Origin of the sequence: Saccharopolyspora antiqui (assembly GCF_052246905.1) — a bacterium.
Classification (GTDB): Bacteria; Actinomycetota; Actinomycetes; order Mycobacteriales; family Pseudonocardiaceae; genus Saccharopolyspora.
Genome location: NZ_JBQQBO010000035.1, coordinates 1 through 56,716, shown reverse-complemented (window position 1 = coordinate 56,716; position 56,716 = coordinate 1). Strand labels below are relative to the sequence as shown.

Annotated in this window: 51 protein-coding genes (1 of these 51 cut by a window edge); 25 read left to right on the top strand and 26 right to left on the bottom strand. The window is 69.7% G+C overall.

Features of this window, described 5'->3' with window-relative positions; translation table 11 throughout:
* The 8 genes from ACTWQN_RS34920 to ACTWQN_RS34885 form a co-directional block, all read left to right on the top strand.
* Positions 1–1,529, top strand: partial view of an urease subunit alpha gene (locus tag ACTWQN_RS34920; RefSeq protein WP_443207937.1) — the 3' portion only. The gene continues 199 nt to the left of window position 1, outside the view; only the last 1,529 of its 1,728 coding nucleotides appear in the window; its start codon lies off the left edge, out of view; the stop codon is at positions 1,527–1,529.
* 104 nt (positions 1,530–1,633) lie between these two features.
* Positions 1,634–2,326 (top strand): urease accessory protein UreF, encoded by a 693-nt coding sequence (locus ACTWQN_RS34915; RefSeq protein ID WP_443207936.1) that lies wholly within the window; start codon positions 1,634–1,636, stop codon positions 2,324–2,326.
* On the top strand, positions 2,316–3,032 hold the full coding sequence (gene ureG, locus ACTWQN_RS34910) for an urease accessory protein UreG (protein WP_443207935.1): 717 nt from the start codon (positions 2,316–2,318) through the stop codon (positions 3,030–3,032). The genes ACTWQN_RS34915 and ureG overlap by 11 nt, the downstream gene beginning before the upstream one ends.
* Positions 3,033–3,118: 86 nt before the next feature.
* On the top strand, positions 3,119–3,880 hold the full coding sequence (locus ACTWQN_RS34905; RefSeq protein WP_443207934.1) for an urease accessory protein UreD: 762 nt from the start codon (positions 3,119–3,121) through the stop codon (positions 3,878–3,880).
* 348 nt (positions 3,881–4,228) lie between these two features.
* Complete coding sequence (gene pdxH / locus ACTWQN_RS34900) at positions 4,229–4,882, top strand: pyridoxamine 5'-phosphate oxidase (protein WP_443207933.1); 654 nt, start codon at positions 4,229–4,231, stop codon at positions 4,880–4,882.
* Positions 4,883–5,173: 291 nt separating this feature from the next.
* The gene (locus ACTWQN_RS34895; RefSeq protein WP_443207946.1) at positions 5,174–6,421 is read left to right on the top strand and encodes an MFS transporter; all 1,248 of its coding nucleotides are present in this window, start codon (positions 5,174–5,176) and stop codon (positions 6,419–6,421) included.
* 124 nt (positions 6,422–6,545) lie between these two features.
* The gene (locus ACTWQN_RS34890; RefSeq protein WP_443207932.1) at positions 6,546–7,943 is read left to right on the top strand and encodes an APC family permease; all 1,398 of its coding nucleotides are present in this window, start codon (positions 6,546–6,548) and stop codon (positions 7,941–7,943) included.
* 67 nt (positions 7,944–8,010) lie between these two features.
* Complete coding sequence (locus ACTWQN_RS34885; RefSeq protein WP_443207931.1) at positions 8,011–8,937, top strand: aldose 1-epimerase family protein; 927 nt, start codon at positions 8,011–8,013, stop codon at positions 8,935–8,937.
* Positions 8,938–8,964: 27 nt separating this feature from the next.
* Here ACTWQN_RS34885 and ACTWQN_RS34880 read toward each other — a convergent pair whose 3' ends face one another.
* On the bottom strand, positions 8,965–10,110 hold the full coding sequence (locus ACTWQN_RS34880) for an acyl-CoA dehydrogenase family protein (RefSeq protein WP_443207930.1): 1,146 nt from the start codon (positions 10,108–10,110) through the stop codon (positions 8,965–8,967).
* A 141-nt stretch (positions 10,111–10,251) separates the two neighbouring features.
* Between ACTWQN_RS34880 and ACTWQN_RS34875 the strand changes: the two genes are divergently transcribed.
* From ACTWQN_RS34875 to ACTWQN_RS34865, 3 genes are all read left to right on the top strand, one after another.
* On the top strand, positions 10,252–10,872 hold the full coding sequence (locus tag ACTWQN_RS34875) for a TetR/AcrR family transcriptional regulator (RefSeq protein ID WP_443207929.1): 621 nt from the start codon (positions 10,252–10,254) through the stop codon (positions 10,870–10,872).
* Positions 10,869–11,801, top strand: a complete 933-nt coding sequence (locus ACTWQN_RS34870) for a carbohydrate kinase family protein (protein WP_443207928.1) — start codon at positions 10,869–10,871, stop codon at positions 11,799–11,801. The genes ACTWQN_RS34875 and ACTWQN_RS34870 overlap by 4 nt, the downstream gene beginning before the upstream one ends.
* 385 nt (positions 11,802–12,186) lie before the next feature.
* Complete coding sequence (locus ACTWQN_RS34865) at positions 12,187–13,491, top strand: citrate synthase (protein WP_443207927.1); 1,305 nt, start codon at positions 12,187–12,189, stop codon at positions 13,489–13,491.
* Positions 13,492–13,581: 90 nt separating this feature from the next.
* Here ACTWQN_RS34865 and ACTWQN_RS34860 read toward each other — a convergent pair whose 3' ends face one another.
* Together ACTWQN_RS34860 and ACTWQN_RS34855 are read right to left on the bottom strand one after the other, a co-directional pair.
* On the bottom strand, positions 13,582–15,159 hold the full coding sequence (locus ACTWQN_RS34860; protein WP_443207926.1) for a glycerol-3-phosphate dehydrogenase/oxidase: 1,578 nt from the start codon (positions 15,157–15,159) through the stop codon (positions 13,582–13,584).
* Positions 15,160–15,228: 69 nt separating this feature from the next.
* The gene (locus ACTWQN_RS34855; RefSeq protein WP_443207925.1) at positions 15,229–15,858 is read right to left on the bottom strand and encodes a TetR/AcrR family transcriptional regulator; all 630 of its coding nucleotides are present in this window, start codon (positions 15,856–15,858) and stop codon (positions 15,229–15,231) included.
* A gap of 16 nt (positions 15,859–15,874) precedes the next feature.
* Here ACTWQN_RS34855 and ACTWQN_RS34850 point away from each other — a divergent pair, with 16 nt between their 5' ends.
* Positions 15,875–17,518: an FAD-binding oxidoreductase gene (locus tag ACTWQN_RS34850; RefSeq protein ID WP_443207924.1), complete on the top strand. Its 1,644-nt coding sequence runs from the start codon at positions 15,875–15,877 to the stop codon at positions 17,516–17,518.
* On the opposite strand, the gene ACTWQN_RS34845 is transcribed toward ACTWQN_RS34850, so the two are convergent.
* From ACTWQN_RS34845 to ACTWQN_RS34805, 9 genes are all read right to left on the bottom strand, one after another.
* Positions 17,499–18,236, bottom strand: a complete 738-nt coding sequence (locus ACTWQN_RS34845; protein WP_443207923.1) for a GNAT family N-acetyltransferase — start codon at positions 18,234–18,236, stop codon at positions 17,499–17,501. The genes ACTWQN_RS34850 and ACTWQN_RS34845 overlap by 20 nt on opposite strands.
* A gap of 196 nt (positions 18,237–18,432) precedes the next feature.
* On the bottom strand, positions 18,433–18,825 hold the full coding sequence (locus tag ACTWQN_RS34840) for a hypothetical protein (protein ID WP_443207922.1): 393 nt from the start codon (positions 18,823–18,825) through the stop codon (positions 18,433–18,435).
* On the bottom strand, positions 18,818–21,646 hold the full coding sequence (locus ACTWQN_RS34835; protein ID WP_443207921.1) for an FtsK/SpoIIIE domain-containing protein: 2,829 nt from the start codon (positions 21,644–21,646) through the stop codon (positions 18,818–18,820). Before ACTWQN_RS34835 ends, ACTWQN_RS34840 begins: the two co-directional genes overlap by 8 nt.
* 136 nt (positions 21,647–21,782) lie before the next feature.
* The gene (locus tag ACTWQN_RS34830; protein WP_443207920.1) at positions 21,783–22,034 is read right to left on the bottom strand and encodes a hypothetical protein; all 252 of its coding nucleotides are present in this window, start codon (positions 22,032–22,034) and stop codon (positions 21,783–21,785) included.
* Between the two features lie 4 nt (positions 22,035–22,038).
* A complete protein-coding gene (locus tag ACTWQN_RS34825) occupies positions 22,039–22,299 on the bottom strand; it encodes a hypothetical protein (protein ID WP_443207919.1) in 261 nt (86 codons plus the stop codon).
* 216 nt (positions 22,300–22,515) lie between these two features.
* Positions 22,516–23,367 carry a hypothetical protein gene (locus ACTWQN_RS34820; RefSeq protein ID WP_443207918.1) on the bottom strand — a complete coding sequence of 284 codons (852 nt, stop codon included), beginning with the start codon at positions 23,365–23,367 and terminating at the stop codon, positions 22,516–22,518.
* Positions 23,368–23,510: 143 nt separating this feature from the next.
* Positions 23,511–23,876: a PRC-barrel domain-containing protein gene (locus tag ACTWQN_RS34815; RefSeq protein ID WP_443207917.1), complete on the bottom strand. Its 366-nt coding sequence runs from the start codon at positions 23,874–23,876 to the stop codon at positions 23,511–23,513.
* 241 nt (positions 23,877–24,117) lie between these two features.
* Complete coding sequence (locus ACTWQN_RS34810) at positions 24,118–24,921, bottom strand: alpha/beta hydrolase (protein WP_443207916.1); 804 nt, start codon at positions 24,919–24,921, stop codon at positions 24,118–24,120.
* A 153-nt stretch (positions 24,922–25,074) separates the two neighbouring features.
* Positions 25,075–25,752: a DUF4232 domain-containing protein gene (locus tag ACTWQN_RS34805; protein ID WP_443207915.1), complete on the bottom strand. Its 678-nt coding sequence runs from the start codon at positions 25,750–25,752 to the stop codon at positions 25,075–25,077.
* Between the two features lie 388 nt (positions 25,753–26,140).
* Here ACTWQN_RS34805 and ACTWQN_RS34800 point away from each other — a divergent pair, with 388 nt between their 5' ends.
* Both ACTWQN_RS34800 and ACTWQN_RS34795 read left to right on the top strand, forming a co-directional pair.
* Positions 26,141–26,935: a GH25 family lysozyme gene (locus ACTWQN_RS34800; RefSeq protein WP_443207914.1), complete on the top strand. Its 795-nt coding sequence runs from the start codon at positions 26,141–26,143 to the stop codon at positions 26,933–26,935.
* 91 nt (positions 26,936–27,026) lie between these two features.
* On the top strand, positions 27,027–28,208 hold the full coding sequence (locus ACTWQN_RS34795) for a hypothetical protein (protein ID WP_443207913.1): 1,182 nt from the start codon (positions 27,027–27,029) through the stop codon (positions 28,206–28,208).
* Here the strand turns inward: ACTWQN_RS34795 and ACTWQN_RS34790 are convergent.
* Complete coding sequence (locus tag ACTWQN_RS34790) at positions 28,163–29,245, bottom strand: CopD family protein (protein WP_443207912.1); 1,083 nt, start codon at positions 29,243–29,245, stop codon at positions 28,163–28,165. The genes ACTWQN_RS34795 and ACTWQN_RS34790 overlap by 46 nt on opposite strands.
* A gap of 946 nt (positions 29,246–30,191) precedes the next feature.
* Between ACTWQN_RS34790 and ACTWQN_RS34785 the strand changes: the two genes are divergently transcribed.
* The 4 genes from ACTWQN_RS34785 to ACTWQN_RS34770 are packed head-to-tail and all read left to right on the top strand — an operon-like array spanning position 30,192 to position 34,653.
* Positions 30,192–31,133, top strand: a complete 942-nt coding sequence (locus ACTWQN_RS34785; RefSeq protein ID WP_443207911.1) for a DMT family protein — start codon at positions 30,192–30,194, stop codon at positions 31,131–31,133.
* Positions 31,130–32,362, top strand: coding sequence for a glycosyltransferase (locus ACTWQN_RS34780; protein WP_443207910.1), 1,233 nt, complete (start codon positions 31,130–31,132; stop codon positions 32,360–32,362). The genes ACTWQN_RS34785 and ACTWQN_RS34780 overlap by 4 nt, the downstream gene beginning before the upstream one ends.
* Before the next feature lie 3 nt (positions 32,363–32,365).
* A complete protein-coding gene (locus ACTWQN_RS34775; protein WP_443207909.1) occupies positions 32,366–33,340 on the top strand; it encodes an alpha/beta fold hydrolase in 975 nt (324 codons plus the stop codon).
* A complete protein-coding gene (locus tag ACTWQN_RS34770; protein ID WP_443207908.1) occupies positions 33,337–34,653 on the top strand; it encodes a glycosyltransferase family 4 protein in 1,317 nt (438 codons plus the stop codon). Before ACTWQN_RS34775 ends, ACTWQN_RS34770 begins: the two co-directional genes overlap by 4 nt.
* Before the next feature lie 4 nt (positions 34,654–34,657).
* Here ACTWQN_RS34770 and ACTWQN_RS34765 read toward each other — a convergent pair whose 3' ends face one another.
* Complete coding sequence (locus tag ACTWQN_RS34765; RefSeq protein WP_443207907.1) at positions 34,658–35,098, bottom strand: peptidase inhibitor family I36 protein; 441 nt, start codon at positions 35,096–35,098, stop codon at positions 34,658–34,660.
* Between the two features lie 245 nt (positions 35,099–35,343).
* On the opposite strand from ACTWQN_RS34765, the gene ACTWQN_RS34760 reads away from it, so the two are divergent.
* Complete coding sequence (locus ACTWQN_RS34760; protein WP_443207906.1) at positions 35,344–36,999, top strand: FAD-binding dehydrogenase; 1,656 nt, start codon at positions 35,344–35,346, stop codon at positions 36,997–36,999.
* A gap of 45 nt (positions 37,000–37,044) precedes the next feature.
* Complete coding sequence (locus tag ACTWQN_RS34755; protein ID WP_443207905.1) at positions 37,045–37,335, top strand: YrhK family protein; 291 nt, start codon at positions 37,045–37,047, stop codon at positions 37,333–37,335.
* Between the two features lie 24 nt (positions 37,336–37,359).
* On the opposite strand, the gene ACTWQN_RS34750 is transcribed toward ACTWQN_RS34755, so the two are convergent.
* The 3 genes from ACTWQN_RS34750 to ACTWQN_RS34740 all read right to left on the bottom strand — a co-directional run bounded on the left by ACTWQN_RS34750 (position 37,360) and on the right by ACTWQN_RS34740 (position 40,043).
* On the bottom strand, positions 37,360–37,761 hold the full coding sequence (locus tag ACTWQN_RS34750; RefSeq protein WP_443207904.1) for a hypothetical protein: 402 nt from the start codon (positions 37,759–37,761) through the stop codon (positions 37,360–37,362).
* A gap of 273 nt (positions 37,762–38,034) precedes the next feature.
* On the bottom strand, positions 38,035–39,627 hold the full coding sequence (locus ACTWQN_RS34745; protein WP_443207903.1) for a monocarboxylic acid transporter: 1,593 nt from the start codon (positions 39,625–39,627) through the stop codon (positions 38,035–38,037).
* The gene (locus ACTWQN_RS34740; RefSeq protein WP_443207902.1) at positions 39,624–40,043 is read right to left on the bottom strand and encodes a DUF485 domain-containing protein; all 420 of its coding nucleotides are present in this window, start codon (positions 40,041–40,043) and stop codon (positions 39,624–39,626) included. Before ACTWQN_RS34740 ends, ACTWQN_RS34745 begins: the two co-directional genes overlap by 4 nt.
* A 713-nt stretch (positions 40,044–40,756) precedes the next feature.
* Here ACTWQN_RS34740 and ACTWQN_RS34735 point away from each other — a divergent pair.
* Genes ACTWQN_RS34735 through ACTWQN_RS34720 form a run of 4 tightly spaced genes read left to right on the top strand, consistent with a single transcriptional unit; the run spans position 40,757 to position 45,462 of the window.
* Positions 40,757–43,783, top strand: a complete 3,027-nt coding sequence (locus ACTWQN_RS34735) for a sensor histidine kinase (RefSeq protein WP_443207901.1) — start codon at positions 40,757–40,759, stop codon at positions 43,781–43,783.
* Between the two features lie 54 nt (positions 43,784–43,837).
* Positions 43,838–44,278 carry a roadblock/LC7 domain-containing protein gene (locus tag ACTWQN_RS34730; RefSeq protein WP_443207900.1) on the top strand — a complete coding sequence of 147 codons (441 nt, stop codon included), beginning with the start codon at positions 43,838–43,840 and terminating at the stop codon, positions 44,276–44,278.
* Between the two features lie 7 nt (positions 44,279–44,285).
* Positions 44,286–44,852 (top strand): DUF742 domain-containing protein, encoded by a 567-nt coding sequence (locus ACTWQN_RS34725; protein ID WP_443207899.1) that lies wholly within the window; start codon positions 44,286–44,288, stop codon positions 44,850–44,852.
* Entirely contained in the window at positions 44,833–45,462 is a 630-nt protein-coding gene (locus tag ACTWQN_RS34720) for a GTP-binding protein (protein WP_443207898.1), read from the top strand. Before ACTWQN_RS34725 ends, ACTWQN_RS34720 begins: the two co-directional genes overlap by 20 nt.
* 57 nt (positions 45,463–45,519) lie before the next feature.
* Here the strand turns inward: ACTWQN_RS34720 and ACTWQN_RS34715 are convergent, their stop codons facing one another.
* Positions 45,520–46,335: an SAM-dependent methyltransferase gene (locus ACTWQN_RS34715; protein WP_443207897.1), complete on the bottom strand. Its 816-nt coding sequence runs from the start codon at positions 46,333–46,335 to the stop codon at positions 45,520–45,522.
* Positions 46,336–46,412: 77 nt separating this feature from the next.
* Entirely contained in the window at positions 46,413–47,516 is a 1,104-nt protein-coding gene (locus tag ACTWQN_RS34710) for a winged helix DNA-binding domain-containing protein (protein WP_443207896.1), read from the bottom strand.
* Positions 47,517–47,635: 119 nt separating this feature from the next.
* Between ACTWQN_RS34710 and dprE2 the strand changes: the two genes are divergently transcribed.
* On the top strand, positions 47,636–48,379 hold the full coding sequence (gene dprE2, locus ACTWQN_RS34705; RefSeq protein ID WP_443207895.1) for a decaprenylphospho-beta-D-erythro-pentofuranosid-2-ulose 2-reductase: 744 nt from the start codon (positions 47,636–47,638) through the stop codon (positions 48,377–48,379).
* A 50-nt stretch (positions 48,380–48,429) separates the two neighbouring features.
* Here the strand turns inward: dprE2 and ACTWQN_RS34700 are convergent, their stop codons facing one another.
* The 7 genes from ACTWQN_RS34700 to ACTWQN_RS34670 form a co-directional block, all read right to left on the bottom strand.
* Positions 48,430–49,140 (bottom strand): ArsR/SmtB family transcription factor, encoded by a 711-nt coding sequence (locus ACTWQN_RS34700; RefSeq protein WP_443207894.1) that lies wholly within the window; start codon positions 49,138–49,140, stop codon positions 48,430–48,432.
* 85 nt (positions 49,141–49,225) lie between these two features.
* Positions 49,226–49,975: a dienelactone hydrolase family protein gene (locus ACTWQN_RS34695; RefSeq protein ID WP_443207893.1), complete on the bottom strand. Its 750-nt coding sequence runs from the start codon at positions 49,973–49,975 to the stop codon at positions 49,226–49,228.
* Between the two features lie 154 nt (positions 49,976–50,129).
* Entirely contained in the window at positions 50,130–51,638 is a 1,509-nt protein-coding gene (locus ACTWQN_RS34690) for a PucR family transcriptional regulator (protein WP_443207892.1), read from the bottom strand.
* A complete protein-coding gene (locus tag ACTWQN_RS34685) occupies positions 51,635–52,714 on the bottom strand; it encodes an S-methyl thiohydantoin desulfurase family protein (protein ID WP_443207891.1) in 1,080 nt (359 codons plus the stop codon). Before ACTWQN_RS34685 ends, ACTWQN_RS34690 begins: the two co-directional genes overlap by 4 nt.
* 183 nt (positions 52,715–52,897) lie before the next feature.
* A complete protein-coding gene (locus tag ACTWQN_RS34680; RefSeq protein ID WP_443207890.1) occupies positions 52,898–53,992 on the bottom strand; it encodes an S-methyl thiohydantoin desulfurase family protein in 1,095 nt (364 codons plus the stop codon).
* Positions 53,989–55,095, bottom strand: coding sequence for an S-methyl thiohydantoin desulfurase family protein (locus tag ACTWQN_RS34675; protein ID WP_443207889.1), 1,107 nt, complete (start codon positions 55,093–55,095; stop codon positions 53,989–53,991). Before ACTWQN_RS34675 ends, ACTWQN_RS34680 begins: the two co-directional genes overlap by 4 nt.
* Positions 55,088–56,647: a hydantoinase/oxoprolinase N-terminal domain-containing protein gene (locus ACTWQN_RS34670; RefSeq protein WP_443207888.1), complete on the bottom strand. Its 1,560-nt coding sequence runs from the start codon at positions 56,645–56,647 to the stop codon at positions 55,088–55,090. Before ACTWQN_RS34670 ends, ACTWQN_RS34675 begins: the two co-directional genes overlap by 8 nt.
* Between the last annotated feature and the right edge of the window lie 69 nt (positions 56,648–56,716).

Genomic DNA, 56,716 nt, shown 5'->3' with positions numbered 1-56,716 from the left:
CCCGCGCCGAGGGCACCCCGGATGTCGTGATCACCGGCGCGGTGATCCTGGACCACTGGGGGATCGTCAAGGCCGACGTCGGAATCCGGGACGGCAAGATCGTCGGCATCGGCAAGGCGGGCAACCCGGACATCGCCGATGGGGTCGATCCGGCGCTGGTGATCGGCCCGTCCACCGAGATCGTCGCGGGCGGCGGCAAGATCCTCACCGCCGGTGGCATCGACTGCCACGTGCACTTCATCTGCCCGCAGGAGGTGGACACCGCGCTGGCCAGCGGGGTGACCACGCTCATCGGCGGTGGTATCGGCCCGGCGGAGGGGAGCAAGGCCACCACGGTCACCCCCGGCGCGTGGAACCTGGCGCGGGTCCTGCAGTCGATGGACTTCATGCCGGTCAACGTGCTGCTGCTCGGCAAGGGCAACACCACCCGCGGCGAGGCCCTGCTGGAGCAGCTGCGCGGCGGGGCGGGCGGGCTGAAGATCCACGAGGACTGGGGCGCCACCCCGGCGGTGATCGACAGCGCGCTGCGGTGCGCCGAAGAGACCGGCGCCCAGGTCGCCATCCACACCGACACGCTCAACGAGACCGGCTTCCTGGAGTCCACGCTGGCCGCGATCAACGGCCGTTCGATCAACGCCTACCACGCCGAAGGCGCTGGTGGCGGGCATGCGCCGGACATCATCAAGGTGGTCGCCGAGGCGAACATCCTGCCCTCGTCGACCAACCCGACCCGGCCGCACACCATCAACACCGTCGACGAGCACCTCGACATGCTGATGGTCTGCCACCACCTAAACCCATCGGTGCCGGAGGACCTGGCGTTCGCGGAGAGCCGCATCCGACCGTCCACCATCGCCGCCGAGGACGTCCTGCACGACCTGGGCGCCATCTCGATGATCAGCTCGGACGCCCAGGCGATGGGCCGGATCGGTGAGGTCATCATGCGCACCTGGCAGACCGCGCACGTGATGAAGCGCGGCCGGGGCGCGCTGCCCGGCGACGGTCGGGCGGACAACCACCGCGCGCAGCGCTACGTCGCGAAGTACACGATCAACCCGGCGATCGCGCACGGCATCGCGGGCCACGTCGGATCGGTCGAGGTCGGCAAGATGGCCGACCTGGTGCTCTGGGAACCGCAGTTCTTCGGGGTCCGGCCGCACCTGGTGCTCAAGAGCGGGTTCGCCGCTTGGGCGGCGATGGGCGACGCGAACGCGTCGATCCCGACACCGCAGCCCTACCTAGCACGGCCCAGCTTCGGGGCGCAGCCCCGCGCCGCGGCGGCGAGCAGTGCGTTCTTCGTGGCACCGGTCGCACTGGAGGCGGGCCTACCGGATCAACTCCCGCTGAGCTCCCAGCTGATCGCGATCGACAGCACCCGCGGCGTGACCAAAGCCGATCTGGTGCACAACTCGGCAACCCCGGACATCCAGGTCGACCCGGACAGCTTCGCGGTGCGCATCGACGGCGAACTCATCGAGCCGAACCCGGTGTCAGAACTCCCGATGGCCCAACGCTATTTCCTGTTCTGATCGGGTTGTTCTGGCCGGGTGAAGGGCACCTTTCGCCAAGTTAGTTGGTAGCAGGTGCCCTTCACCCACCACCGGTACGTGTTGGAAGTGAGAAGGGAGCTGCGTTGCGGGCTGGTCTTGCGGTGCTTGCGCTCGCGGATTCCCGATTCCCCGGCGGCGGACACGTGCACTCCGGCGGCGTCGAGGAGGCGGCCGCGCGCGGGCTGATCACGGATGTCGCCGGGCTGCGCGAGTTCCTGTACGGGCGGCTGCACGGCGCTGGCTTCTTGCAGGCGGTTTTCGCCGCTGCCGCGGCACATGCCGCTACCCGTGGTGTCCGAAGTGGACACTGGTGGGAGCTGGACGTCGAACTGGACGCGCGCACCCCGTCCCCGGCGCAGCGGGCGGCCTCGCGCGCGCAGGGGCGGGGCATGATCCGCGCTGGCAGGGCCGCGTGGCCCTCGCCGGTGCTGACCGAACTGGTGGCCACCACACCGCAGCCACACCATCCGATCGTGCTCGGCGCGCTGGCCGCCATCGCCGGTGCCGGACCCGTGGAGGCCGCGCTGACCGCCGGGTACCTGGCGGTCAGCGGACCGTCCTCCGCCGGTGTTCGGCTGCTCGGCCTGGACCCGTTCGCGGTCAACGCGGTGCTCACCGAACTGGCCGACGACCTCGACCGGATCGCCGCCGAGGCAGCTGCGGCGGCGGGGCGCCACCCCGCCGAGCTGCCCGCTCCCGGCGCCCCAGCACTCGACCTGCTCGCCGAGGCACACGATCGACATCACCGGGAAGAGGTGCGTCTCTTTGCATCCTGAACACGCCCACGGACATGGCCACGGCCACACGCATCCGGTCAACTTCGACCCGACCGCGACCGAACCGGACCCGTTCTCGGCGCAGCCGCAGCACGGCCGCCCGTTCCGGCTCGGCATCGGCGGGCCGGTCGGCAGCGGCAAGACCGCGCTGACCGCGGCGCTGTGCCGCGCGCTCGGCCAGGAGATCGACCTGGCGGTGGTGACCAACGACATCTACACCACCGAGGACGCCGACTTCCTGCGCAAAGCCGGGGTGCTGGACACCGACCGGATCGAGGCGGTGCAGACCGGCGCGTGCCCGCACACCGCCATCCGCGACGACATCACCGCGAACCTCGATGCGGTGGACCGGCTCACCGACCGGCATCCGGGCCTGGAACTGGTGATCGTGGAAAGCGGCGGCGACAACCTGACCGCCGTGTTCAGCCGGGGCTTGGCCGATCGGCAGATCTTCGTGGTGGACGTCGCGGGTGGCGACAAGGTGCCGCGCAAGGGCGGTCCCGGTGTCACCACCGCCGACCTGCTGGTGATCAACAAGGTGGACCTGGCGGAACTCGTCGGGGCGGACATGGCGGTGATGGTCGCCGACGCACATCGGATGCGCGGTGAACTGCCGGTGATCACGCAGTCGCTGACCCGCACCCCCAACGCCCCCGATACCGCCGCATGGGTGCGCGAGCAGCTCAAGGTGGGCGTGCGTGTCTGACCGCGGTTCGGGTGCCCGTCCGTGACGGGCGCGCGGCGGAAACCGCGGTCCACCGGGATGTGGACCTCGGCGGAGGGTGGTGTGGAGTGCGGGCCAGTGCGCTGCTGAGCGTCGAGCTCGGGGCCGGTGGGCGCAGCGTCGTGCGCGAGCTGCGCTCGGAGGCGCCGATGACGCTGGTGCCGCGCCGCAGCGCGACGTCGAGCCCGGACGGCATCGCCGTGGTGCACCTGGTCGGTTCGGCGGCCACGCCGGTCGGCGGGGACCGCGTCGACCTGCGGGTCCGGGTCGGGCCGGGTGCCCGACTCCAACTGCGCGGCACCGCGGCGACCGTCGCGCTGCCGGGCCAGCACGCCGGGTACAGCCGGTCCGCGGTGCACATCGAGGTCGCGGCGGGCGGCACGATCGAGTACCTGCCGGAGGCCACCGTGATCAGCGCCCGCGCCGATCACCAAGCCGAGATGACCATCGAGCTGGGCGACCGCGCGCGGGCCAGGTGCCGGGAGACGTTGGTGCTCGGCCGGTACGGCGAACTGCCCGGCCGGTTGACCACCACGACGCACCTGGTGCGCGCGGGAATGCCGCTGTTGCGCCAGCGGCTGGACATCGGCGCCCACCGGCTCGCGGCCAGCACTGGATATCTCGCGGGAGCGCGGGTGCTCGCGACCGAGACGCTCGTGTGGGACGCGGATCCCACCGAGCCCGCGAGTGGTCAGTGGTGGTCGTTGGCGCCGCTGGCCGCGGGCGGTGCGCTGGCCACTGCCGTCGCCGCGGACGCCGTGACGGCGCAGCGCCGCCTGGCCGAAGCGATCGGCCACCATCCGGATGCCAAGGCCCTGTTAGCTCGATGAACACCGGACAGGCAGGGATCGGGGATTCCCGCATCGGTGCGCAACCCGGCCGCCAGAACGAGAACTGGGCGGCGCTTCACCGCAAGGTGTGGATCAGTGGTTCGGGTGGGCGTTTCACGGCGGCGCGGGGCGTCCGAACGGGTGTGGGAACGATCACTGCATCGGTTGCGGAATCGATCGTGAAGTACTGTCGATTCGGCGTCTGTTCGGATCCCGTTTACCGTCGTACGCGTGGCTGGCGTCACCAAATCCTGTTGCGTCGGCCGGTCCAACCCGTACTTTCTTCGGCGCACCGCAGGGGAAAGTAGTCGAGTCGTGCCGCTGCCGGGCGAGTCAGGGAGGAAGAGGATGTCGGAGGCCAACATCGCGTTGCCGTCCATGCGGGTGTCCTACGAAGCAGGTGCGTTGGACGAATCCTCGCTCGCCGCCACCTGGCACGAGCAGCTCCAGCTGTGGTTCGACGAAGCGGTGCGGGCCGAGCTGCCCGAGCCGAACGCGATGGTGCTGGCCACTGCTGATGCCGACGGCTACCCGGCGTCGCGAACCGTGCTGTGCAAGGGCTTCGACGAGTTCGGGCTGGTTTTCTTCACCAACTACACCTCGTCGAAGAGCCACGACCTCAAGATCACCCGGTCCGCCGCGGCGACCTTCCCGTGGTTCGCGTTGCAGCGCCAGGTCAACGTGCGCGGCACTGTGGAGAAGGTGAAACCGGCCGAAACGGCCGAGTACTGGGAGGCTCGGCCGCGCGGGTCCCAGTTGGGCGCTTGGGCATCGCCGCAGTCGCGGGTGGTCGCCAGCCGCGATGCGCTGCAGTCGTTGCTCAGCGGGATGGAACGCCGCTTCGGCGACGCGGAGAAGGTACCGGTGCCGCCGCACTGGGGCGGCTGGCGGATCCGCCCGGAGTCGGTGGAGTTCTGGCAGGGCCGCCCGGACCGGCTGCACGACCGCCTGCGCTTCCGCCGCACCAACGACCACTGGACCGTCGAACGCCTCGCGCCCTGAAAACCCGCCGTTGAACTCGTATTGGACGCCGGGTCGCGCTGGCGTTCTCCGTTCGAGTGAGAGGTGAAGGGCACCTTTCGCCAACTTACTTGGTAAAAGGTGCCCTTCACTCCTGACAGATCCGAGCGATGCGGTGGTGGGTTTTTGTCCAGTTCTGTTGAGGTTTGGTAGATGTCCGTCACATGGGGTGGAAAAGAAAGCGCCGTTAGCTGGACTAACGGCTAGGCTGTTGCACCTGTGCAGCCCAGCAGCGGACCCCGGACATCGTCGCGTCGACCCCTACGAGCCCTGCTGAGCAAGGTTTTCCTCGACACCAGACCATTGCAGTACCCGGCGTACCGCCGCTTGTGGCTGTCGAACATCGTCACTTCCGTCGGTGCGCAGTTCTCCGCCGTCGCGGTGCCCAAGCAGCTCTACGACATCACCGGCTCCTCCGCCTACGTCGGCCTCGCCGGGATCTTCGGCCTGGTGCCGCTGCTGGTGTTCGGCCTGTGGGGCGGCGCGATCGCCGACACGGTCGACCGCCGCCGCCTGCTGCTGATCACCAACGGCGGGCTGGCCTTCAGCTCCGTGCTGCTGTGGGTGGTGGCCGCCGCGGGCGTCCGGTCGGTGTGGCTGGTGCTGGTGCTCTTCGCCGCGCAGCAGACGTTCTTCGCGGTGAACATGCCCACCCGGGGCGCGGTGATCGCCCGACTGATCCCGGTGCACCTGCTGCCCTCGGCGCAGGCGCTGGGCGCCACGGTGTTCCAGCTCGGAGCGGTCATCGGGCCGCTGCTGGCCGGCATGCTGCTGCCGCTGATGGGGCTTTCGATGCTGTACCTCGTCGATGCGGTGGCGCTGTGCACGGCGCTGTGGTCGGTGTACCGACTGCCGCCGCTGCCGCCCCAGGAAGGCGCCCCGACGCGGGCCGGGCTGCGCGAGGTGTTCGACGGATTCCGTTACCTGGCACTGCATTCCGTGCTGTTGGCGTCGTTCCTGCTGGACATCATCGCGATGGTGTTCGGCATGCCGCGGGCGCTGTTCCCGGAGATGGCGGAGCGCACCTTCGGTGATCCACCGGGCGGCGGACCGGCGCTGGGTTGGTTGTTCGCGGCGATTCCGCTGGGCGCGTTCGCGTTCGGGGTGTTCTCCGGCTGGCTGCACCGGATCGCCCGCCACGGGGTCGGCGTCACGGTGGCGGTCGTCGCGTGGGGGATCGCGATGGCCGGGTTCGGCTGGTCGAATTCGCTGTGGCTGGCGGTGTTCTTCCTGGCCGTGGGCGGCGGCGCGGACCTGGTCAGCATGGTCTACCGAAGTTCGATCATGCAGGCGGCGGCGACCGATGAGATGCGCGGGCGCATCCAAGGCGTGTTCACCGTCGTCGTCGCCGGTGGGCCGCGCCTGGCGGACACGTTGCACGGCCTGGCGGGTGCTGCGTTCGGCACCGCGACGGCCGTCGCGGTCGGCGGTGTCCTAGTTGTTATCGGCGCGGTGCTCGCGGCGGTCTTCCTGCCAGCCTTCTGGCGTTATCGCGCACCAACCGCTGACCAGCACAAATAGGTTAATCCGGGCGGTTCCGGCAGCCTTGGATGGGCACTTTGCTGCGTCTGATCCGACCGCAGCAGTGCAGTTCGACCAGGGGTGGGCAGACAAGGCGTCGGCCCAACCTGCACACTTCTCTGCTATGGCCAACGAAACGACCGTGAACGACGCGCCCGGCGGTGCGCAGGAGCCTGGCCTCAAGAAGGTGATGGGCCCGAAACTGCTGCTCTTCTTCGTGGTCGGGGACATCCTCGGCACCACGATCTACTCCTTGACCGGCAAGGTCGCAGGCTTGGTCGGCGGCGCGCTGTGGATTCCGTTCCTGGTCGCGTTCGTGGTCGCCTTCCTGACCGCGTTCAGCTACCTGGAACTGGTCGGCAAGTACCCCAAGGCCGGCGGCGCCCCGCTGTACGTGCACAAGGCGTTCGGCGTGCACTTCCTGACCTTCGTCATCGCGTTCGCGGTGATGTGCTCGGGTATCACCTCGGCCGCGTCGGCCGCGCAGGCGTTCAGCGGTGACTACCTGGAGGGGATCTTCGGCGAAGGAGTGGCGTCGGTTTCCTGGTTGGTCGCGATCGGGTTCCTGCTGCTGCTGGCCGCGATCAACTTCCGCGGCGTCGGCGAGTCGGTGAAGATGAACGTGGTGCTGACCTGCGTGGAGCTCACCGGGTTGGCGATCGTGATCATCTTCGGCCTCTACGCGATCTTCGTCGGCAGCAGCAACCCGGACCTGGTTCCGGAGCCGAGCCGGCTGCTGGAGTTCAACTCCGACACGACGCCGCTGCTGGCGGTGACCTCGGCGACCGCGCTGGCGTTCTTCGCGATGGTGGGCTTCGAGGACTCGGTGAACATGGCCGAGGAGACCAAGAATCCGGCCAAGAACTTCCCGCGCGCGCTGCTGCTGGGCATGGTCATCACCGCCTCGATCTACCTGCTGATCGCGCTGATCACCTCGACGCTGGTGCCCACCGACGAGCTGGCCGCCTCGGACGGCCCGCTGCTGCTGGTCGTGAAGGCCGCCGCACCGTGGTTCCCGCCGCTGCTGTTCTCGCTGATCGCGCTGTTCGCGGTGACCAACACCGCGCTGATCAACATGCTGATGGCCAGCCGCCTGGTGTACGGCATGTCGCAGGAGAAGATCATCCCGAAGCAGTTCGGCCTGGTGCACCGCACGCGTCGCACCCCGTGGGTGTCGATCCTGTTCACCAGCATCATCGCGGTGATCCTGGTGAGCTCGCTGGAGATCGCCGATCTGGGCAGCACCACGTCACTGCTGCTGCTCGCGGTGTTCACGGTGGTCAACGTGGCGGTTCTGGTGCTGCGCAAGGACAAGGTCGAGCACCGGCACTTCAAGGCGCCCACCTGGGTGCCCGTGCTGGGCGCGCTGACCTGTGCGTTCTTCGCCAGCCCGCTGTCCGGCCGACCGGCCACGGAGTACATCATCGCCGGGATCCTGCTGGGCATCGGCGTGATCTTCTGGGCGATCAACTTCTTCGCGGGCGGTCGCAAGGACTTCGACGCCGCCAAGCTGGCGAAGTGACGCCTCGTGAGTGCGAAAGCGGGCGCCAACCCGCTTTCGCACTCACGACGGCTTCTACAGTGGTTGGGTGCATGATCCTGTTCCCGCCACCGGGCGGCAGTTCGAAATCACCTTCGGCGATGCGCGGGCCGTGGTCACCGAGGTCGGTGCGGCGCTTCGGACCTTCGAGGTCGACGGGGTGCCGTACGTGGAGCCCTACGACGCGGATCGGATGCCGCCCGCCAGTGCTGGTGGCGTCCTGGTGCCGTGGCCGAACCGGGTCGCGGACGGGCACTGGCGCCTGGACGGCGAGCCGCAGCAACTCGCGCTGACCGAACCCGCGCGGCGCAACGCGATCCACGGCCTGCTGCAGCACGCCGCTTGGACCCTCGTCGAACACGCCGAGTCCACGGTGGTGCTGCACGCGATGGTGCCCGTGCAGCCGGGCTGGCCGGTGCCGCTGCTGACCTCCATCGGGTACGCGCTGGACTCCGACGGCTTGACCGTGACGCACACCGTGGAGAACCTCGGCTCGCGAGCGATCCCGTTCGGCGTCGGCGTGCACCCGTACCCGCGTGCTGGCCACGCCGAAACCGACGAGTGCACGCTGCGGTTGGCGGCCGCGACGGTGCTGCCGGTGGATGCCGAGCGGCTGCTCCCGGCCCGACCACCGCGCGGTCTGCAGGGCGACGAAGTGGATTTCCGCACCGGGCGTCGGCTGGCGGGTGTCCTGCTCGACACCGCTTTCGGCGGTGCGACACCGGCTCCCGACGATCCGCGGCAGTTGGTGCGGCACGCGCTCACCGATCCGGATGGGCACGGCATCCAGCTGTGGGCCGACCCGGTGTTCAAGTGGGTCCAGGTCTACACGGCGGATGACTTTCCCGGGCGGGGCAGGGCGATCGCGATCGAACCGATGACCTGCCCGCCGGACGCGCTGAACTCGGGCACCGACCTCCTGGTCCTGCAACCCGGCGAGAACTGGATCGGCCACTGGGGCCTGAGCCCGTTCTGACCGTGACCCCCTCGGGACGGTCCGGGGTCAGCTTTGGGCCAGGTGGCGGCCGATGAGCATTCGTTGGATCTGGTTGGTGCCCTCGAAGATCTGCAGGACCTTGGCTTCGCGCATGTAGCGCTCCGCCGGGAAGTCGCGGGTGTAGCCCGCGCCGCCGAGCACCTGGACCGCATCGGTGGTCACCTTCATCGCCGCGTCGGGCGCGAGGAGCTTCGCGGCCGACGCCTGGTGCCCGAACGGCAGCCCGGCGTCCCGCCGTCGGGCGCCGTCGAGGTAGGTGGCCCGCGCCGAGTGCACCGCCGCGGCCATGTCGGCCAACAGGAACTCCAACCCCTGGAACTCGATGATCGGCCGCCCGAACTGGCGCCGCTGCTTCGCGTAGTCCACCGCGAGGTCCAGCGCCGCCTGCGCCAGCCCGACCGCACAGGCGGCGATGCCGAGCCGACCGGAGTCCAGCGCCGACAGCGCGATCTTCAGCCCGTCGCCTTCGGCTCCGATGAGCCGCTGCGCGGGCACCCGCGCGTCCTCGAAGTACAACGGGGTGGTGGGCGATCCGCTGAGCCCCATCTTGTGCTCCGGAGTGCCCGCCGAAAGCCCCGCTGTGGCGGCGTCGACCAGCAGGCAGCTGATGCCGCGCGGGCCGTCGTCCGAGGTCCGGGCCATGAGCGTGTAGAAGTCCGCGACCCCGCCGTGGGTGATCCACGCCTTGGCGCCGGTGACCGAGTACGAATCGCCCGCGCGGACGGCTCGCGTGGTCAGCGCTGCCGCGTCGGAACCGGCGTGCGGCTCGGACAGGGCGTACGCCCCGAGGAGACTGCCGCCGATCATCTCCGGCAGCCATTGGGAACACTGTTGCGGGCTGCCGAAGTGGGCCAGCGGGTAGCAGCTCATGGTGTGCACCGACAGCCCGACGCCGACGGTCATCCACGCGCTGCTGAGCTCCTCCAGCACCTGCAGGTAGACCTCGTACGGCTGCGCCCCGCCGCCGTACTCCTCCGGGTAGGGCAGGCCGAGGAGACCGGCCTCGCCGAGAAGTTCGAAGACGTCGCGCGGGAACTTGGCCGCGGCTTCGTCGGCCGCGGCCCGTTCGACGAGCTTGTCGCCTGCGATGTCGCGGGTCAGCGCGAGCAGGTCGGTGGCTTCTGGGGTGGGAAGCAGGCGTTGGACAGGCATGGCGGTCCGCCCTCCTGGCACCAGACGTGGCAGCTGCCGGTAGTACTGGTTTGAGTACTGTAGGACTTTGTAGAGTACTAGCATGTCTCACCAGGAGGAACCCGCGCAATCCGCCGACCGCGCTGTGGCAGGCTTCCAGCGATGACCACCTCCCAAGGCCGTCGTCGGCCGGTGAACGCGCGGCGGGCCGAACTGCTCGACCGGCTGCGCGACCTGTTCCTCGCGGAGGGGTTCGCGCACTTCACGCTGGACGATCTCGCGGCGCGGCTGCACTGCTCCAAATCGACGCTCTACACGCTGGCGGGCAGCAAGGAGCAGCTCGCGGTGCGCGTCGTCGCGCACTACTTCAAGATCGCGACGGAGCGCATCGAGCAGCGGGTCGCGGCGAGCGGGGACGTGCGGGAGAAGGTGCGGGTGTACCTGGAGGCCGCGGCGGAAGCGCTGCGCCCGGCCTCTCGCGAGTTCATCGACGACATGGCCGCCAACCTCTCGACCCGCGCGACCTACGAGGCCAACGCGCACGCGGCCGCCGACCGGATCCGCGGGTTCATCCGCGCCGGGGTGCGCCAGGGCGTGTTCCGGGAGGTGCACGCCGGGTTCGTCGGGGAGATGGTCGGCCGCACCATCGTCGGCATCCAGCGCGGTGAGATCGGTGCGCGCACCGGCCTGTCCGACGCGGCGGCCTTCGCGGCGTTATCGCAGTTCCTGCTCGGCGGGCTGACCGCCGAGGCGGGGGTTGAGCACACAGTGGAGGAAATGTGATCGTCATCGGCGGTGAGGCGCTCGTCGACCTCGTTCCGGATCCGTCCACTGCGGACGGTGAACTCGGACCGCTGCACCCGCGGCTCGGCGGCGGCCCGTACAACGTCGCCATCGCACTGGGGCGACTCGGGATTCCGGCGGCGTTCTTCGCCCGGCTGTCCACCGACCAGTTCGGCGACAAGCTGTTCGAGCGGCTGGTTTCCTCCAATGTGGACGTTGAGCTGGTGCAGCGCGGCCCGGAGCCGACGACGCTGGCGGTGGTCGGGCTCGCCGAGGACGGTTCGGCGCGCTACAGCTTCCACACCGAAGGCACCGCCGCCCGCTTCGTCGCCGACCGGCCGCTGCCGGAGCGGACCACCGCGGTCTGCCTGGGCACCCTCGGCATGGTGCTCGAACCCGGTGCTTCGGTGTACGAGAAGGTGCTGTTCCGGGAGGCCGAGCACGGCCGGTTCATCGCGCTGGACCCGAACATCCGCGCCGACCTGATCACCGACGCGGACGCCTACCGCGCTCGGTTCGCCTCCTGGCTGCCGTCGGTCGGGCTGTTGAAGGTCTCCGACGACGACGCCGAGTGGTTGGCCGGTGATCGAGATGTGCTCGCCGCGGCCCGCGACTGGCAGCGGCGCGGCCCGGCGGCCGTGGTGCTGACCCGCGGAGCCGACGGGCTGACCGCGGTCACCGGCGACGGCGAGCCGGTGACGGTGCCGGGGGTGCGCGCCCAGGTGGCCGACACCATCGGCGCTGGCGACACGGTGCAGGCCGCACTGCTGGCCTGGTTGCACCGCCACGACGCGCTGTCGGCGGACGCCGTGCGCGCGCTCGATGGCGCGCAGTGGGAGCAGGCGCTGGGGTTCGCCGCCGCCGCTGCCGCGGTCACCGTGTCGCGTCCGGGCGCCGAGCCGCCGTGGGCGAACGAGCTGTCGTGGTGACCCGACCGGCGGATACGTGCCTGAGGCCACCCTGTGAGCTCAACCGCGTCACCGCCGTTGGCCCCAGCGTCGGTTAGACCGATCGGATGGCCCTGATGGTCACGATGACCGTCCCGTCCGGCTCCGGAGCGTCGGGAATCGGACGCTGCGGGTGGTCGGATGTGATGTGATCGTGGTCCCACCTGCCAAAAAGCCGAAACGCGATTGCTGCGCTGGGACCCCACAGCGGTCTAGCGTGACAACTGACAGGACCCCAACGGGGTGGTGCTGCGGCGGTTCGGACACCCCGACCGGCGCGCGGGCGACAAATGAACGCAGCCCTGCCGCTTGGCTGGGCAACGCTGGTCGTCTTCAGCGCACCCCGACGAGCGCGAGAGGTTCCCGAATGCCCGACGACGTGACCGCCAAACGTACCGTCGCGCTGCGCTATGACGCCGGCGAGCACGAAATGCAGGTGACGCAGCCGACCGAGGGTGCGCCTGGTGTGGACCTCGGCAAGTTGCTGGCTCAGACCGGTTTGGTGACGTTGGATCCGGGCTTCGTCAATACGGCGGCCTGCACTTCCGACATCACCTACATCGATGGTGACGCCGGCATCCTCCGCTACCGCGGCTACCCGATCGAGGAGCTTGCGGCCAAGTCCAACTTCATCGAGGTCAGCTACCTGCTGATCTACGGTGAGCTGCCGACGCAGCAGCAGTACGACGACTTCGCCGAGCGGATCCGGCGGCACACCCTGCTGCACGAAGATCTCAAGCAGTTCTTCGACGGCTTCCCGCGGGACGCGCACCCGATGCCGGTGCTGTCCTCCGCGGTCTCCGCGCTGTCCACCTTCTACCAGGACAGCCTCAACCCCTTCGACCGGGACCAGGTGGAGCTGTCCACCGTCCGCCTGCTGGCCAAGCTGCCGACCATCGCGGCCTACGCCTACAAGAAGTCGGTCGGCCAGCCGTTCCTCTACCCGGACAACTCGCTCGGGCTGGTGGAGAACTTCCTCCGGATGACCTTCGGATTCCCCGCCGAGCCCTACGAGGTCGACCCGGTGATGACCCGCGCCCTCGACCTGCTGTTCGTCCTGCACGCCGACCACGAGCAGAACTGCTCCACGTCGACGGTGCGGATGGTCGGTTCGTCGGAGGCGAACCTGTTCGCCAGCATCTCGGCGGGCATCAACGCCCTGTTCGGCCCGCTGCACGGCGGCGCCAACAGCGCGGTGCTGGAGATGCTGGAAGGCATCAAGGCCAACGGCGGAGATGTCGACTCGTTCGTGAACCGGGTGAAGAACAAGGAGCCCGGCGTGCGGCTGATGGGCTTCGGGCACCGGGTGTACAAGAACTACGACCCGCGCGCGGCGATCATCAAGAAGACCGCCGACGAGGTGCTCAGCAAGCTCGGCGCCAACGACCCGCTGCTGGACATCGCCCTGAAGTTGGAGGAGAAGGCGCTCGCCGACGACTACTTCATCGCCCGCAAGCTCTACCCGAACGTCGACTTCTACACCGGGCTGATCTACAAGGCGATGGGCTTCCCGACGAAGTTCTTCACCGTGCTGTTCGCGCTCGGTCGGCTGCCCGGCTGGATCGCGCACTGGCGGGAGATGCTGGAGGACCCGGCCCGCAAGATCAGCCGCCCGCGGCAGGTCTACACCGGTTCGGCGGAGCGCGGCTACACCGAGATCGGCCAGCGCTGAATCGAAACCTGAATCCTTCCGCAGCCAGGTGCAGGTGAAGGGCACCTTTGACCGACTATGCCGGTCAAAGGTGCCCTTCACTCGGAAAAATCAACCGGCTGATACGCCGTGTAGGGCGCGCTCGACTAGTTCTTCCACTACCGGTCTGGCTGATTCGCGGTCTGCGGGGTTCAGTCCGACGCGGCTGCGCCGGTCCAGCACGTCGTCGGCGTCGAGCGCGCCTTCGTGCCGCACTGCCCACAGCACCTCGGCGGCGGTGAGCAGCAGGCCTGGCGCGACCGGTTCCGCCAGTTCCGGGTCGAGCTCGGCCAACGCCGCGACCCGCGCCGCCTCGGTGCCGTACTTCCCGACCAGCCGCGCGGTCGCCTCGATGTCGGTCAGGTGGCGGCGCGGCGCGGCCCCGACCAGGGCAACGGCCGCGGTGCGCGACGGCCCGGCGGAGAGCCCACCGGCACCGACCGCGGCATCGACGGCATCGGCGGCCATCTTCCGGTAGGTGGTGAGCTTTCCGCCGACCACCGTCACCACCCCATCCGGCGAGGTCAGCACGGCATGCCTGCGGGACAGGTCGGCCGACTGCTTGCGGCCCGGCTGCGCCAGCAGCGGGCGCAGCCCGGCGAACGAACCGAGCACGTGCTTGCGCTCCAACGGCTGGCCCAGCAGGTCGCGCACCGCCGCGAGCAGGAAGTCCACATCGGACTGCGGGACCTCCGGGACCGACGGGATCGGTCCGGGCACCGGCTCGTCGGTGAGCCCGAGCAGCGCGCGGCCGTCGGGCTGCGGCACGAGCAGCAGGAACCGTCCCGCGCCGCCCGGCATCGGCGCGATCAGCGCGGTTGCGGCAACCCCGGCGGCGTCCGCGTCGACCAGCAGGTGCGAGCCGCGCGACGGCCGCAGCTGGACATCCGGCGCGAGCTGCCCGGCCCAGACACCGGCCGCGTTGACGACCGAACGGGCCCGGATCCGCAGCGACCCCCCGCTGCGCTGGTCAACCACATCGGCACCATCGCCGTCGAGCTGCCGCACGCGCGCGCGGGTGAGGATGCGTGCGCCGAAACCGGCGGCGGTGCGCGCGAGCGCGACGACCAGGCGCGCGTCGTCGACGAGCTGACCGTCGAAGCTGAGCAGGCCGCCGCGCAGCTCTGCGGAGCGCAGGCCCGGGACGAGGGCGAGCGCCTCCGCGGCCGGGATCCGCCGCGGTGGCGGGAGCACGTCCGCGGGGGTGCGGGCGGCGCGGCGCAGCGCGTCTCCCGCGTGCAGCCCGGCGGCCAGCAGCAGTTCGCGGCGGCGCGACATGCTGCCGTGCAGCGGGATGAGCTGCGGGAGCGTCCGCACCAGGTGCGGCGCGGTGCGCGTCATCAGCACGTTGCGTTCGACGGCGCTTTCGTGGGCCAGCGCGATGTCACCGTGGGCCAGGTACCGGAGTCCGCCGTGCACGAGCTTGCTGGACCAGCGGGAGGTTCCCCAGGCGAGGTCTTCGGCTTCGACGAGCGCGACGGACAGTCCGCGGGCCGCCGCGTCGAGGGCCACCCCGGTGCCGGTGACCCCACCGCCGACCACCAGCAGATCCACTTCTCCTTCGGCCACCGCGGACAGATCGGCGGTGCGGCGCGCGGCGTTCAGCGAGGTGGCGCGCAGCGAACCGGCGGGCAACGGCGTGGTGATCATCGAAACTCCGGACGGATCGGTGTGGTACCGGCGGCCTGCCCCGGATCAACCGGTGGCAGCCGGGTGCGGTCACGCATGGGAGGCCTCCGGGCGCAGGGCCGCGTCGAGCAGCCGGGTGAGTTCGGCGGTCAGGGCCGTCGGGTCGATGCCGCTGGCGGCCGGACCGGTGGAGATGACGAACGACTGGACCAGCAGCAGCAGGGCGCGCGCCTGCACGGCGGGGTCGGCGCGGCGGATCGATCCGTCCGCGTGCCCCTGCACCAGGTACTCGCGGAGGAATCCCTCGGCGGCGAGTTGGGTGCTGCCGAACCGATCGACCAGGTACGGCAGCAGCAGTTCGGCATCGGTGTCCAGGACGCGCTGCAACAGCGGCGCGGACTGCAGCAGCCGAACGCCGTGCACGGTCGCGGTGACCAGGCGGTGCCGGGCGGTGCCGGTCGCGTGTTCGGCGCTGGCCAGCTGGAGGATCTCGCTGAACTCCACCGTCATCAGCGCGGTGACCAGGCTGTCGACGTCGGGGAACCGGCGGTACAGCGTCATCCGGCTGACCCCGGCGCGGCGCGCGATGTCGGTCAACGTGGTGCGCCGTACGCCGTTGGTGAGCACGCACTCCCGCGCCGCGCGCAGCAGGTCGGCCTCGCCGACCCGGTTCGGCGCCGGGCGGCCCCTGCGCTGCACGCTGTGACACTGCGACGTCATGTGTAACACTGTACTGGTGACGGGCCTGATCGAACACACCCTGCGCGGCAGCTGGACCCCATCGGGTGCGGCGGCTGCGCCGTTGTCCGCTCCGGCGCTGCGCTGGTTGCGGCAACGCATCGGGCTGGCGGAGACCGCGACTCCGGCGGTACCCGCCTCGCTGCTCGACGTCCCGGACAGCGCCTTGCCGGACGCGGCCCGAGCCGAGTTCGCGGCGCTGATCGGCGAGCAGCACGTGTTGACCGACGCGGCCGCGCGGCTCGGTCGGGCCGGTGGGCTGTCCTATTCCGACCTGCTCCGACGGCGGGGCGGCACCCGCTTCGCGGTTCCCGACGCGGTGCTGCTGCCGACGGATCCTGACCTGGTGCAAGGAGTTCTGCAGAGCTGCGTCCGCCACGACATCGCGGTCGTCCCGTTCGGCGGCGGCACCTCGGTGGTCGGCGGCGTCGATGCGCTGCGCGGCGACAAGGCCGCCGTCGTGGCGCTGGACCTGGCCCGGCTGGACCGGTTGGTCTCGCTCGACCCGGGCTCGCGGATCGCGGTGGTGCAGGCCGGAATGCGCGCGGTGGAGGCGGAAGCACTGCTGACCGCGCACGGTTTCACGCTGGGCCACTTCCCGCAGTCCTTCGAGCGGGCCACCATCGGCGGGTTCGCCGCGACCCGCTCGGCCGGGCAGGCGTCGGCGGGTTACGGCCGGTTCGAGGACATGGTGCAGGGTGTGCGGCTGGCGACCCCGGTCGGCGAGTGGCGGCTCGGGGTGGCCCCGGCTTCGGCGGCGGGCCCCGACCTGCGGCAACTCGCGATCGGCAGCGAGGGCGCGCTCGGCGTGATCACCGAGGTGGCGCTGCGAGTTCGGCCCGCGCCGGTCCGCAGCCGGTACGAGGCGCTCGTGCTGGACGGCTGGCAGGCCGGGGTGGATGCGGTGCGCACCCTCGCGCAGGCACGCGTGCTGGCGGACGTGACTCGGCTGTCCGATGTGGACGAAACTGAGGTGCAGTTCGAGCTCTCCGGTGGGCTCAAGGCTCGCGGGCTGAAGTCCTTCTTGCGGGGCAAGGGAATCCGGCATCCCTGCCTGCTGGTGCTCGGCTGGGACGCGGGTTCGCGCGCTGAGCTGAAGCAACGGCGCGCCGCGACCCGGCACGCGTTGCGCGACGCCCGCACGGTGCGCCTCGGCCGTCCGGTCGGCGAATCCTGGCGATCGCACCGCTTCGCCGGACCGCGACAGCGGGACGCGCTGCTGGACCGCGGCGTGTGCGTGGAGACGCTGGAGACCGCGGCGCACTGGGCCGGGCTCAGCGAGCTGCGCTCGGCGGTTCGGACGGCGCTGGTGCGAAACCTGCGGGAAGACGGCCGGAAGCCGATCGTGATGTGCCACATCTCGCACGCTTACGAGACGGGCGCGTCGCTGTACTTCACCGTGCTGGCGGCCCGCGACACCGAGGATCCGCTCGGGCAGTGGCAGCGCGCGAAGACGGCCGCATCGGAGGTCATCGCCGGGCGCGGCACGATCACCCACCACCACGCGGTCGGCGCCGACCACCTGCCGTGGCTGGGCGAGGAGATCGGTGACGTCGGCGCGGCGGTGCTCGCGGCGGCGAAGCGGGCCGTCGATCCGACCGGAATCCTCAACCCGGGCAAGCTCATCCGGCCAACGCGCTGATCGCCCGGTAGCGGTAACCGAGCCTGCGGTACACCTTGAGCGCGGGCTCGTTGTCCGCGTCGACCATCAGCGCCACCGCGCCGTCGCGGGCGAGTTCCCTGGTCAGGAAAGCGCAGACCATTGTGGACAATCCCATGCCCCGGTGGTCGGGATGTGTTGTGACACCGGAGATGTAGCGGAGTCCGGGTGCTGGCCAGGAATCTCCGCCGACGGCGAGCGGTGTCCCGTCGGCGGCGCGGATCCCGGCCCACCGGCGGGCTCCGGGGTCGTCCGGGAACAGGTACGAGCCCGGATTCGCCTTGCGGAGCAGGCTGTCGATCGCGTCCTCGTCGTTGGCGGTGAGCCATTCGACCTCTGGTGCCGCAGTGCTCGGCGGTTCGGTCGCGAGGTGCATCCACCCGAAGGTCGCCAGCACCTCCAGCCCGAGGCGGGTGGCGACCTGCTCGGCGAGCCCTGCCTCCGCCAGCGGGCGGAGCCGGTCGTCGGGCAGTGCGGGCAGAACCTGCTTGAGCAGTTCGACCGCGTCGTCGGAGGTGCCGGTGTAGAGCACGCGGTTGTTGCGGTTGAGCTTCGGGGCGTACACGGCGACGGCGCTGCCGTGCTGCCACGCGGCTCCGGTGTCGTGCGGGTAGTCCGATGTCAACGCCTGCGCACCCCAGCGCACCAGCAGATCACCGGTGGCCTCGGCAACCTCGTCCGCGGAACGCAACTCCTGCATACCCCGATCATGCCAAGCGCCCATGGACAGCCGGTCCAGCGGGACCCGGGGTTCGTGGCGACCGCTGCGCACGGGCTGACCGATCAGTTCCGCTGCAGCGAGGCCTAGGGCAGCCGCACTCGGCGTCGCCAGGCTCGGCGTTGGACTGCTGCTGGACGTCGTTCATGCCAGCGCAGTATCCGATGCCATGCCGCCCTCACGACCCCTTCTTGCGGCGCGGGCGCAGATTTGCGGCGAAGCGCCGCTTCTCCAGGGCGTCGTGCAGCGCCAGGTAGGCGCTCTGGACCTCGCGGCGGGACTGCTCCGGGGTGGCCGGTGGTGCGCTGCGGTCCGGTTCCGGCATGGCCGTGACCTGCATCCACCGCTCGTTCCACAGCGCTTCCATCGCGGCCTTCCACCGCTTGCGCACGTCGTCGGCTACCTGCTTGCGCCGCTCGTCGGCGGCCTCCCGGCGCTTGCGCCCCGCCGCGACCGCCTCGCCGAGCTCACCAGCCCGCTCGCGCTCGTGCCGACGCAACTGCTGGGCGGCGGCGCTGGCCAGCGCGGTGATCTCCTTGTACTGGACCGAAGCCGGAACCTGCTCAGTCACCCGCTTCCTCCCGGATCTCTTCGCGCAGCACGACCTCCGACCGCTGGACCGGCACCGCCGGTGCGGGCTTGCTCTCCTCGCCGAGGTCGAACGGCAGGATCACCTCGGGTCGGGAATGCACCGCGCGGTCGAAGAACAGGCCGCGGCGCGCCCGCGGCGACCAGTTGACCACCTGCCCGGCCGCGAACGCGGCCAGCTCCTGGCCGTGCACGTCGAAGGCGACCCAGGCGCCGATGTCGTCCACCGGGCCCATGCCGAGGGTGTTCTTCACCCGCTGCGCGCTGCGCCACCAGCCGATCACGTGCACCCGCAACTCCGGACCCTGCTTGAGGATCTTCCGCAGGTGGTCCGTCCCGCTGACGCGGGTGGTCGGATCCTTGCGCTCCAGGGTGGTGTGCGCCGCGTCGGCGGCGTAGAGCACCAGGCAGTGCGGCGCGTCCGAGCCGGACCGCTGGTCGATCGTGCCCGCCAGCGCCGCCAGCGTCGTCGCGATGCCGTCCAGGCCGACCACGTCGACGTCGTGCCCGTCGCTGCGCAAGGCCTCGACGACGCTCTTGACGTCGTCGTCCACGTCGTCCAGCAGCCCGGCGATGGTGAACTTGATGCTGCCCGGAACGTATTGGCGGGCGAGGGAAAGCGCCGCCGCGCCGAGCACGCTGGTCGCATCCACCCGCACCGAACCGATCACCGCGACGTTGCGCCCCGGCGATCGGGTGAACTGCACGGTCGCGGCCGTGCCACCCACGTCGATGACCTGCCCGAGCAGGACCTTCGGCGTCACCACCGGCGCCCGCAGTCGCGCGTAGTCGTCCAGTGTGGACAGTCGTGGCAGGTTCGAGCCGTCGAACAGCCTCGGTGGCACCGCGGTGTCGCTGCGCTGCTTCCACAACTCCAACTGCAGCGCGTCGAAGGTGCCCTTCGCGGTCGCGTCCGGAATCCGCGCGATCTCGTTGCCGTGCTTGACACCCGACTCGTGGTTGACGACCGCGTGCCAGCGCGGCAGCTCCAGCGCCGCGAGGTTCTGATCGGCCAGCACCCGTCGGGCCTTGGGCAGCGCGATCCGCAGGATGAACTGCTCGAAGATCGCGGGCTTGCCCCAGAACGCCTCGATCCCGGACACGTCCTGACTGGCCAGCACGAGGTGGATGCCCTGCGAACGGCCGCGCCGCGCGACGTCCTCCAGCAGCGTGGCGGCCTGCGCGGTCACCGGATCGCGTTCGGCGAACAGGTACTGGAACTCGTCGATCACGGCGACGATCCGCGGCCAGCGGCCGGTCGGGTCCTCGGCGCGCAGTTCCTCCAGCTTGGTGACCTCGTACTGCTTCGCGATCGCCGCCCGCCGCCGCATCTCGTCGGCCAGGAAGCGCAGCAGCGCCAAGCCGAATTCGCGGTCGGTGTTGACGTTCACCCCGACCAGCTGGGCGTGCGGCAGCCAGCTCGGGTCCCGACGACCCGGCGTGAACTGGGCGAACGACACGCCTTCCTTGAAGTCCAGCAGGTACAGCTCCAGCTCGTCCGGCGAGTAGCGAGCCGCGAGCCCACCGAGCATGCCGTAGAGGAAGTTCGTCTTCCCCGAACCGCTGGGGCCGCCGATCAGGGTGTGCGGACTGCCGTCGCCGAGGGTGATCCACACCGGCTCGCCCTCGCTGAACCCGACCGGCGCCTGCAACCCGGACGTCGACCGATGCGCCCAGAACTGGTCGGGCACCAGGTCGTCGAAGGTCCGCACCCGAGCCCGCCGGGCGAGGAACGCCTCCGCGATCACCGAGCACGCCTTGGTGACCTCGTTGCGGGACGGGGATTCGTCCAGCTGCACCACTGCTTCCTGGCCGGTCATGCTGGTGCGCGCCCGGTCGCCGCCGAGCAGCCGGACGGATTCGATCGCGCTGTTCACGGTCAGCGACAGGTCCACGACGATCAGCTGGATGCCGCAGGCCAGGCCGCTGCGGGCGATCCGTTGCAGCTGTTGTTGCTGGTCCTCGCGCAGTGGCTCGCCGTTGCCGAACAGCACCGCGACGCGCCACGGCTCCGACCGGTGCCCGGTCTCCGCGGCCAGCGCCCGCAGCGAGATGTGGCCGCCGAGCAGCGCGCTGGTGTGGATCCGCCGGATGTGGTCGGAGAGCGCTTCGAGCACCTCGTCCAGCCGAGTCGGATCGTGCGCGGTGAGCAGGCCCGCGCGGGTCAGCGGGTACAGGCCGGGCAGCGTTCCGGTCAGCTGTGCGACATCCCAGACGTGGATCCGCACCAGGCCGGGCTGGAAATGGCTGAGCAGCCGCAACAGCAGGTTCTGCACCAGGGTTTCGGCGGCTTCGGGGTTCCCGTCGGTGGTGATCCGCAGGTGCGACTCGTCCAGCAGCGGGACCGCGGCTGGGAAGGGTTGCGGATCCGGAGAGTCCGGGAGGGTCGCGGTGCCGATCCGCCAGAGTTCCGGCGCCGGTGCGGCGGCGTCTCGGGTGCCGATTTCGCCGAGCCAGTCCGGCCACGGTGCTCCCGCGGTGCCCGGCGCGGCCGCGGCCACGAGCTGGGTGAGCTGCTCGGGGCCCTGCTCGGTCCACGCCGCGTAGATCTCGGCCCGGTCCCGCAACGCTTCTCGCATCGCGGCCCGGAATTCGGGGTTGTCCGGATCGGCGATCTCCGCCGGATCGCGCTCCGCGGCGGCCACCCCGACCTGCGCGATGCGCAGCGCGAATTCCTGCTGCGCGCATTCGGCGAAGACGCGGGCGTGCTCGTTGTCGGCAGCTCCGAGCGCGGTTGCGACGCTGGCGCGCAGGCGCTCGAAGGCTGCTTTGACCCGACTCCGCCGCTCGTTGCGTTTGCCCACACCGCACCTCGGAACCCGTGTTACAGACCGTGATCAAAATACCACCCGGCGATAGTCCGGGCAGGCCCCCTACACGCCGATGCACATGGTGGAATGCGGCGAGGTTGAGCGCTGAACGCAGATTCGGCGCTGCGTACTACAGTCGAGTGGCGAAGTCGCGCACCGTGTCGAGTATGTGCTCGATCATCGCCTGCGTTCGCTCGATCTGGTCATCTGCGCGGTGCAGGCCCGGTGGGACCACGGTCTCCGGGTGTTCCGGGTCCAGTTTCACCAGCGCCTGCTCCGCCTCCGCCAGCGCTGCGCGGCTGGTTGCGAGGTGGACACCAGCTTCTTCCAGGTGTTCCGCCACGCGTTGCAGCGCTTGGATGAGTTCGTCGACTGCCGACACCGCGCTACAGCCGACCCGCGTAGCCCTCGGTGGAGGTGATCGTGGCGCCCAGCGTGCCCTGCGCGCCGCTGATCGTCTGCATCACCTCGGCGAGCATGCCGTGCGCGTGTTGCATCTCCTCCTGGGTGCTGCCCTGGGTGGCATTGACCAGAGCGGCCTGGGCCTCTTCCAGCACGAGGGTCGTTTGCTGCAGGGCGGCGATGCCTTCCTGCATCTTCTGGTTGGCCAACGAAATGCCTGCGCGAACTTCTTCCACGCCTGCCATCTGGTTTCCGGTCCTCCGAGGTGCACGACGCTGTATCGGTCCACAAGTTAGCGCTCGACATCGCCGGGTTCGCAGGCAGGTCGGCACAGTTGATCACGGTTCGATCGCGGCGCGTGACGACCTGCGGAATTGATCACTCGGCAGGGCAAAAGTCGAGGTGGATCCGTGTTCGACGGCCACCGATCGGGGTTGGAAACGGTATCGGTCAGGTGTCGGTCATCCCCGATCCGAAGTGTCCACTGTGGATTTTCGGCTGCTCGGTCCGTTCGGGTCCGCGTCGGTTGCCGAGACCTCTATCCCGGCGACTCCGGACGGCGGCAGCGGCGCGGCCGACCACCGCGCGACGGCGCGCCGCTCGTCGACCTGCAGCCGCGACCAGCCGCTGCCGCCGAGGGTGGAAACCGCGCCGAGCACGATCTCCGCGAGATCGCCCAGCGCCGGTCCGAGGTCCATCGACACCTGCACCAGCGGTGGATCCACGGTGTACTCCAGGATCGTGGCGGCGCGCGATAGCCGACTGGCCACCGCCCGCGCGGGCCACTCCGCGCCCGCCCGGCGCTCGGTGACCACATCCACCCGCAGGTGCAGGCGCGGTCGCGGGTTGCCCAGCTCGTCGAGATCGCTGAGGCCCGGCGTGATCTGCTCGTCCGGCTCGTCCGGATCGGCGTCGTCGGATCTGCTGAGCAGGATGGAACCCCCGGCCCACACCTCGACGAGCAGGCGTTCCCCGTCATCGACCAGATCGGCCACCAGGTCCGGGTGGTCGACCACGGTCCACGCGGTCGGCGGCTCGCAGGACACCCGGTGCCGGGCGTAGTCGGGACCCAGTTCGCGGAGGAAGTTGCGCACCGCGCGGGACAGCCCGGCGACGTGTTGCCCGGTTTCCGCGCAGGCCCGGCTGATCGTGACCGACCAGCAGCCGGGCTCCTCGTCGGAGCAGTCGCCGGATGCCACGATCCGGCCGCCGATGCGTTGCACCAGGCCACGGCATGCGGCGCGCGCCGACCGCTCGTCGTCGGCCCCGACGACGACGGTGATCAGCAGTTCGATCTCGGTGTTCTCAGCCATCGCGGGAGGCATTGTCCCGCATGATCGCGGCGAGTCGAACGGATGATCAGGTGAAGTCGAGTAACGGACTTCCGGCGCTCACCCGGCGAGGTGCGCTGCGGGCGCCGCTCCGCCTGGTCCGGAAGCCCGCGACGCGGCCCGGTTCAGGTCCCGTCGGATTCGGACTCGGGCTTGGGCTCGGCCTCCGACTCGGCGCGCTGCTCCTGGCTGTAGTGCTGGTAGAGCTCGCGGCCTTCCTGATCGGACAGGTGACCGTGTTCGGCCTCGACGCGCGGCGCGTTCTTCACCCGCTCCTTGGAGACATCCAGGTCGAGGCGGTTCTCCTCGGTGGATGCGCCGGTGAGCGGGACGAAGGTCTCCCGAACCCCGAACATGCCGATCCGGACGGTCACCCACTCCGGCTGGTGGGTCGCATCGTCGACGTAGACGTTGCCGACCCGACCGATCCGGTTGCCGTCGCGGTCGAACACCGGAGTGCCGATCAGGTCCTGTGCGCGCTCGACGTCCATGACCAACCTCGCTTGATCCACACCCGCCCCGGCGGCGATGTGGAGCCGCTGGAGGCCGACATCCGTCGACCTCCTCAAGCTGCCTGCGGTAGGTCTGACCTGCAACTGCGCAACCGACACGCCTCACCCGAACAGGTATCAGGACGAGGTGAAGGGCACCTTTCACCAACTAACTTGGCGAAAGGTGCCCTTCACCCCTGTACCGGTTGGGTGCGGCGCTCGAAGGGGTCGGGGCTTGGCTTCAGGTGTTGAGGGCGCGGGCTATGAAGGTGAGGACATCGCCCATCACCTCGGCCTTGTTGGTCTCGTTGAACAGCTCGTGTCGGGCGCCCGGGTAGATGTGCTCGTGGAACTCGTTGCCCCGGATGCGGTCGATGCCGGTTCGGGTGTCCGCCTCCGGCACCAGTTCGTCGTCCTCGCCGTGCACCCAGAGGGTCGGCTTGTCCAGCGTCGGCCCCTCGTTGATGGCCAGCAGGCAGTCGTCGATCGCCTGCAGCGTGGCCCGCTTGAACGGGCCGTGCCAGACCAGCGGATCGGTGACGTACGCGGCGCCGACCTCGGGATCGCGGGACAGCGTGGCCGGATCGATCGGAGTGTCCGGGATTTCGTCGTGCTCCAACAGGTCGAGCACGTGCCAGGTGCCCAGCACCGGCGCGGAGAGCACCACCGCCGCCAAGTGCTGCTGGTGCTCCTGGGCGTAGCGCGCGGCGAGCATCCCGCCCATCGAGTGGCCGATGAGGACGACCGGGAGCTCCGGGTGCTCGGCGGCGACCTCCTGCCGGAGCGTCTCCAGATCGGCCACGATCGTCTCGGCGTCCTCGAAGTACACCCGGTCACCGGATGAACGACCGTGCCCCAGGTGATCCGGTGCGTACACCAGGGCGCGGGCACCGGCCAGCTGCTCGGCGACCCACTGGTACCGGCCGGAGTGCTCGCCGTACCCGTGCGCGATCAGCGCGATCCAGCCGGGGTTGGCCGCCGACCACGTCCGCACCACCAGCTCGCCGAACCGTCCGGTGACCTCTCGATCAGTTGACTCGATCATCTCGCCACCCCAGCACACCTCATCCGGCCGGGCCAGCGTTTCGGCGCATTTCGCGGCACGTCGATCTGCGCTGCTCGCGCCGGATTTCCGCGCCGAGCACCAGGCGCGGAAAACTGCGGGTGCGCGGCGAACCGCGCACCCGCAGGGCTGGCATTACTGGTGGTAGGCGCTGTTGTCGATGGCCCCGAAGCCGCAGACCGGGCCGGAGTTCCAGGTGATGCTGAGCGGGTCGGTTTCATCCGGCGGGATGACCTCGGCGCGTACCGGGGTCGGCTGGCACGGACCATCGGTCGGCTCGCCCTCGTGCGGCACCGCCGTCCAGTGCAGTACGGCGCGGGCCGTCTCGCCGGGATCCAGCGTGATCAGCGACGGGCCGGGGTTCGGGGTGCGTTGCATGGTGGTGGGCAGCGGTTGGCCGGACTGGTCGATCAGCTGCACCCCGCCGTAGCCGTAGAGGGTGCAGGTTTCGTTGCTGGAATTGCGCAACACCAGGTCGGCGTAGCGCTGTCCGGCACCGGCGTCGGGTTGTCCCAGCGAACCGCTGAGCATCGACGTGTGGCAGCGCCCAACCTCGTTCGGCTCTGGGGCTGCCGCGGGCGGTTCCGGTGGTGTCTGGTTGGTCTGGTCGCCGGTGTCGAGCGTCGGGGGCACCGGCCGCGCATCCGAGCCGCCGGCCGGTGGTGCGGGTTGTCCGATCGGTGGCGGTGTTGTGATCACTTGGCCGCTCTGTCCGCCCGGTTGGCCGCAGCCGGTCATCAGCCCGGCGATCAGCAGCGCTCCGGACGCCTGGAGCGTCCGCAGGCCGATGCTCCGCAGTCGGTGCGGGGTCACGGTGACCACCTCCAGTCCCCATCCTCACGGCGGGGTCGTCGGTAAATTCTCTGCTGTTATCAAGACGCCCGGCGCTCGGGAGGGTTGCTCGTCCGCATCGATTTTCTCGCCTGTGGCAACCGCGTGACCTGCGAGTCGGCATCTACTCTGCCTGCCGCGATCGCCGCCCGCGACCAGAGCAGCGAGTGGTCCCCTGCTGCGCCGAATAGGTCGTATTGCGACCGGTTGCAAACCCGATGTGAGTAATTCGGCGCGCCAGGAATCAGCCACGTCTCGCTCGTTTATCGACCAATTGGGTGGCGATCTTGACCTGAACGGCGGGACTGCCCGTTTGCGCGAATTCGATAGTTTGGGGGCCAGCAGTAGGCCAAAGTTCAGGGGGTTGATCATGGCCGAGCGTATTCCGGGCATCGACGTCGCGCGATATCAGGGGGAGCCTGACTGGGGGGCGGTTCGCGGCGCCGGATTCGTCTTCAGCTACATCAAGGCGACCGAGGGCGTCGGGTACGTCAGCCCGACGCTGGACGCCCAGCTAGCCGGTGCCCGTGGCGCCGGGGTCGTCACCGGGCTTTACCACTTCGCCCGCCCGGACACGAATTCCCCGCAGCAGGACGCGGGTGAGTTCGCCGCCCAGTTGGCGCGGTTGAACTCCAGCGCGGCCGGGAATCTGCCGCCGTGCCTGGACATCGAGACCGACGCGCCGAACCTGGGCCCCTGGGTCAAGGGGTTCATCGACGCGATCCGCGGGCACACCGGTCGCAACGAGGTGGTGGTGTACGCCTCGACGTCGTGGTTCCAGGGCAAGCTCGCCCCGGAGACCTGGGTCGACCCCGGCGTGTTCCTGTGGGTCGCGCACTACGGACGACCGCCGGGCGAACCGGGCTACCTCACCGACCGGGTTGTCATGCACCAGCACGCCTCGGACGGGCAGGTGCCGGGGATCGCGGGCAACACCGACCTGAACGTCTCGCTGGTCCCGCTGGAGGTGCTGACCGGGGCCGGTGCGCCGCCCCCGCCACCGCCGCCTCCGCCGCCAGCGGAGACCTACGTGGTGCAGCCGGGGGACACGCTCTCCGAGATCGGGCAGCGGTTGGGCGTGGACTGGCGGGAGATCGCGCGGGTCAACGGCATCGCCGACCCGGACCTGATCTACGTCGGTCAAGTGCTGAAGATCCCGCGCTGACGGCCGCGCAACGCCGCGCGGTTCCCAAAACGTTACTGCTGGGTACATCATTGCCGTCCGTTCGCGATCAGCACCGACTACCGTTTTTCGCGTGACGTCGCGCAAGGCGGAGGTGAACGCGATGGCGGGTGCAGTCGAACTGGTCCGTGGCCACTGGACGCGTGGTGAGCCGGGTCGGGATGCGCCCCAGCAGCTCGTGATCGCGCTCTACCGCTGGTGGGTGGTCGCGATGGTGTTCAAGATCGCGGGCGCCACGTGGGACATCTGCTGGCATTTCCGGTGGCTGCGCGACGACTTGGCGCCGCCGCACCTGATCAACACGGTCGGCACCGTGATCGTCATCGGCCTGGTGATCTTCCACACCTACACCGGGATCGGCGTGGATCGCGTGACGCTGCGCTTCATGCAGTGGGGGGTCGGCATCTTCCTGGTGGCCGCGCCGCTGGACGTGATCAACCACCGGATCAACGGGCTGGACATCACCGCGTGGAGCCCGTCGCACGCGCTGCTCTACCTCGGCACCGGGCTGATGAGCATCGGCCTGATCCGCGGCTGGGCGCGCTGCGGCGGGGACGACCGGTACTTCTACCCGATCACCTGCTTCCTGTGGTTCACGGTGGTGGACAACTTCTTGTTCCTGAACCAGCACCAGGAATACGGCGTGCTGGGGCTGGCGGCCTGGGATCGCGGAACGCCCTACGCCGAGGACAGCCTGCTGCAGTTCGCCGCCGATGACCTGGGCCGACCGCTGGACCGGATCGCGGTCGAACACTTCACGCTGCCGGTGCCGGACTGGGTGTATCCGAGCTGGGCGACGATCACCGCGCTGGGCACGCTGTTGCTGGCGCGGCGACTGGTCGGGCGGCGGTGGACCGCGACGACCATCGCCGCGGGCTACCTGGTTTTCCGTTGTGTGGCTTGGGGATTGCTGGCGGCCGCTGGCTTCCCGATCTCGACCGTGCCGTTCTTCCTGCTCGGCGGGGCGCTGGCGATCGACCTCTCGTTCCGGTTCGCACCGCGGATCAGGCCGTTGGCCGGGGCCGTGATCGTGACCGTGGTGACGTACGCGGCCCTGTGGTTGCAGCAGACCTACCTCGCGGCGCCGCCGGTGGACTACTCCTCGGTGCTCTACGCGGTGGTCTTGTTCGCGGCGGTCTGGTCGGTCATCGCCTATCTGCTCGACACCGAGCACGGTCGCCGGAGCTGGCAGCGGCTGGCGTCGCGCGGTCAGATGATGACCGGGGAGCGGGAGAGCACGATGCCCAAACCGTAAGCGGCGCCCATCACGCCGACCTCGGCGGCGGCCCAGCCGATGAACGCGGTGCGCTGGTGGCGGGCGATGCGGGGCAGCAGGCGGAAGCGCAACTGCGACGCCACCGCGCCCAGCACCACCAGACAAGCGATCTTGGCCAGGATGATCTGGCCATAACCCGTTGTCACCAGGCCGGGCAGGCCGACGCCCGGCGTGATGATCAACTCCATCAGGCCGTTGAACAGCCCGGACAGTCCCACCACGAAGATCGCGATGGTGGCCAGTTTCGAGAAGCGCGGCAGCGCCACGGCGAGCAGCCCGCGGTGCGGCGCGACGAACAGGGCGACGGCCGCCAGGCCACCGGTCCACATCGCCGCGGCGATCACGTGCAGCTCCATCGAGATCATGCTGAAGTCGTGGTACTGCCAGTCGGTGGCGTGGCCGGTCAGCGGCATCGGCAGCAGGCCGAGCAACGCCGCGATGGTGCGCAGCTCCGCCGGGACCGTCTCCCCGAACCGGACCGCGAGCAGGCCCAGCACCGCGCACAGCAGCCCGGCGCCAGCGCTGATCAGCAGGCCGGGACCAGCCGGGACGCTCGCGATGTAGCCGATCAGCAGTTCGGTGGTCAGGGTGCGGTCCGGGCTCAGCTCCGCGGCCTGCAGCACCAGCGACAGCAACGAGCTGAGCATCCAGACCAGTGCGGTGATCACGGTGATCCGCCGGGCCACCGACATGACCGGCTCGGTGTGCTTCGGGCGGTCGAAACCCAGCAGCTTCGGCAGCAGGCTCAGCCCGACGGTGGCCAGGGCCGACACGTCGAGCAGCACCCGCGCGGTGGGCAACCCGAAGCGCACCCCGGGCGGCAGTTCGGGCAGGCCCGGAATGGTTTCGACCGCGGTGTAGGCGGTGGCGGCCAGTGCCGTGCACAGCGCACCGCCGAGCAGCGCCGCCACCACGGCGGCCCTGGAGCCGCGCGGACTGTGCTCCGCGCCTTCGGTTCGGCGCTCCCGTGCCGGGGTCCGGCTGTGCTGGGAGACGGCTTCAGAGTCGGCAGCCACCGGTGCATCGTCTCACCCGGACGAGGACTCTTCGCCGGTCGGGCCGGAAGACTGGCTGGATTTGATCACCGGTCGTGACCGAATTGTTTCGGTGTGCTAAGAGTTCGCTGGACGTGATGTTGTCGCCATGTCGTATCGGTCACCGTTTCCGGCGCTGAATAGTTGATCTTCATTTTTTGCGATTTACCTGCTGGCGGGGTGTTTTCGCCGGTGCGTCAGGAATCGGTGAGTTTGTCGGTGCGGCGGCGCTGTTCTGGGTCGGCCCGGGATGTGATGTGTTGCTGACAAAGTCCTCAGCATCGTTGTTCTACAGTCGTGCACGTGTATCCGGCGGACAGTGCAGAAGCGCACGCGGGGGGCGCGTCCGGCGCACCTCGATGCGTTGCGGGTGCAACGATTCCTGGGTTCTTTCCGCTCGATTCGTCGAGTCGTCGACTTTCGTTCACCGGATCGGTTCGTGCTTATTCGTCTGGCGTTTCACGACCCGCCGCAAATTCGTGCTTTGCTGTATTGCCCCCCGAGCGTGTAAGGGTGGGAGTGCGGGTTACCCGGATGGTCGGGGAGTTCGACGCGGTACCGGGTTTCGCCAGGTCTGGCGGGGCAGCGGGGCGGCTCCTGGGGGGTCGCGGCCCCGCGGTCCGGCGGACGCCCCAGAGTGCGAGCCTGGAACGTCTCAGGGAAATTGGGGGTCCGACCCCGGATGTGAGTCGGACTCGCGAGACGCGAGATTGAGCGGTGTGGACGGACAGCGAAGGCGACAGCCAGCGGGTTCGGAGCCCGGTACGGGTAGCAGGCCGACGCGGCGGACGCCGCGAGGCTCGACAGCGGGACGTGCCATGAATCGCGCACTAGGGTGTCCGGTAGTCGAACGTTCCCACTGCCTGGTGAAAAGGACTGACCCAGTCGTGTACCACCAGCCGACCAACGCTGCAGGGCGTGGTCCGCGATGACTGCGCTCGCGGTGGTGCTCGCCGCACTGGGGGCCTGCGGATACGCCGTGGGGGCGCGGCTGCAGCACGCAGCGGTGCACGACACGATCGACGGTCGCGGGCTCGGCCTGCGGCATCAGGTCCAGCTCATCCGCAACCCCCGCTGGTTGGCCGGATTGGCTGCGCTCGGCAGCGGCGCGCTGTTGCACGCGTGTGCGCTCGGGCTGGCACCGCTGAGCGTGGTGCAGCCGATCGGCGTGCTCGCGTTGCCGATCACCGTGCTGCTCAACCTCCGGCAGCAGGGCATCCGGGCCCGAGACCTCAACCCCAACGTCGCATTGGCGGTGGCTGCCGCCACCGGTGGCGTGGCCGCCTTCGTGCTGCTAGCCGTTGGCAGCGCGACGGCGACACCGGTCGCCGGGGACGACCAGTTGCTGGCTACCCAGCTGGTGGCCGGGGCCGTCCTGGCGCTGGGCGTGCTGGCCGTGCTGACCCGCTCGAAGGTGCGCTGCATCTTCTTCGCCGCCGGATGCGCGGTGGCGTACGGATACGTCTCATTGCTGATGCGCGCGGTCGCGCAGCAGCTGGGCACCACCGAACTGCTGGACATCAATCCGCTGCCGCTGCTGGGCATCGTCGTGGCGATGCTGGTGGGCGGTTGGCTGCTGCAGCACGGGTACGCCAGCGGTCCGCCGGACCTTGTGGTGGCCTGCCTGACCGTGATCGACCCGCTGGTGGCGGTCGGGCTGGGCATCGGATTGCTCGGCGAGGCCGACCGGGTGAGCACCTGGACGGCCGCCGGTGAGGCCCTGTGCGCGGTGGTGGCCTGCGCGGGTGTGTTCGCGCTGGCCCGGTACCACCCAGACACCCAGGAAAGTCGCGTGCCCGCCACTGTGACCGGCAGCAGTGATCTTGCCGGACCAAGTTCGACAGATCGTCCTGACGGGAGTTCCACTTGACTTCGCAACCGTTCAGCGGGCGCCAGCTGCGGATCGTGGTCGGCGCCACCACCTACCCGCCCGATGTGAACGGGGCGGCCAACTTCGGCCACCGCCTGGCGACCGGGCTCTCCAGCCGTGGTCACGACGTGCACGTGGTCTGCCACTCGACCGACCGGGAGGCGCGCACCGAGGTCGAGGACGGCGTGACGGTGCACCGCGTCGCCTCCTACGGCTCGCCGTTCCACCCGTCGATCCGGGGGATCATGCCGTGGCAGGCGGCGCGAGCCGACCGGCTGCTGGCCGAGATCCAGCCCGACGTGGTGCACGTGCAGTCGCACTTCTTCATCTGCCGCGGCTTGATCAACTCGGCGATCCGCCGGGACATCGGCTTGGTGGCCACCAACCACTTCATGCCGGAGAACATCTTCGGCTACTTCAAGGTTCCGCAACTGCTGCAGAACGCGGCAGGCCGCCTGCTGTGGCACAACCTGATCAAGCACTACCGCAAGGCGCAGCTGGTCACCGCGCCGACCCCGCGGGCGGTCCAGCTGTTGCAGGACAACGGATTCGCCGAACTGGCGCTGCCGGTCTCCTGCGGGATCGACGTCGAGCGGTACCGGCGGCGGGCCCAGCGCTACCGCAAGCAGCACCCCGACCCGGCCGTCCGAACCGTGCTGTTCGTCGGACGGCTCGACGACGAGAAGCACATCGACGACCTGCTGCGGGCGATGTCGCTGCTGCGCACCGACGTGCCCACCCGGCTGGAGATCGTCGGCAACGGCAGCCGCCGGGCCGCCTTCGAACAGCTCGCCGCGGACCTCGGGATCGCCGACCGGGTGCACTTCCGCGGTTTCCTCAGCGAAGACGAGCTGTTGGACGCCTACGCCCGCGCGGACCTGTTCTGCATGCCCAGCATCGCCGAACTGCAGAGCCTGGCCACCATGGAAGCCATGTCGGCGGGCACCCCGGTGGTGCTGGCCAACGCCATGGCACTGCCGCACCTCGTGCGGCCGGGCCAGAACGGCTGGCTGTACGCACCGCGCGACGTACACGCCTTGGCCCGCGCCATCGACGACGTGCTCGACGACCGCGCGACGATCGACCGGATGGGCGCGGCCAGCGAGCGACTGGTGTCCCGGCACGACATCGCCGAGATCCTCGGCCGGTTCGAGGCGATCTACCACCACGTGACGGACCCGGACAGCGCCGTCGAACTCGACGAGATCCGCACCGAGCTGGCGAGCTGAGCCGTGGTCACCCCGGAACTCAATCCCGTGGAGCGGGCCGAGCACATCGGCGGCGCCGACCTGCACTACTGGGTCTACCGGGACGAACGCGTCGAAGCCGGTGTCCCAGTCGGCACAGGCGTACCAGCGGTATCCGTCCCAGCCGTCCCACTTGACCCGGCTGGCGCAGTTGACGGCGCTGGCGCAGCCGACGGGGTCGACACGGTGCTGATGGTGCACGGGCTGCGCGGCACCCACCACGGCCTGGAGCTCGTCGCTGCGGGACTGCCGGACCACCGCGTCGTGATCCCGGACCTGCCCGGATTCGGGGACTCCGGGCCGATGACCGGACGCCGTCACGACGTCGCCGGTTATGCGCACGTGATCACCGAGCTCATCGAGCGGCTCGGTGGCCGCGATCGGCCGATCGTGCTGGTCGGGCACTCCTTCGGTTCGATCGTGGCCGCGCGCGTCGCCTCCGCCGCACCGGAACTCGTCCGGCGGTTGGTGCTGATCAACCCAATCGCAACGCCTGCGCTGCGCGGTCCGCGCGTCGTGCTGTCCGGGCTGACCTCCGCCTACTACACGCTGGGCAGGCGGCTGCCGCTGCGGGCCGGGCACTCGCTGCTGAGCAACAGATGGGTGGTGCTCGCGGCGAGCCGGGCGATGACGCGGACGAAGGACAAGCAGCTGCGCGGGTTCATCGACGACAACCACCTGCGGTACTTCAGCCGTTTCCACAGCCCGGCCCTGGTCAGCGAGACCTTCGAGGCCTCGGTGACGCACACCGTTGCCGATCACGCCGACGCCCTCCGCATGCCCACCTTGCTGATCGCGGGCGAGTCGGACGAGATCGCGCCGCTGGCGGGGCAGCGCGCGCTGGCAGCGCGACTGGCCGACGCCGAACTCGTCGTGATTCCCAACGTGGGGCACCTGGTGCACTACGAAACGCCGGAACCGGCGGCCGAAGCGATCCAACGGTTTCTCGGAGCGCCATGAACAGCCTGGACAGCTTCGGCGGCTTCGGGACCGCCGACCGGCGTTCAACCGGCACAGCACGCGGATCGACCCGCGCAGCGGCGCGGCAGCGGCCCCGCTTGCCGGGCGGCAACGCCCAGTCGGCAACGTCGGAATCGCCGATCGGCACGGCTGCTGAGCCCAGGCCGATGAACGTCGTCGTCGACGCGCGCTGGACGCGGACCGACCAGCACGACGGGATCAGCCGCTACGGAGCGAGCCTGATCGAAGCATTGCACCACCTCCATCCGGTGACGATGTTGATCCATGACGAGCGGCAACTGCGGCTGCTGCCCTCCGGTGTCGCGCACGTGAAGGTCAACAGCCCGTTCTCGCCGCGGGAGCTCTGGCTGTCGCACACCCTCAACCGACTCGGCGCCGATGTGGTGTTCAGTCCGTTGCAGGTGATCGGCGGTTTCCGGCGCGATTACCGGCTCGTGCTCACGCTGCACGACCTGATCTACTACCGCCATCCGCAGCCACCGGGATTCCTGCCGCTGCCGGTGCGTGCGGCGTGGCGGCTGTACCACAAGGCATTCTGGCCGCAGCGCGTGATGCTGAACCGGGCGGATGCGGTGGTCACGGTCAGCGATACGACCCGCAAGCTCATCGCAGCACACCGACTGACCCGGCGTCCGGTGACGGTCGTCCACAATGCACCGTCCGCACCGCCGGAAGACAGCCCAAACAGCAGCCCGCAAGACTGCGCTGCGAACGGCAGGGGGCACAGCGCCGAGGGCGACCTCGGATCCGGTCCGGATCGGGAGTCGACGGGTGGGCCTCGCGAGCTGGTGTACATGGGCTCGTTCATGCCGTACAAGAACGTGGAAACGTTGATCGCTGGCATGGCTCTCCTTCCGGAATACCGATTGCACTTGGTCAGTCGAATCGCGCCGGAACGCGAAGCGGAATTGCGGGCGCTGCTACCTCCGGGCGTCGATGTGGTGTTCTGGCGGGGGATCGGTGAAAGCGACTACCGGGCGCTGCTCGGCAGGGCGAGCGCGCTGGTCACCGCTTCCCGGGACGAGGGATTCGGACTGCCGATCATCGAGGCGATGAACGCGGGGACGCCGGTGGTCTGCAGCGACCTGGAGATCTTCCACGAGGTCACCGGGGGTCATGCGAGGTTCTTCGACCCGGGGTCGTCGAAGGGTTTCGCCACCGCCGTGCGCGAGGTGGAGGATCTCGGAACACGTGCCGATCTGGTCGCCGCGGCTCGCGGTCAGTCGGCGAAGTTCAGCTGGGCCAACTCCGCCGAACGGCTGCTGGAACTGATGCGGGACCTGGTCCGCTGAACGGTCAGTGCGACCAGACCTTGATCGCCCGGGCCACGAATGTCGGCTGTGGTGTCTCGGAACCCGTTGGGTGGGTGGCGAATTCCGCGTCGCTGGCGCATCTGGCGTCCTGGTACACCGTCACCGGGCGGCCGGTGTGGTTCGCGAAGGAACGCACCTCGAAGCCCGGCACGAGCGGGGTGCACTGCTCCAGGGCGGTCGCCTGGATGTGGACCTCGTGCCGCTCGCCGCTGTAGTCCGCTTCCGGCCAGACGCAGAAAAACCCTGGCGGACAAGGCTTTTCCGGTGGCGCTGCGCCCGCGCCGGGAGCGCCCACCAGGATCGCGGCGACGGCGAGCAGGGCGGCGACGACCATTCGCCAAATCCCGTCTCGCCAGGCCCGCCGCCAGGCTGCCGACCGGGTGATCGGCCAGCCGAGCACAGTGGATGAAGCACGCGTGGACATGCGAAAAATCCCTTCGTGAGTGGATAATCGAGAGGACAGCGGCCGGATTCGGCCCACTGGAACCAAGATCCCGAAGCCCGGATCGGATTGCCAGTGAATTTGCTGGATACACCCCGACCGGGTGGATTTCGCCGCCCGGTGAAAAGTCGCGGCAACCGCAATGATCGGCTCGGCGGGCTGCCGGAACACCCCCGACTGCGATATACAGTCAGCTCGGTTACCCCTCGGTAGTGCGGAGGTCGGCAGTGACGCTGGACGCTGATGTGATCGTGGTGGGCGCCGGGCTGGCGGGCCTGGTCGCCACCGCGGAGCTGGCCGATGCGGGCCGCCGCGTGGTGCTGGTGGACCAGGAACCCGAGGCGTCCCTGGGCGGGCAGGCGCACTGGTCCTTCGGTGGTCTGTTCCTCGTCGACTCCCCGGAGCAGCGGCGGCTGGGCGTGCGCGACTCCCAGGAGCTCGCGCTGCAGGACTGGTTGGGCTCGGCGGGTTTCGACCGCCCCGAGGACCACTGGCCCCGGCAGTGGGCGCAGGCGTACGTGGACTTCGCCGCGGGGGAGAAGCGGGCTTGGCTGGCCGCCCAGGGCGTGCGGTTCTTCCCGCTGGTGCAGTGGGCGGAGCGCGGCGGTTACCTGGCCACCGGGCACGGCAATTCCGTGCCGCGCTTCCACATCGTCTGGGGCACCGGCCCCGGTGTGCTCGCGCCGTTCATCCGACGGGTGCGGCAGGCCGTCGAGCGCGGGCTGGTGGAGCTGCGGTTCCGGCACCGCGTCAGCGAGCTGATCACCACCGGTGGCGCGGTGACCGGCGTGCGCGGCGAAGTGCTCGCACCGAGCGCGGTGGAGCGCGGGCGACCGAGTTCTCGCGACGTGGCCGCCGATTTCGAGCTGCACGCGCAGGCGGTGCTCGTCGCATCCGGCGGCATCGGCGGGAATCTCGACCTGGTGCGGCGGAATTGGCCCGAGCGCTACGGTCCGGCGCCGAAGTACCTGATCGCCGGTGTGCCGGACCACGTCGACGGGCGGATGCTCGAAGTCGTGTCGCGAAGCGGCGGGCGCATCATCAACCCGGACCGGATGTGGCACTACACCGAGGGAATCCACAACTACGCGCCGATCTGGAGCAGGCACGGCATCCGGATCCTGCCCGGCCCGTCGTCGCTGTGGCTGGATGCGCAGGGCCATCGGCTACCCGCACCGCTGTTCCCCGGTTTCGACACCCTCGGCACCATGGAGCACATCGCGAAATCCGGCCACGAGTACACCTGGTTCGTGCTCAACCGGCGCATCATCGGCCGCGAGTTCGCGCTGTCCGGCTCCGAGCAGAACCCCGACCTGACCGATCGCAGCCTCCGCAAGCTGTTGCAGCGCGGCGGTAGCGCAACGCCCGGACCGGTCGCCGAATTCGTCCGCCGCGGCTCGGACTTCGTCGTCCGGCGCACCGTGCCGGAGCTCGCGCGCGGCATGAACGACCTGATCGGCGAGCCGCTGATCGACGCGGCCGCGCTGGAGCGCGAGATCGTCGCCCGGGACCGCCAGGTGGCCTCGGGACTGGGCAAGGACGAGCAGGTCATCGCCATCCGCGCGGCCCGCCGCTACGTGGTCGATCGGATGATCCGGGTCGCCGAGCCGCACCGGTTGCTGGATCCGGCCGCCGGGCCGCTGATCGCGGTTAGGCTGTCCGTCCTGACCCGCAAGACCCTCGGCGGGTTGGAGACCGATCTCTCCGGCCGAGTTCTGCGGGATTCCGGCGACCCGCTGCCCGGCCTCTACGCGGCCGGTGAGGTCGCCGGTTTCGGCGGCGGTGGCGTGCACGGCTACCGCGCATTGGAGGGCACCTTCCTCGGCGGCTGCTTGTTCTCCGGCAGGCAGGCCGGGCGGGCCGCGGCCGCCGCGTTGGGATAGCCCGCTGGACCTGCGGATTCGCCGGGGCGCTCGGACAATCGGATCGTGAATGATCCGGCTGAGTCAGGCTCGTGGGTGTTGCGGATCGGGCGCGAGGAGTTGCTGGTCCGGCAGCGCTACGAGGTCGTCAGCATCGCCAACGACTTCCTGATCGCGCTTTGGTTCATCGCGGGCAGCCTGCTGTTCTTCCACCGGGACACGGCGACCGCTGGGACCTGGCTGTTCCTGCTGGGCAGCTGCGAGCTGGCAATCCGACCGGTGATCAGGCTCACCCGGCACCTGCACCTGCGGCGGTTCCGGCCGGTCGGCCCCAAGGCGTCCGACCAGGATTTCTGAATTCCGCGTTCGAATGGGCCTTGATCAGAGGTAGCAGCCGCTGACGAATCCGCTAACCCGGGTGCGGCGATTCGTGACTTCGAACCATTCCGAATTCGCCGAGCCGTCCGAGCAGTGAACGCTTTCGCCGGTGACCAGCTGGCGGTTGGTGACCTTGTCCCCGGGATTTCCCACCCCGCGCGTGGCGGCGCCCGTATTGGGCGCCGAGCGGATCCGCACGCCAGGTGCGAGGAAGTCGCCAGGCTGGTCGTTGGAGCTCCGGTCAACCAGTTCTACCAGGCCATTCTTGATTTCGACCGCGATGGTGGCGACCTGGGTGCCCAGCCCTGAGACGGGCAGGACGGCGGCGGTGGCCGCAGCGAGCAGTGCGCCTCGAACCGAACGCATCAGAATACCCCCCGATTCGCCCACCGGATCGCTTCCCATTGCCCCCTGCTATTGCCGAAGCGATCTTTTGGCGGGCAAGTTCCAGTTTATGGAGAATTGCGACGGATCGGCAGTATCCGATTGGGTAGAGCAAAATTGCTCAGGCCCGCCGAACGGCCGGTGACGGACGGCGATCGGGTCGATCCGCAGCCCCCACCTGTGGGGTGAGCGGTGGCTGCCCGCAGACGCGGTGCGTACCGACGAGATTGGCCCCCGGGATGCCTCCCAGGGGCCAATCTCGAACAGCGATGCGGTGGACCGAACTCGATCCGCTCAGCCGATGCGGGAGCCGAGCCCGGTCAGGGCGCGGACCTCCATCTCCGCCTGGCGCTCCTCGTCGACCTCCTCCTTGCCCAGGAAGGTGCCGATGAACGCGCAGATGAACGAGATGGGGATGGACACGATGCCCGGGTTCTTCAGGGGGAAGAACGCGAAATCCATGCTCGGGATGATCGAATCGGGCGAGCCCGAGAGCACCGGCGAGAAGATCACCAGCAGCAGGCAGGAACCCAGCCCGCTGTAGATGCCCCACAGCGTGCCCCTGGTGTTGAACCGCTTCCAGAACAGCGAGTACAGCAGCGTGGACAGGTTCGCCGACGCGGCGAAGGCGAACGCCAGTCCGACCAGGAACGCGATGTTCTGGCCGATGACCAGGATGCCGCCGAGGATCGAGGCGGCACCGATCACCAGCGCGGTCAACCGGGCGACCCGCACCACCGCGTCGGAGTCGATTTCGCCGCGGCGGACCACGTTGGCGTAGACGTCGTGCGCGAACGAGGCGGACGCGGTCAGCGTCAGTCCCGCCACCACCGCCAGGATCGTGGCGAAGGCGACCGCGGAGATGATGCCCAGCAGCACCGTGCCGCCGATCTGGTAAGCCAGCAGCGGCGCCGCCGAGTTCTCCGCACCGGGTGCGCCCAGGATCGCGTCGGTGCCCACCAGCGCTCCCGCGCCGTAGCCGATGACCAGGGTGCAGATGTAGAAGGTCGCCATCGTCCAGGTCGCCCAGACCACCGAACGGCGGGCCTCGCGGGCGTCGGGCACGGTGTAGAACCGCATCAGCACGTGCGGCAGGCCGCCGACGCCGAGCACCAGCGCCAACGACAGCGACACGAAGTCCAGTTTGGTCAGTTCGGATTTCCCGTACTGCACACCGGGGGCGAAGATGCTGCGGCCGTGCGGGTTGTTCTCCGCGGCCTGCTGCAACAGGCTGGTGAAGCTGTAGCCGAACTTGCCGAGCAGGAAGACCGTGATCAGCACGGCGCACAGCAGCAGCATGGCGGCCTTGATGATCTGCACCCAGGTGGTGCCTTTCATGCCGCCCACCAGCACGTAGATCATCATCACCGCGCCGACGGCGGCGATCACCAGGCCCTGTCCGAACTTGCTGTGGACGTTGAGCAGCAGCGCGACCAGACCACCGGCGCCGGCGATCTGGGCGATCATGTAGACGATCGTGATGGCCAATGTGGACGAAGCCGCCGCGGCACGCACCGGGCGCTGGCGCATCCGGAAGCTGAGCACGTCGCCCATGGTGAAGCGGCCGGTGTTGCGGGTCCGCTCGGCGATCAGCAGCAGGTTGATCAGCCAGGCGACGAGGAAGCCGATGGAGTACAGGAAGCCGTCGTAGCCGTAGATCGCGATCGCACCGGCGATGCCCAGGAACGACGCGGCGGAGAGGTAATCCCCGGAAAGCGCGATGCCGTTCTGCGCGCCGCTGAACGAGCTGCCCGCGACGAAGTAGTCGCTGGAGCTGCCTCGGCTGCTCACCCGGTACACGATGAAGAGCGTGATCAGCACGAACACCGCGAAGACGCTGGTGTTGATGATCCAGCTGTCGGGCGGGATCAGCTGCGGTTCGTTCATTGGTCGAGCTCTCCCGCGTCCTGTCGGATCTGGTCGACCTTGGGGTCGATGTGGCGGCGGGCGAACCGGAGGTACAGCGTGGTCAAGCCCACCGTGGTGATGAACTGGCCGATTCCCATGACCAGCCCGACGTTGATCTCACCGACCAACGGGCGGGCCATGAATTCAGGCAGGTAGGCGGCGACGGCTACGTACCCGAGGTACCAGATCAGAAAAAACGCCGTTGCCGGAAAAACGAACCATTTCAGTCGGCGGCGTAGCGCGCGGAATTCGGCGCTCTGCTGGATTGCGGCGAAATCGGGGCGTTCGTTGGTCGCGCGAACGGCGCTCTTCTCGATTCCTCCGAAGGCCGACCGCGGATTTCCGGGCTGCTCGCGGGGGCTGCCCCGCAGCGCGGATTGCGTTGCGTTGCTCATGCATCCTTCCTGGCACTTCGCGGTTGGCTCGCTGGGCCGGGGCCTGGCGGTGGCGGGGAATTCTAACCACTTCGCGAGCCGGTTCAACAGTGTGGGGATCGCCACCGGGATCCGATTTCCCGGACGCCCGCGGTGGGTGTCCGGGAGGCCGTCAGTGGCTGTTCAACGCTTGGTTACTCCCTGGTAGTAGCAGTTCAGCCTATCGTGAGGAGGTAGGATGATCTTGTTGACCTGGCCTTTTGTGCTGTCGCGACCAAAGTGGAATGCCTTTCCTTAGGCTAAACGAGTGAAAATGTCGCGGGTGTTTGCGTTAGCTTTGACCACGCGGTGTGACATCGCCTGTTTGTCGTAGTGGAATGGCAAAAAGCCCCCCGTTGTATCCCGGCTTCCGGGGTTTATAGTGCTTGGGCACTGAAAGACAGTCGCCAGATCAGGAAAGGTCACGGTTCGGTACCAGTGTCTGGAATGCACCAACCGGGGACGCCTGCGGTTACGCTGAGTGTTCTCCGGGCCTCATCGATACGGAGCAGTATCGGAGGGCGTTTCCAGTCGTTGGCTGGTACACGAGCACGACTGGATTTCAACCAAGACAGCCCAGACGACGATTGCGGGACCGCACGCATGCGCCGTTCTCCAACGCATTGTCCGCCAGAGAGGGTCCAGACCCTGAGTGACCAGCACGTGGACCTGAGCCCGCAGCCGGGAGAGCGCTCATGAGCGCGGGCGAGGCCGGGCGCACCCGCTTCCGCGCGCTGCAGTGGCGCAACTGGTCCCTGCCGACCAAGTTGGCCGCCGTGGTCCTGGTGCCGGTCATCTTCGCGATCACGCTCGGTATCGGGCAGATCCGATGGCAGGTCGATCAGGCCGCCGAGTACGGCCGCGTCGCGCGGGTGGTGGACGCCGTCGACCGGATCGAGCCGTTGATCGCCGGGATCCAGCACGAGCGGACCCGCTCGGTGGAGTTCCTGGTCGGCGACAACGCCGCCACCTCGGTCGACGAGCAGGCCACCGCGGTGGACCGAGCAGCCGCTGACCTCGCGAAGATCATCAACTCCTCCGATTCCTACGGTGCGGTCGTCTCGGACCGCTACCGCGAACTCCGCCCGCTGCTGGACCGGTTGCCGCAGCTGCGCCAGCAGGTGCGCAACCACCAGCTCAACGCGGACCAGACGATCGGCGCCTACACCCAGGCCATCACCTCGGTCCTCGCCTTGGACCGCGCGCTGGCCAGCAGCGTCGCCGACCCCAGCATGTCCAGCACGGCGACCGCGCTGCAGGACATGCTGGGTCTGACCGAGGAAGTGCGGCTGCAGCAGGCCTGGGTGCTGACCGGATTGACCGACGGCAGCCTCAACCCGGTCGCGCTGAACAACCTCCTCGACTCACGGGCCCGACTGCTCAACAAGATCGGCGATGCCCGCTCCACGGTCGCCGCGCACTGGCAGCAGCGGCTGGACGCCACGCTCAGCGCGCCGGAGATCCTGAACCGCAACCGGATGCTCGGCGCGATCATCGGCGAGAGCACCGACAACCGCTACACCGGCGGGTACTCGGTGCGGCGCGACGCCTGGAATGCGGGAACCGACGCCTCGGTCGCCCTGATCGACCAGGGCCACGACGATCTGGCAGCCGAGGTGCGCACCACCGCCGGGCGGCTGGAGTCCGAGGCCAGCGACGCCGCTGGTTGGGACTCGGTGCTGCTGCTGTCCGCGCTGATCCTGGCCGCCGCGATCATCATCATGATCGCCCGGCAGTTGCTCGGCTCGCTGCGCGTACTGCGCCGCAGCGCGCTGGATGCGGCGGAGTACGAACTGCCCGCGGCAGTGGCCGCCATCCGGGAGGGCAACACCGCCGACGCGACGGTCGAACCCGTTCCGGTGCACACCACCGACGAAGTCGGGCAGCTGGCCCGCGCCTTCGACGAGGTGAACGAGCAGGCGCTGCGACTCGCGGTGGAGCAGGCCGACCTGCGTCGCGGCTACAGCGAGGTGTTCATCAGCGTTTCCCGACGCAGCCAGAGCTTGCTGGAACGGCAGCTGCGCCTGTTCGAGCAGCTGGAGCAGGACGAAGAGGACCCGGACCAGCTCGCGCGGTTGTTCCAGCTGGACCACCTCGCCACCCGGATGCGGCGCAACAACGAGAACCTGATGGTCCTCTCCGGTAGCGACCTGGCGCGGCGCTTCGGCAAACCCACCGACCTGGCGGACGTGCTGCGCGCCGCGGTTTCCGAGATCGAGCAGTACCCGCGGGTCGTGGTGCAGCCGCCGCCCGGGGTGCAGCTGCGCGGGCACACCGCCAGCGACCTGGTGCGGCTGATGGCCGAATTGCTGGACAACGCGGCGAACTTCTCGGCCCCGGACACCAGCGTGACGGTGTCCAGCTACCAGGCGGGCGACGGCACCGTGGTGCTCGACGTGCTGGACCAGGGCATCGGCATGGGATACCCGGAATTGGCCCGGGCCAACGAACGACTGGCGCAGGTGGACGAGGACGACCTGGCCACTTCCCGGCGCATGGGCCTGTTCGTCGCCGGGCGCTTGGCCGTCCGGCACGGCATCGGGGTCGAGTTGCACGGTGGGCCGGACGTCGAAGGCGTGCGGGCGACGGTGATGATTCCGGCCGAGCACGTGGTCGCGATCGAATCCGGGCCGGTCCCGATGGCGCAGCCCGCCCAGCACAACGGGCACGCGCACACCGACCTGCCGACATCTGGGGCCTTCCCGCAGTTCGACGAGCAAGCCGATGCGGCGCAGGACGGTTCGTTCTGGCAAGAACCGAGCCCGGCGAGCCTGTTCGAGCCCAGCACAGCCCTGTTCGAACCCAGCGCAGCGCTATCGGATGATCCGCCGACGGCGCACCTGTTCGACGCGCCTCTCGACATCCCGCAGCAGCCGCGTGCGGTGTCCTCGGAATTCACCGTTGACTGGCCCGGTGTCGAGCCACCGGCGGAACAGCCCGCCGAGGCGGAATCGCCGATCTTCGAAGAGGTCGCCACCCAGTGGTTCCAGCCAGCCAGCGAGAACCCGATGCTGCATTCGAGCGCCGACTCCGGCGATTTCAGCTGGCCAGGCGGGGAAAGCGAGCCGACCCAGGCCGAGGAGCCCGCGGAGTTCGCCTCGTCGAGCGCAGACTTGCTGACGCGGGAACCGACGGAGGAGGAGTCGCTTACCCTCTCCGGGTTACCGCGCCGGACGCCGCGCGGGCAGCAGGGGGCAGCCGAACCGGCCGTCGAAAAACCCGCTCGCAGCGCCGAGGACATCAGTCGGCGGCTCGCCCACAACGGTGTGCAGTTCGGACATTCGCCCGAGGCGTCGGTGGAAGCCCCGGCGGAAACTTCGATGGAGACCTCCGGGGCCAACTCGTGGGGACCCGACTTCTGGACCTCGGATGCCTCGGGATCGGACAGCTGGGCAGCCGCCGAACAGGCCCCAAACGCGGAGCCCGCCGAGCCGCACCCGTGGAACATGGACAGCTCCGAGGCGCAGGCCTGGAACTTCGCCGCGGACCGGGCGCGCGAGGCTGCGGCGGCTGCGGCGAACCCGGAACCCGAGACGTTCACGCAGGCCGGGCTCCCTCGTCGAACCCCGAAGGCGAACTTGGTGCCGGGCAGTGTGACGAATTCCGAACCGGAAACGAATTCGAGGATGTTCCAGCGCGACCCGGACCAACTCCGCGGCCGCCTGGCCGATTTCCAAAGCGGAATCAGTCGTGGTCGGCATCGAGCAACTGACGTGGACTGACATGAAGTCCGCAGTACGAACGCGTGATCACCTCGGCAACGAACAGGAGGTTGCATGACTGCTCAGGAGATGATTTCCCGCAGGTTCGGCTGGCTGATCACGGACTTCACCGGGCGCGTGGCCGGTGTGGCACACGCGATCGTGGTGTCCGCTGATGGCCTGGTGCTGACCGCGTCGCAGACCCTGCCCCGGGACCGTGCTGATCAACTGGCTGCGGTCGCCTCGGGCCTGCTGAGCCTCACCCAAGGTTCAGCGAAGTGCTTCGAGGCAGGACGAGTGGTTCAGACCATCGTCGAAATGGAGCGTGGCACGCTGCTGCAGATGGGCATCAGCGACGGCTCCTGCCTGACCGTGCTCGCCGCCCCGCAGTGCGACATGGGGCTGATCGCCTACGAGATGACCATGCTCGTGGAGCGCGTCGGCCAGATGCTCACCCCAGAGATCCGGTCGCAGTTGCAAGGGATGCCGAACGCGGTTACCGGCCAACTGGTGTGAGGACGCGATGAGTAGACGCTCGGATTACCCACGGCAAGGGCGAAGACGCGACAACTCCGGCGACAACAGCTTCGCCGAGGTCGTCAACGGCTTCACCTTCGGCAGCGGGCGCAAGCGCAAGCGCGAGCAGCACGAGGAGGCCGAACAGCCGCCCGAGCAGTACGCCGAGCAGTACGCCGAGCAGTACGAGGACTCTTACCCGAACGATCAGTTCGAGTCGATGGAGCCGGAAGCCCCGGCCGCGTCCAGCATCCGGTCCTACACCTGGACCGGTGGGCGCACCAGGTCGAACTACCAGCTGGAACTGGAAACCCTGGTTTCCGTTGGCGAGATGTACCGGCCAGGAACGGCGCTTCGACTGGAGCACCAGTCGATCGCTGAGCTGTGCCAACACCCCAGGTCGGTGGCGGAAGTGGGGGCGCTGTTGTCAGTGCCGATCGGGGTTGCCCGCGTGTTGTTGGCCGATATGGCCGAACTGGGGTTGATCACCGTCCACCAGACGGTGAGCGAAAGCGGCAGCGCACCACACATGGTGTTGATGGAAAGGGTTTTGAGTGGACTCCGTCGGCTATAGCGCGCCCCAGCTCGGCCCCGTGCCGCCGCAGGCCGTCAATCGGGGCGGCACCACGTCGACCTCGGCGAAGATCGTCGTCGCGGGCGGATTCGGCGTCGGCAAGACGACCTTCGTCGGTTCGGTGTCGGAGATCGTGCCGTTAACCACCGAGGCGGTGATGACGGAGGCCAGCCGCGGCGTCGACGACCTGGATGCGACGCCGAACAAGACCACCACCACGGTGGCGATGGACTTCGGCCGCATCTCGCTGGCCTCCGACCTGATCCTTTACCTGTTCGGCACCCCCGGCCAGCAGCGGTTCTGGTTCATGTGGGACGACCTGGTGCGCGGCGCGATCGGTGCCGTCGTGCTGGTGGACACCCGGCGGCTGGCCGATTCGTTCTCCGCGATCGACTTCTTCGAGGATCGCGGGCTGCCCTACCTGGTCGGGGTGAACTGCTTCGAAGGCCAGATGCTGCACTCGATCGAGCAGGTCCGCGAAGCGATGGCGATCGGCCCCGACGTGCCGATCGGACCGTGCGATGCCCGGGATCGGGAATCCACCAAGCGCACCCTGATCGCACTCGTCGAGCACGCCATGCGGCACTGGACAACCCGCCAGCCCAGCTGACCGGCCGATCGTCGTGGGTGCGAAAGCGGTTTGGAACCCGCTTTCGCACTTCCTACCTCAAGGCTTTCGACCGACTCCGCCGAGGAGGTTGTACTCGCCGTCGGAGGGTTCGGCGAGGCGCGGCCCGTCCGGCCACCAGTCGAAGAGGTGCGACAGGCCCGGCTCGACCATCTCCATGCCCCGGAACAGCGAGGCGATCTCGTCCCGCTTGCGGTAGTAGCAGCTGCCCATCATCTCGTTGAACCGCGCCTCGGACTCGGCCGCGAGCTTGGCCCGCGAGCTGCCGTCGTCGGGGTTGTGCAGGTGCGAGATCGCGAGGTAGGAACCGGAGGCCATGGCGTCGATGTAAGTCGACATGATCCCGAGCGGCTCCTCGTCGTTGGTGACGTGGTGCAGGGTGTTGCACTGGATCAACGCGATCGGCTGGCTCAGGTCGAGGTACTTCGTGACCGCCGGGTTCGCCAGGATTTCCGCGGGCCTGCGCAGATCCCCGACCGCGAAGTGGGTGTACTCGTTCTCCTCCAGCAGCGCGCGGCCGTGCGCGGCGACCGACGGGTCGTTGTCGATGTAGACCACCCGAGCCTCGGCGTTGATCCGCTGCGCCGCCTGGTGGGTGTTCTCCGCGGTGGGCAGTCCGGAACCCAGGTCGAGGAACTGCTCGATGCCCGCTTGCCCGGCCAGGAATCGGACCACGCGGATCAGCCATGCCCGGCACTGCCTGCCGACCTGCACCGCCTCCGGGGCGATCTTCTGGATCTGCTGGAGGACCTCGCGGTCCACCTCGAAGTTGTCTTTGCCGCCGACGAATGCGTCGTACACCCGCGCGATGCTGGGTTTGGTCGTGTCGATCTGCGGCCTGTCAACGCTTGCCATGGAAGGGGGTCCGCTCGGTCCGGGGAGAGACTGATCAAGTGCAGGGTATTCCGGTACGAGCGCGAGGTAAACACCCGTCACGGCACAGATGCGCTGATCCGGACGTCGGAGTCGGCGTCGGGTTCGGCGAACGCGAGCAGCTGGTGGCCCTCCCGCGCCACCGCATCGCTGTCCACTTCGGACAACTTCCGGTACGGCTCGACCAGCAGCGTCGCGGTGTCCTGCTGCCTGGAGAGCTGCCAGGTGCCGCGCAGGAAGCCGTCGACCAGGAACGTCCCTGGTAACACGCCGTTCTTGACGTCGAAAAGCCGCTTGCGGTCGTTCTCCTGCATGACCCGGGTGCGATCCCGGTGCGCGAGCAGCAGGTTGTCGAACGGCGGCAGGAACCGAGGTGGGGCTGGTACCTCCGGGTCCGGCAGCGGTGCGTCGGGGAGGTCGAACAGCTCACGCCCGGTCTCGTCGCGGACGCTGCGCAGGTCCAGCCGTGACACGACCTCCTTCAGTCCCTTGAGCCCGGACCACGTCTGCATGTCCACGACGGTGGCCGGACCGAACGCCGCGAGGTAGCGGCGGAGCACGTCGCCCAGCGCCGGGTCGGTCGCGAGCGGCCGACCGAGCCAGGTTTCGGCGGTCGCGAAGGTCGGTTGACCGCTGCGCCCCCACACCGCGCGGGGCGGGATCTGCACCAGCGGCAGCAGGTTCCGGACCGCTTGGACCAGCGACGCCGGGTCCCGGCCCGGCCACCGCTCGGCGAGCAGCGGGCGCAGTTGGGCGGCGGTTCGGGGCCGCTCGTCGAGCAGTTCCCGCCCGGCGGCGGCGATCTCGGCGTGGTCGAGCCCCGCGATGCCCGCGCTGAACCGGGTGTCGCTGCGCAGCTCGCGGTCCATGATCGGCTGCGCCAGGGGCCGCAGCAGCAGGCAGTCGGCCGCGGTGACCAGGTGGACGGTGCCGCGCATCAGCACGATGCGGACCACGCTGCGGTCCAGCAGCCGTTGCGCCAGGTCATCGGGCTCGAATCGCGAGAGACGGGTCCACAGACCGAAATACGGCGGGAACGGCGCCTGGGCCTGCATCCCGACGAGGTGTTCGATGGCCGCCACCGCGGACCGTTCCGAGCGGCGCAGCAGCAGCTGCCGATCCAGGGTCGCGCGGTTGAGCCCGCGCAGGCTGACGGCGGTCATCGTTCCCCTTTCACCGCGATCACCCTATTTCGCCGCCCTGACGTCCGGCGCTGGCCGCTTTCTCGTGCCGGTAAGAACCGGAAGGAGTGCTCATGAGGGCTGGTGGCAGACTTGCGGCGATGAGCGGAGCGGTTTTGGTCCTCGGGGGTCGCAGCGAGATCGGCGTCGCGGTGGCGGAGCGCTTGGTCAAACGCGGGCACAGCACCGTCGTCCTGGCGGCCCGCCGGTCGTCGGATCTGGACGGCGAGGAGGCCGCGCTCCGTGCGGCCGGTGCCTCCGACGTGCTGCGGGTGGAGTTCGACGCGGCGGATGTCGCCAGCCACGCGGAGCTGCTGCGCGGCGTCGTGGACCGGCACGGTCCGATCGACGTCGCGGTGACCGCCTTCGGCGTGCTCGGCGATCAGCAGCGGGCCGAGCGGGATGCCGCGCACGCGATCGACATCGTGCACACCGACTACGTCGCGCACATCAGCGTGCTGACGCACCTGGCGAACCTGTTCCGGGCACAGGGCAGCGGCAAGATCGTGGTGTTCTCGTCCGTCGCGGGGGTGCGGGTGCGGCGGGCGAACTACGTGTACGGGTCGGCGAAAGCCGGGCTCGACGGGTTCGCGAACGGCCTCTCCGACGCCCTGGTCGGCAGCGGCGTGGAATTGTTGATCGTTCGACCGGGGTTCGTCATCGGGCGGATGACCAGCGGGATGGATCCCGCGCCGTGGTCCAGCACGCCCGAGAAGGTCGCGGACGCGACGGTCAACGCGCTGCGCCGCGGGCGCCGCGTGGTGTGGGTGCCGCCGATCCTGCGCTGGGTGTTCGCGGCGATGCGTCTGGTCCCGCAACCCGTCTGGCGCCGCATGCCGCGCTGACGCTGCTCGTGTGAAAATTCCCGTTCTTACCGGAAATGATCGCCCATGCCTCAGGCGAGGTCCAGGGCGTTCGCGTCGATGGCGAGCAGATCGCGCAGCGCGGTGGCGCCGGACGGGGTGACGCGCACCGCGCGGCCGGTGCCGATGCGTTTGATCCAGCCGGAATCGAGGAAGCGGCGCAGCAGGTGGGCACCGCCGGTACCGCCGAGGTGGGAGCGCCGTTCGGTCCAGTCCAGGCAGGCGCGCGCCAGCGGCCGCCGGGTGCCGCGCAGGTCTGCGGCGCCGATGCCCAGCGTGCCGGTCAGCCAGTCGAAGCCCGCGTCGGTGATGGCGAAGCCGTCGGACTGGTTGAGCAGGCCAGCACTGGTCATGCCGTCGGCGATCGCGACCCCGAGCCGTCCGGCGAGGTGGTCGTAGCAGGTTCGGCCGCGTGCCAAGGCAGCCGATGCGCTGACCGCCCGCAGTCCAGTCGGCTGTTCCCGGCTCGGCCCCAGGTGGCCGATGAACCCCTCCAGCAGGTCCGCGGCCTTCGGGTTCGCCAGCTGCACGTACCGGTGCCGCCCCTGCCTGCGTTCCACCAGCAGCCCGCCCGCGACCAGCCGGTTCAGGTGCTCGCTGGCGGTTGAGGCGGCCACTCCGGCGTGCGCCGCCAGTTCGGTGCCGGTCCAAGCCCGGCCGTCGAGCATCGCCAGGCAGAACGCGGCGCGCGTCGGGTCGGCGAGCAGGCCCGCGAGCCGGGCGACATCGTGGGCCATCGTCATGCCGGTCATTGTCCGACGACGACACTTCGGTGCGCGCCGAAGCGTCCCGGTTCCGCGCTGCGCGTGGCCCGCGTGTTTCAGTTGGTCAGGACTGCGTCGTCGGTGGTCGGCGACGCGGTTCCGGTGGCTTCCAGTGACCTCCGTCCGGTCCCGTCCAGCGCTCCACCCCGGCGCCGAGGTAGTGGCGGAACCAGTCCGCGGCCAGATCCGCGACCCGTTCCAGCGCGCCGGGTTCCTCGAAGAGGTGGCCGGCGTGCGGCACGATCTCGATCTTGATGTCGGTCAGCGGCAGTGCGGTGAGCAGGTTGGCGGCCTGCCGGTTGAGGTTGAGCACCTCGCGGTCGTCGCCGCCGACGATCAGCAGCGTCGGTGCCTGCACCGAAGCAAGTCCCTCACCGCCCAGGTCCGGGCGACCGCCGCGCGACACCACGGCGGCGATCCGGTCCGGTCGCCGCGCGGCGGCCTTCAGCGCGGCGGCGGCGCCGGTGCTGGCGCCGAACAGCCCGATCGGCATGCCCTTGGTGGCCGACCACGCGTTGAGCTCGTCGATCGCGGGCAGCAGCCGCTCGGCGAGCAGGTCGATGTCGAAGCGCAGTTCGTGGGTGCGTTGGTCGAACTTCGCCTCCTCCGGGGTGAGCAGATCCAGCAGCAGGGTGCCGAATCCGGCGTTCTGCAACGACTCCGCAACCGCGCGGTTGCGGGGGCTGTGCCGGGAGCTTCCGGAACCGTGCGCGAACAAAACCACCGCCCGGGCAGGCGGTGGCACGACGAGATCCCCTTCCAGGTCGCCCTTGGGTCCTTTGACGATCACCGGCTCGGTTGCGACTTGAACCATCTGAGCCTCCTCCAGTTCGGCAAGCTCCGACTACCCCGACTCGCCAAGCCCGACACGCCCGGTAGCCCGGCATCTGCCGTCGGCGCCGCACCGCCTGTCGCCGCGCCCACAACGGGTTGCGGATGCCGTTCACCCGGCCACCGATGGGGTGCCGTCAGGTGCCGTCGGCGAGGGTGACCGCGCGGCACGCCAGGTGCAGGGCCAGCCGTTCGTCGCGGTGGCCGAGGTCGACCGCGAGGAGGCGCTCGATGCGTTCGATGCGCGCCGCGACGGTGTTGCGGTGCACGCCCAGCACGGCGGCGGTTTCCGCGATCGACGACTCCGCGTCCAGATATGCCGCCAAGGTGTGGATCAGGTCGCCGGGCTGGCCGCGCAGCGGCGCGATGAGCGTGCGGGCGGCGGGTTCGAAGGTGTCGGTGCGGGTCCACTCCAGCAGCAGTTGTGCCATGCCGAGTTGGTCGACGTGCAGGAATCGGCCGGACTCGGGCCTGGTCCGGGCCATCCGCGCGGCGTCGGTGGCCTCGGCGATCGTGGTGGCCAGGCCGTCGGCTTGGGGGTGCGGGCGGCCGACTCCCATGTGCGCGTCCATGGTGCGCTGCAACTCGTGGTGGGCGGCGCGCAGTTGCGCGGCGAGCGCCCGCACCCGGTCGGCCGTCGGTTCCTGGTCGAAGGTGACCCACCCCGTCCAGCCGTCGCCGTGCTCGACCACCACCGCTTCGCCGCCTTCGGGGTGCAGTGCCCGCTCGACTTCCGGATTGCGCGCGACGGTGTCCACTGCGGACTGGGTACCGATGCGGATACCGATGTGCCAGCCGCCGAGGGTCCACCCCGCGTCCGCCGCACGGCGTCGCAGGTCGGCGGGCGGCTCGTCGTCCAAGCGGAGCAGATCGCCCAGCAGCGCGGCGCGGGAGCGCGCGTCGCGCTCCAGGTCAAGCCGGTTGGCCAGCAGCCAGCGCTGCACCGCTGCGGCGGCGACCGACAGCGCGGGCGGCACGATGTCCGCGTGGGCCGCGCCGGTGGCGGGCAGCTCGGCGGTCAGCCAGAGCATCGGACGGGCCGACTCGGGCAGCAGCACGGGATGCGCGAGCAGCACGTCTTCGCCGAGCTGGATGCGCTGCGGCACCGGTTCCCGCACCCGGACTCCGCCCGCGTGCGGGAGTTTTCCGGCGAGCAGCGCGCCGCTGGCGTCGAGCAGGGCGACCGGTGCGTCCAGGAGGCCGTGCACGGTCGTCACGATGTCCTCCGGGGTGCGGATGCGCGGGCCGAGTGCGTCGTGGGTGGCCAGCACGAGGTCCGCGCGGTCCAGCGTCGGTGCGGCCAGTTGCAGGCGTGCGGCGATCAGCAGGTCGAGCGGCGCCGCGGTGGTGATCAACAGCGGGACGCCGAGCCGATCACCGAGCAGCCGGGTGGTGTCCAGCAACTCGCTCGCGGGCAGCAGCACACCGGCACCGTCGCCATCGGCGATCCGGCGCAGCACCGCATCGATCCGCCAGTCGGTCGCGGGCATCGGCTGCACGACCACCACCAGCTCGCCGACCTCGACCGGCCGGTCCGGGACCATCGGCCGGGCCAGCCGCACGGTGCGGTCGACATCGCCCGCCAACACCCGCACCGACCTGCGCCATTCCGGCAGCGCGAGCAGTCGCCGCACACTGGTGCTCATCGCGGCACCCCCAGCAGGATCGGGTCGCAGTCGATGCCGAAGGCGCGCGGTTCCAGCACGGGCAGTCGGCGCGGATCCGTCCAGAATTCCGCGGCGGGCAGCCGCAGGACGGTGACTTCAACGCCCTGCCGGACGACGTCGCAGGGGATCGGCACGCCGGTTCGGCGATCCAGCACCGCGAGCACATCCGGGGTGGACGCCACCGGTTCGCCGTCGCGCATCGCGAGCAGGTACTCGTTCTCCATCTCCAGCCGCAGCAATGACCGCGTCCGGTGGTCCCGGACGGTCACGCTGCCGCGCGCGAACCCGGTCCGGCCGTGCTCGCGGGGGCCGGGGCGACGGGACACCTCGACCACCCGGCCCAGCCCGAGCACCTGGCCGCCGGTCGCAGCGGCGAGCTCCTCGGCCCCGGGCCGTTCGCCCACCGCGAGGGCGCGGCGGCCCAGCGAAAGCGCTGCGCTCACGGTGTCGAGGATCGCGCAGTCCGGTAGCTGCCCCGCCGGGATCGGTGCGAGGGCGAGCACCGCCCAGCCGCCGGAGCTGGCGAGGAAGGCGCGGGCGCTGCGTTCGACCTCGGCCGGGGTGCCTTCGGCGAGCACCAGCACCTGTCCACCGGGCTCGGCGAGCACGGCGGGCGCCAAACCGCTGCCCGCGGCGGCGACGGAGAGCTGGTCGAGCCGGGGCACGCCGCGTCCCGACAGGTCCGCGTCCACCCCGGCCAGGCCGAGCTGTCCGGCAGCGACCAGGGGCAGGACGCCGTTGAGCCCGCCTACTTCGATGGAGATCACCGCGTCCGCGACCCGGCCGGTCCACCGTTCGATCGCCGCGACGGCCGCGCCGAACTCCGCTCCGCTGGGCAGCTTCTCGGCGAACACCGCGGCCGCCCCGATCACGCCGATCGGGACCACCTGCGCGTCCGCGGCCAGTTCGGGGGTCGGGATGACGGCCATCGGGTGACCAGCGGCGAGCCGGTTGCGCAGCAGGGCGGCGGCGGTGACGGTGTCCCCGCCGCCCCCGGAGCCGAGCAGCGAAACGCCCCGCTCCAACGCGGGCACGTCCGGCAGACCGATGCGCATGGGCCCAGCGTGCCTCATCGTCCGGGCTCCGCCGCCTGTCGGACCTTGGGGTGGCGATTGCGCGCGAAAACGCCACCCCCTCCCCCCGGGACGCGGTGATTTCGCGCGAAACCGCCGCGTCCACCCCCCGCGGGCCATGCCGAAGAAGCTCGCTGAGCGGGCAGCACGGGGACCACTGCGCCGTCAGGTGAGGGTTTCGACCGGGTGGAAGTCGTAGGGGAGGCCGAAGGCGGTCGGGCCGAAGACGGCGAGGGCTTCGGGGGTGCGCATCAGATCCGGGGTGGAGATGCCGATGACCGTGACCCGCTGGCCGTAGCGCAGTGCCTCGGTGGTGATCGGTTCGGCCTGCTCGGCGTCCAGCACGCACACCAGGTCCGGCACCACGCACCGCACCTCGCCGTCGATCAGCGCCACCAGGTTCTCGTTCTGGAACTCCAGCTCCAGTTTGCTCGCGGCGTCGTAGGACAGCACCGCGGCACGCCCCCGGGCGAACCCGGCCTCGGTGCGCCGCTCGACGTCCGAGACCTTGCCCCGGAACAGCACTCGCAGATTCCCGTACAAGGTGTCCTGCAGAACCTCGCCGAGGTGCGCGATTGGATCCGCGTTGGCCTCGCGGGCCTGGCGGATGGCTTTGCCGACGGTGTGCGCCAGGGTGAGGGTGCGGGGGATCGCGGTGCGCTTGACGTCCGCGCCGCGCATCGAGTACTCGGCGATGTGCGCGACCCCGCCGAGCCGGATGGTGATGCCGCGCGCCAGCCACTCCATCCGCTCGTTGTCCGCACCGGCGTCGATCACCGCGGTCTCGCAGCGTTCCCCGGCGATCGCCATCGGCGAACCCCGCACCCCGTAGACCCCGAAGGTCTCCATCTGCAGTTCGGGGAAGGCCCGGCCCATGCCGTCGGCGTCCACCACCGGTAGCCCGGTGCGGGCCGCCACGACCAGCGGAATCATCGAGTTGATGCCGCCGCATTCGATCGGCATGGTCGCGGTTGCCGCGATGCCGAGATGCCGCTCCAGCGCCCGCAGCGCGACCACCGGCTCGTTGCCGCTGGGAATCTTCTCGTGCACCACCGTCGGCGCGCCCATCTGCGCGGTCGGGATCACCAGCGCATCATCGTCCACTTCGGACGGATCGAGCACCGTGACGGTGCCGAACTCGCGGATCGCCTGCTGCACCAGCAACCGCCCCACGTACGGGTCGCCACCGCCTCCGGTGCCCAGCACGGCGGCGCCGCGGGCCAGATCTTCGAGGTGGTCCTCGGTCAACTGCCAGCTCACTGCGAAACCCCCACCGGATCGATGTCGTAGCCGAAGTAGCGCGGTCCGGCCAGCTCCAACCCGGCCGTGCTGTGCCAGCGCGGGTCGGCCGGTGCGGCGATGACCGCGACCCGCTGGCCGAAGCGCAGCGCCTCGGTGGTCACCGCCTCGCCCGATTCGCGGTCCAGCGTGCAGATCAGATCCGGCACCGAGGCCAGCACGGTGCCGTCGCGCTCGGCGACCAGGTGCTCGTTCTGGAATCGCAGCACCAACTCGGTCCCGCTGTCGCCGTCCGAGCCGGTCAGCCGGGCGTCGCCACGGGCGAAACCGGAGAGGGTGCGGCGCGAGACGTCGACGACCTTGCCGGTGAACAGCCGCCGTCCCCGCAACCGCGCGACGACCGCGGCCACCGGATCGGTGTGCTCGGCCCGCGCGGTGCGCACCAGTCGGCCCAACTCGGCGCACAACGTCAGGGTGCCCGGCACCAGTGATTCGCGGGCCTGCCGACCGGTCATCGCGTAGTTGCTGATCATCGCCGAGCAACCCATGTCGATGGTGGCGCTGCGCGCCAGCCGTTCCGCCCAGTGGTTGTCCACCGTGTCCAGAATTCCTCGGTTGCCCTTCTCGTCGGCGATGGCCATCGGGGTGGCCGCGATGCCGTACAGCGTGGGCAGCACCATCTGGATCTCGGGGAACGCGCGGCCCATCCCGTCGGCGTCGACCAGCGGCAGGCCGAGCTGCGCTGCGGCGGCGACCGGGATCAGCGAGTTGACGCCGCCCGCCTCGGCACACGCGATGTGCGTCAGTTCGCGGCCGAGGTAGCCCGCCAGCGTGCGGGCCGCCAGGCCGATCTGCTCGATCGACGGCAGCTTCTCGACCATCACGGTCGGCGCACCCATCATCGCCACCGGCAGCACGGCGGCCTCCGGTGGCAGTTCGTCCAGCGGTGTCAGGGCGACCGGACCGTGTTCGCGCAGCGACGCGCTGGCCAGCAACCGGCCGATGTGCGGGTCACCGCCACCGCCGGTGCCCAGGATGGCGGCACCGCGCGCGATGTCGTCCAAATCGGACAGTTCGATCCGCCGCATGGCAGCGGTGCGCTGCGGTGCGCGGTCGTCACTCATCGCCGCCTCCGAGCTGCAGATCGCCGACCGCCTTCGCCCGGATCCGGGTCGCATTGCCCGGCAGGTAGGGGATCGGCACCTCGTCGAAGTCTACGATGTCTACAGTGGACGGACTTGCGCCCGCGGCCACCGCGCGGTCGATCGCCTCCTGCTTGGCCTCGTCGACCACCGAATCGCGGCGGCCCGGCTCGATCGCGTACACCCGGTCGACCTCGCCGCCGATCTGCGCGATGGCCGCGCCGATGGCGTTGGCCACCGCGTAGTTCTCCGGTCGGTGCACCGCACCCGCATCGCCCATGTCGTCGGGCAGCAGCACCGAGCCGCCGCCGACGGCGACCACCGGCAGCGGCTCGGCGGAAGTGCGCATCCGCTCCACCGCGTCGGCGGTGTCGGCGGCGATGCGCTCCAGCGCGGCCTGCACCAGGTTCTTGTCCAGGTGCTTGACCAGGTCGGGGTCGCCGATCACGGCGCGCCCGGCGGCCACCGCGATGTCCGTCGCGGTCAGCGTGTCGCCGCCGAAAACCAGCGCCTGCGAGGTCAGCCGGTAGCCGACCGAGTCCGGGCCGACGGTCACCGCGGCCGGTTCGCCGCGCACCAGGCTGCCGCCGCCCAGCCCGATGGACAGCACGTCCGGCATCCGGAAGTTGGTGCGGATCCCGGCGACGCTCACCGCGGTGGTGGCCTCACGCGGGAAGCCCTGGTTGAGCACGCCGACGTCGCTGGTGGTGCCGCCGACGTCGACCACCGCGCAGGTGTCCAAACCGGACAGCACGGCAGCACCGCGCATCGAGTTGGTCGGGCCGGACGCGAAGGTCGCCACCGGGTAGCGGCGGGCGAAGTCGACGTCCATCAGCGTGCCGTCGTTCTGGCTGAGGTACAGCGGAGCCGTGATGCCCGCACCGGTCACCGATGCGGCCAGGCCGTCCACGATGTTGGCCGCCAACTCCCGCAGCGCGGCGTTGATGACCGTGGCGTTCTCCCGCTCCAGCAGGCCGATCCGGCCGATCTCGTGGGACAGCGAGATCGCCACGTCGGGCAGCTCGGCGGCGATGAGCTCCGCCGCGCGCTGCTCGAATTCGTGGTTGACCGGGGAGAACACCGAGGTGATCGCGACGCTGCGGATGCCGCCCCGCGCCATGTCGTCGATGGCCTTGCGCAGTTCGGGCTCGTCGAGCTCGGCGATGTGCCGACCGTCGAACTCGTGCCCGCCGTGGCACAGGTAGCTGCGTCCGGAAACAGCGTCCACCAAGCGCTGCGGCCAGTCCACCATCGGCGGCAGCGACGCACCGGCGGGCAGGCTGAGCCGCACCGCGGCGGTCGGCGCGAGGCGGCTGGCCTCGATCAGCGCGTTGATGAAGTGGGTGGTGCCGATCATGACCGCGCGGACCTTGGCCGGGTCGAACGCGTGCTGCCGCTGCAGGCCGTCGATCGCCGCGACGATCCCGGAGGTGACATCGGTGGTGGTGCTCATCTTCACCGCGGCCAGCACGTTCGTGCCGTCCAGCAGAACCGCGTCGGTGTTGGTGCCGCCGACGTCAATGCCGATACGCAAGTCGAAACTCCTTGTCTTGGTCCTGGTCGTGAGTGCGAAAACCGGCTGGAACCGGCTTTCGCACTCACG

Bases quoted from the DNA above. Each gene is read 5' to 3' on its own strand.
- ACTWQN_RS34745 (WP_443207903.1), bottom strand. From the start codon at position 39,627: ATGAACGAACCGCAGCTGATCCCGCCCGACAGCTGGATCATCAACACC.
- ACTWQN_RS34700 (WP_443207894.1), bottom strand. From the start codon at position 49,140: ATGACGATGGCCCACGATGTCGCCCGGCTCGCGGGCCTGCTCGCCGAC.
- pdxH (WP_443207933.1), top strand. From the start codon at position 4,229: ATGTCGGAGGCCAACATCGCGTTGCCGTCCATGCGGGTGTCCTACGAA.
- dprE2 (WP_443207895.1), top strand. From the start codon at position 47,636: ATGAGCGGAGCGGTTTTGGTCCTCGGGGGTCGCAGCGAGATCGGCGTC.
- ACTWQN_RS34710 (WP_443207896.1), bottom strand. From the start codon at position 47,516: ATGACCGCCGTCAGCCTGCGCGGGCTCAACCGCGCGACCCTGGATCGG.
- ACTWQN_RS34690 (WP_443207892.1), bottom strand. From the start codon at position 51,638: ATGAGCACCAGTGTGCGGCGACTGCTCGCGCTGCCGGAATGGCGCAGG.
- ACTWQN_RS34890 (WP_443207932.1), top strand. From the start codon at position 6,546: ATGGCCAACGAAACGACCGTGAACGACGCGCCCGGCGGTGCGCAGGAG.
- ACTWQN_RS34675 (WP_443207889.1), bottom strand. From the start codon at position 55,095: ATGAGTGACGACCGCGCACCGCAGCGCACCGCTGCCATGCGGCGGATC.
- ACTWQN_RS34715 (WP_443207897.1), bottom strand. From the start codon at position 46,335: ATGGCAAGCGTTGACAGGCCGCAGATCGACACGACCAAACCCAGCATC.
- ACTWQN_RS34825 (WP_443207919.1), bottom strand. From the start codon at position 22,299: ATGGCAGGCGTGGAAGAAGTTCGCGCAGGCATTTCGTTGGCCAACCAG.
- ACTWQN_RS34820 (WP_443207918.1), bottom strand. From the start codon at position 23,367: ATGGCTGAGAACACCGAGATCGAACTGCTGATCACCGTCGTCGTCGGG.
- ACTWQN_RS34765 (WP_443207907.1), bottom strand. From the start codon at position 35,098: ATGTCCACGCGTGCTTCATCCACTGTGCTCGGCTGGCCGATCACCCGG.
- ACTWQN_RS34750 (WP_443207904.1), bottom strand. From the start codon at position 37,761: ATGGGAAGCGATCCGGTGGGCGAATCGGGGGGTATTCTGATGCGTTCG.
- ACTWQN_RS34815 (WP_443207917.1), bottom strand. From the start codon at position 23,876: ATGGACGTCGAGCGCGCACAGGACCTGATCGGCACTCCGGTGTTCGAC.
- ACTWQN_RS34695 (WP_443207893.1), bottom strand. From the start codon at position 49,975: ATGGTTCAAGTCGCAACCGAGCCGGTGATCGTCAAAGGACCCAAGGGC.
- ACTWQN_RS34770 (WP_443207908.1), top strand. From the start codon at position 33,337: ATGAACAGCCTGGACAGCTTCGGCGGCTTCGGGACCGCCGACCGGCGT.
- ACTWQN_RS34855 (WP_443207925.1), bottom strand. From the start codon at position 15,858: ATGACGTCGCAGTGTCACAGCGTGCAGCGCAGGGGCCGCCCGGCGCCG.
- ACTWQN_RS34880 (WP_443207930.1), bottom strand. From the start codon at position 10,110: ATGCCTGTCCAACGCCTGCTTCCCACCCCAGAAGCCACCGACCTGCTC.
- ACTWQN_RS34875 (WP_443207929.1), top strand. From the start codon at position 10,252: ATGACCACCTCCCAAGGCCGTCGTCGGCCGGTGAACGCGCGGCGGGCC.
- ACTWQN_RS34725 (WP_443207899.1), top strand. From the start codon at position 44,286: ATGAGTAGACGCTCGGATTACCCACGGCAAGGGCGAAGACGCGACAAC.
- ACTWQN_RS34740 (WP_443207902.1), bottom strand. From the start codon at position 40,043: ATGAGCAACGCAACGCAATCCGCGCTGCGGGGCAGCCCCCGCGAGCAG.
- ACTWQN_RS34735 (WP_443207901.1), top strand. From the start codon at position 40,757: ATGAGCGCGGGCGAGGCCGGGCGCACCCGCTTCCGCGCGCTGCAGTGG.
- ACTWQN_RS34800 (WP_443207914.1), top strand. From the start codon at position 26,141: ATGGCCGAGCGTATTCCGGGCATCGACGTCGCGCGATATCAGGGGGAG.
- ACTWQN_RS34685 (WP_443207891.1), bottom strand. From the start codon at position 52,714: ATGCGCATCGGTCTGCCGGACGTGCCCGCGTTGGAGCGGGGCGTTTCG.
- ACTWQN_RS34810 (WP_443207916.1), bottom strand. From the start codon at position 24,921: ATGATCGAGTCAACTGATCGAGAGGTCACCGGACGGTTCGGCGAGCTG.
- ACTWQN_RS34860 (WP_443207926.1), bottom strand. From the start codon at position 15,159: ATGATCACCACGCCGTTGCCCGCCGGTTCGCTGCGCGCCACCTCGCTG.
- ACTWQN_RS34730 (WP_443207900.1), top strand. From the start codon at position 43,838: ATGACTGCTCAGGAGATGATTTCCCGCAGGTTCGGCTGGCTGATCACG.
- ACTWQN_RS34785 (WP_443207911.1), top strand. From the start codon at position 30,192: ATGACTGCGCTCGCGGTGGTGCTCGCCGCACTGGGGGCCTGCGGATAC.
- ACTWQN_RS34845 (WP_443207923.1), bottom strand. From the start codon at position 18,236: ATGCAGGAGTTGCGTTCCGCGGACGAGGTTGCCGAGGCCACCGGTGAT.
- ACTWQN_RS34865 (WP_443207927.1), top strand. From the start codon at position 12,187: ATGCCCGACGACGTGACCGCCAAACGTACCGTCGCGCTGCGCTATGAC.